Raw genomic sequence first — 54,947 nt, 5'->3', positions numbered from 1 at the left:
CCTGCGCAGCGCCAGCAACGCCGAGATCGAAGGCTTTCTCGCCAAGCACGGCGACCTGCCACAGGCCAACTGGATGAAACTGCGCTGGCTGCGGCAGCTCGCCGAGCGCGGCGAGTGGGCGCCGTTCGTCAAATACTACGACCCCAAGCTCAACTTCAAGGAGCTCGACTGCCTGTACGGCCAGTACCAGCTGAGCAACAGCCAGCTGCGCGCCGAAGGCTATGCCAATGCCGACAAACTGTGGCTCACCGGCAAATCGCTGCCCACGGCCTGCGATGGGCTGTTCCAGCGCTGGGCCAGCGAAGGCCAGCTGACCGAGAACAAGCGCTGGCAGCGCGCCAAGCTCGCAGCCCAGGAGCGCAACTACCCGTTGGCCACCAGCCTGGTGCAAAGCCTGACCAGCCTGTCGAGCCAGGGTCGACTGCTGCTGGATGTCGCGCAGAAACCCGAACTGCTCGACCAACCGGCGCGTTTCATGCCGGTCGACGAAGCCATGTCCGACGTGGTCGGGCTGGGGCTGCGCCGCCTGGCCCGTCAGGACCCGGAAAAAGCCATGCGCATGCTCGACAGCTATGCCACCAGCATGCGTTTCTCGGCCGAGGAGAAGGTTGCCATCGCCCGCGAGATCGGCCTGACCCTGGCGCGGCGTTACGACCCGCGGGCGCTGGAGCTGATGACTCGCTACGATCCGGAGCTGCGCGACGACACCGTGACCGAATGGCGCCTGCGCCTGCTGCTGCGCCTGGGCCGCTGGCAGGACGCCTACGACCTGACCACCCGCCTACCCAAGGACCTGGCCAAGACCAACCGCTGGCAGTACTGGCAGGCGCGCAGCCTGGAGCTGGCCCAGCCGCAGAGTGCCAAGGTGCCTTCGCTGTACAAGGCGGTGGCCAAGGAGCGCGACTTCTACGGCTTCCTGGCGGCCGACCGCATCCAGGCGCCCTACTCGCTCAACAACAAGCCGCTGGTGATGAGCCAGGCGCTGGTCAACAAGGTGCGCAACACCGCCGGTGTACGTCGTTCGCTCGAGCTCTACGCACGTGGCCAGATCGTCGATGCGCGACGCGAGTGGTATCACGTCAGCCGCCATTTCGACCGCGACGAGATGGTCGCCCAGGCCAAGCTGGCCTACGACATGCGCTGGTACTTTCCGGCCATTCGCACGATCAGCCAGGCGCAGTACTGGGACGACCTGGACATCCGCTTCCCGATGGCCCACCGCGACACCCTGATTCGCGAAGCCAATGTGCGAGGCCTGCACACCAGCTGGGTGTTCGCCATCACCCGTCAGGAAAGCGCCTTCATGGACGACGCCCGTTCCGGCGCCGGCGCCATGGGATTGATGCAGTTGATGCCGGGCACCGCCAAGGAAACCTCGCGCAAGTTCAGCATCCCGCTGTCGTCGCCCCAGCAGGTACTCGATCCCGACACCAACATCCAGCTCGGTGCTGCATACCTGAGCCAGGTACACAGCCAGTTCAACGGTAACCGGGTACTGGCCTCGGCCGCCTACAACGCGGGCCCCGGGCGCGTACGGCAGTGGCTCAGAGGCGCGAATCACCTGAGCTTCGATGTCTGGGTGGAGTCCATTCCATTCGATGAAACCCGCCAGTACGTGCAGAACGTGCTGTCCTACGCGGTCATCTATGGCGAGAAGCTCAACGCGCCGCAGCCGGTGGTGGACTGGCACGAACGCTTCTTCGACGACCAGTGAGCCCAGCCTGGCAGCCCGCCGGCTGCCGGCCCGTCACTCGAGCACGGTGATCGGCATGCCCACTTCCAGCACGCCGGCGCCATCGCATACCAGATTCTGGCCGAACATGGCGTGGCCGTCCTGCTGGCGGTAGCGCTTGAGGGTTGCCAGGGGCTCGCGATCGGCACTGCGCTCCCCGGTGTGCGGGTCGAGCGTGGTCAGAATGCAGCGCGCGCAGGGCTTGAGCACACGAAAATCCAGGCCGCCGATGCGAATGCGCTTCCAGCCATCCTCGGCGAAGGCGGCGCTGTCCTGGACGACCAGATTGGGCCGAAACCGCGCCATCTCCAGCGTCCGTCCGACCCGTGCGGACAGGTCGTCCAGCGAGCCCTGACCGATCAACAACAGTGGAAAGCCATCGGCAAAAGCCACCTTGTCGCCGCCCTCGCCGTAACCGGCGCTGACGGTACGGGCGCGCTCGGTAGGCACGTACACCAGCCGAGTCGGCTTACCGACGAAATCACTGACCCAGCGCGCTGCTTCCTCGCCGGCGTCGGGCACGCGGAAGCTGTCGTTCCACAGCGTGACTCCGCGCAGTTCGCCTGACTCCGGGACCGCGACGTTCAGCTCGGGGTATCCGCTTGCGCTCAGGCGCAGGCCTGCGTCTTCACCGACTTGCGTACCCAACTGCCCCAGGCGAGGGTCTGCGCGCTGGCTGAGGAACCGACCGCTCTGGGCGTCGACCAGCATCCAGCGCCGATCGCCGAGCAGCCCCAGGCCATCCACAGGCGACTGCTGCAGCGACTGGCCAATGGCCGATTTGAGCGGGTAACGGTACAGCGCGGCAAGGCTCGACATGGCCCGGCTCCTCAGGACAGAGAAAAACCCAGTCTAGCGGAACCGGCAGGAGAATAACGAGGGCCTGTCAGCGTTGATCCAGCTCCAGGCGCTGACGCACCACGTCGACCAGTTTGTCGGGCTGGAACTTGGACAGGAAGTTGTCACAGCCGACCTTTTTCACCATCGATTCGTTGAAGCTGCCCGACAACGAGGTGTGCAGCACCACGTAGAGGTCGCGCAGTCGCGGATCGTTGCGGATCTCGGTGGTAAGCCGGTAGCCGTCCATTTCCGGCATCTCGGCGTCGGTGAAGACCATCAGCAGTTTGTCGGTCATGCGCTCGCCGGTGTCGGCCCACGCCTTGAGCTTGTTCAACGCCTTGAGGCCATCGCTGGCCACGTGCATCTTGATGTCCAGCTGCGACAAGGTATCGCGCAGCTGCGCCAGTGCCACCGTCGAGTCATCCACCAGCAGCACTTCCCGGCCACGAGCGCGCGCCAGCAAGGGGTCGTCGAGCTTGTCGCGGGAAACGCGAGCGTTGTAGGGGACGATTTCGGCGAGCACCTTTTCCACGTCGATGATCTCGACCAGTTGCTCGTCGACCCGGCTGATTGCGGTCAGATAGTGCTGGCGCCCGGCACTGGCCGGAGGCGGCAGGATGGCTTCCCAGTTCATGTTGACGATGCGGTCGACACCACCGACCAGGAAGGCCTGGATCGAGCGGTTGTATTCGGTGACGATGATGGTACTGCTCGGCCCCGGCACCAGCGGGCGCATGCCGATGGCCTGGGACAGGTCGATCACTGGCAGGGTCTGCCCGCGCAGGTTGATCACACCGCAGACATACGGATGGCGCTGCGGCATCAGCGTCAGCTTGGGCAACTGCAGGACTTCCTGGACCTTGAACACGTTGATCGCGAACAGTTGCCTGCCGGCCAGGCGAAACATGAGCAGCTCCAGACGGTTTTCACCCACCAGCTGCGTACGTTGGTCAACCGAGTCAAGAATGCCGGCCATGTAAAACTCCAAAGCCCAAGTGAAAGAAGAGGTACCGGGCTATCGGCGCTGGCGCGAATATCTTGACTGCCGTCGCTGCGGTTATGTCAGTTAAGTCAGTTGTCCATGGCTCAGCAGCGGCGACCCGGCGGGCAAATGAACTTTCAATGCCTTGGGCATGGTGCTGAAGCGCAGGTTTTCACCCCGCAATGGCTCGCCATCGAGGTTGATGTCGAGGTTTTCCTTGCTGTTGATTTCGACCCACGGCAGCCGTGCACGCACGAACAGTGTTTCCAGTCCGCCGCCGCCGAGCAGGCTTTTCAAGGTGCCGACCACTTCGGTCGGTGCCGGCAGAATGCTGATCTCCAGCAGTCCGTCGTCGACCACGGCTTCGGGGCACAATTCGTGGCCACCACCGGCCTGGCGTCCATTGCCGATGCCCAGCGCCAGCAGATCGCCTTCCCAATGGAAGTCCGGGCCGCTGAGCGAAGCGGAGGCAGCGCGCAATTCGCTGAACCGCGACAGCCCGGTGAACAGGTAGGCGGCGCCACCGAGCACCTTCTTCAAGTCTTCGGAGGTATTGGCCGTGACCTGACTGCCGAAACCACCGGTTGCCATGTTGAGAAACACCTGCCCGCCCACTTCACCCAGATCGATGGCCTGAGGCTCGCGGGCAAGCAGCGCCAATGCGTGTTCGGGTTCGAGGGGAACGCCGGCGGCACGTGCGAAATCGTTGGCTGTGCCCAGGGGCATCAACGCCAGGCTGGCGTCGGTCTTGGCCAGCGCCATCGCTTCGGCCACATCGCGCAGGGTGCCATCGCCACCGCCGGCGATGATCTGGGTGTAGCCGGCTTGCAGTGCCTCATCGACCAGACGCTGGGCGTCGCCGCCTTCCCAGGTCAGACGCACGTCCAGCGCGTTGCCTTGCTCCCGGTAATGCTCCACCGCGCTGCGGACGTCTTCGTTGGAAGCTTGTTTGCCGTGCAATATCAGAATTGCCTTGCGCTCGCTCATGCTGCATGTCTCCGGTGGCCAGTAAGTGGAACTGTGCCTGATGTGACCACAGCCGCAGGAAAAAAAGCCCCGACGAAAAGTTTTTAACCATTCGTACATTTACCACTCGCCAACCGTTCTCGTTTAGGCTTTACTGCGAAGCAACTGGCCACTATCGAAGTCGCCGTTACCTCCCGATTCCTGCACGTCCAGCCCGTCTCCAGGCGGGCGGTAGCATTGTCGAATCGCTGAATCCTGCGCCCTGCCCTTCTTCATCGACCTTTTCATGCATCCAGCCCGGCTGGACGTGTGCGCTTGCCTTCGCAGGTGCCGTCCGCCACCTTCAACTCGAGGCTCGACCTATGACGACTCTGATTCCCTGCATCATCGCCGGCGGCTCCGGCACCCGCCTGTGGCCCGTATCGCGCGAAGCCATGCCCAAGCCGTTCATGCGCCTGCCGGACGGCGAAAGCCTGCTGCAGAAAACCTTCACCCGTGCCTCGCAATTGCCAGGCGTGGAGCGGGTGCTGACGGTGACCAACCGTGAGGTGTTCTTCCGCACGCTGGACGACTACCGCCAATTGAACGACCGCGATGCCCTGCTCGACTTCATTCTCGAACCTGCGGGCCGCAACACTGCGCCAGCCATCGCCAGCGCCGCCTTGCATGCCGCCAAACACTACGGCGCGTCGGCGCAGTTGCTGGTACTGCCGGCTGATCACCTCATCCGCGACATCGACGCTTTCCAGGCCGCAGTCAGCGCAGCACGCAAGAAAGCCGACGAGGGCTGGCTGGTGACGTTCGGCCTGGTGCCGCAAACGGCGGAAACCGGTTTCGGCTACATCGAGCGCGGCGCCGACCTGGGCGATGGCAGCTATCAAGTCGCGCACTTCCGGGAAAAGCCGGACCAGGCCACCGCCCAGGCCTACCTGGACAGCGGTGACTACCTGTGGAACGCCGGCATGTTCTGCATGCGCGTGGACGTGCTTCTGCGCGAACTGGAAAAGCACGCACCGGACGTGCTGCTGGCGGCTACCACCTGCCTGCAGGTCAGCCACAGCAAGCAGGGCAACCGCGAGCTGCAAGTCGAGCTGGACAGCAGCACCTTTGCCCTGGCGCCGGACATTTCCATCGACTACGCGCTGCTCGAACGCTCCGACAAGGTGGCGGTCATTCCGTGCCAGATGGGGTGGAGCGACATCGGTTCGTGGCAGGCGGTGCGCGAGCTGACTCCAGCCGACGCACAGGGCAACCAGTGCAACGGCGAAACCGTGCTGCATGACGTGAGCAACTGCTACATCGACTCGCCACGCCGCCTGGTCGGCGCCGTCGGCCTCGACAACCTGGTGGTGATCGATACGCCCGACGCACTGCTGATCGCCGACGGCAGCCGCACCCAGGACGTCAAGTTCCTCGCCCAGCAGCTCAAGCGCCAGGGCCACGATGCCTTCCGCCTGCACCGCACGGTCACTCGGCCATGGGGCACGTACACCATCCTCGAGGAAGGCAAGCGCTTCAAGATCAAGCGCATCGTGGTCAAGCCCGGCGGTACCCTGTCGCTGCAGATGCACCACCACCGCAGCGAGCATTGGATCGTGGTCAGCGGCATGGCCCGAGTCACCAACGGTGACAACGAGTTTTTGCTCGACACCAACGAGTCGACCTTCATCAAGCAGGGCCACGTGCACCGCTTGGTCAACTCCGGGGTGATCGACCTGGTCATGATCGAAGTGCAGAGCGGTGAATACCTCGGCGAAGACGATATCGTGCGCTTCACCGACATCTACGGCCGCGCACCGGCGGCCGTCGAAGCGACCAAGAGCAACGCTTAAAAAAGCTCGCTGAACGGGATGAAGGCGACCAGTTCGCCTTCATTCAATGTGCAGCCTTCGCGTATTTCCACCAACCCATGGGCCCAGGCCGCGCTGAGCAGCACGCCGGAGCTCTGATTGGGGTAGATCACAGCCCGGCCCTGCTCGATACGCCCGCGCAGGTACTCGCGACGGGTACCGGCGCGCGACCAGGCAAACCCGGCTGGCACCTGGAAGCTCAGCGGCGCAACGTCGCGAACACCCAGCCGACGCAGCAGGTAAGGCCGTGCCAGCAGGGTGAAAGTGACCAGTGTCGATGCCGGATTGCCCGGCAGGCCGATGACCGGTACGCCACGGAAGTGGCCGAACGTCAGTGGCTTGCCGGGTTTGATCGCCAGTTTCCAGAGGGCCAACTGCCCTTCCTCGCGCAAGGCGATGCCGAGAAAATCGGCTTCGCCCACCGAGACGCCCCCCGTGGACAGAATCAGGTCCACATCACCCAGAGCCGCCAGGCGCTGGCGTGTCTGCTGCAGATCGTCGGGCAGAATCCCGGCATCCACCACCTCACAGCCCAAACCACTCAAGGCACTGCACAGCACCTGACGATTGCTGTTGTAGATCTGCCCTGGCCCCAGCGGCTGACCTGGCTCGACCAATTCATCTCCTGTGGACAGCACCGCCACTCGTGGCCGACGGACCACGTCGATGTGCGCATGCCCCATGGAAGCCAACAGGCCCAGTTCGATCGCACCCAAGCGGCTGCCAGCTTCGAGCAGGCGTTCGCCGATGCGGGTTTCCTGGCCCTGGGGACGTATGTTCTGGCCGACCCTCAAGGGCTGGTCGAAGCTCACCCGCTGGTCGTCCACGATTTGCACGTTCTCCTGCATTTCCACGCAGTCCGCGCCTTCGGGCAGCGGCGCGCCGGTAAAGATGCGTGCGCATGTGCCGGGTTCCAAGGGCGCGGGCACGGCGCCCGCGAACACGCGCTGGCTGACCCGCAACGGCTCGCCCTGCCAGTCTTCGCGGCGCAGCGCGTAGCCGTCCATGGCACTGTTGGGCCAGGGCGGCAGGTCGAGCGTGGCGATCAGGTCAGTGGCCAGCACGCGACCGATACCTTGGGCCAGGGCGACCCTTTCGCGCTCGCGCACAGGCGTGCCGTCGGCCATGGCCAGCAGTTGCGCCAGTGCCTGTTCTACCGGAAGCAGCGGCTGCGCCGCCGGCAACTCAGCCACGGCTGACGCAGGGCTCGGCCTGCTTGAGGTGCACGACGAAGTTGCACGGCCGGTGACGCACGTCCAACTGCTCGGCGAGAATCCCATCCCAGCCGGTGCGGCAGGCGTTGGTCGAACCGGGCAGGCAGCACACCAGGGTGCCGTTGGCGAGCCCGGCGAGCGCACGTGACTGCACGGTCGAGGTGCCGATGTCGGCGACGGAGATCTGCCGGAACAGCTCGCCGAAGCCATCGACTTGCTTGTCCAGCAGGCAGGCCACGGCTTCCGGCGTACTGTCACGGCCGGTGAAGCCGGTGCCGCCGGTAATCAGCACCACTTGGCATTGGTCATCGGCGATCCACTGCGCCACCTGTGCACGGATCTTGTACAGGTCGTCCTTGAGCAGCACGCGGGCGTAGAGCCCGTGGCCCGCCGCGCTCAGGCGATCGACGAACAATTGGCCAGAGGTATCGGTTTCCACGCTGCGGGTGTCGCTGACAGTCAAAACCGCAATATTGAGCGGCACAAAGGGTACATCTGCCTTGGCTTTCATTGGCTGGGTCCGGTTGTTTGGCGGGATGGACGGTGTTATATCACAGCCCCACAGCCACTGTCCGAGGCCCCGAATGAACCCTGCCGACACCTTGCCCCCCTGCTCTGTCCTGCTGCTGGCAGGCGGCCGCGGACAACGCATGGGCGGCCGCGACAAGGGCCTGATCGACTGGCATGGCCGGCCCTTGATCGAGCACCTGCAGCAACGCGTGCGACCCCTGACCGATGACCTGATCATTTCGTGCAACCGCAATTATCCGCGATACGCAGCCTTCGCCGACCGCTTGGTGCACGATGACAGCAGCGACTTTCCCGGACCGCTGGCGGGCATTCTGGCCGGCCTGGCCGCCGCTCGACACCCGCTGCTGCTGGTATTGCCCTGCGATGTGCCGGGCGTGGACGAGGCCCTGCTCGACGCCATGCGCCATGCGCAGCAAACTCATCCAACCCAGCCGCTGATGGTGCGTCAGGGTGAGTTCTGGGAACCGTTGCTGTGCATCGTTGGCAAGGTGCATCAACCGCTCGTGCGACAAGCCTGGGATGCCGGCGAACGGAGCCCGCGCAAGGTCTTGCTGGCACTCGGCGCCCAGCCGCTGCAATGTGCCGAGAACGATCCGCGCCTGACCAATTTCAATACGCCTCAACTGCTGGGTCGCTGAGCAGGTCGGCAAACGCTAGACTGCACCGGTCGGACCAACGGAACTTTGCTGGCGCAAGCAGCGTCTTATTCCCGTATACGCCAGCACCCTTTTTTGTTTTGTGGAGAAACACAATGACTCACCGGATCCTTCCCGCTTTCATGCTCGCGCTGGGCCTGGCATCGCTTGCCGGTTGCGCATCGCCTACCGTGATCACCCTGAACGACGGTCGTGAAATCCAGGCGGTGGACACGCCCTCCTACGACGAAGACGCTGGCTTCTACGAATTCGAGCAGCTGGACGGCAAGACTACCCGTGTCAACAAAGACCAGGTACGTACCGTCAAGGAACTCTGATCAAACAAAGTTCCAATGTTGCAAGACAAAGCCCGCCTCATGGCGGGCTTTGTCGTTCTAGAAGGTCAGCTTCAGTTGGGTCTCGAAGCTGCGCAAACGACCGTCGATCGGGTCGTGGAATTGCAGCGAGCGTGCCAGCAATTTCAACGGCCGGGCATAGTCGTCCACCTCGGTATGGCTGAGGTGCGGGTAGAACGGATCGTTGCAGATGCTGGCACCCAGCGCGGTCATGTGGACGCGCAGCTGATGAGTCTTGCCGGTGACCGGGTTGAGCACGTAGCGCCACACGTGTTCGCCTTTCTCGGCGACCTCCAGGCGAGTTTCACTGTTGCTCGGCCCCGGCACTTCGCGCATGCGAAAAAACGGCTCGCCATGCTCCAGACGGCTGCGGTGCACCAACGGAAAGGCCAGCTCGGGCAGTGCGGGCGCGATGGCCTCGTAGCGCTTTTCGATCTGTCGAGTGGGAAACAGCTGCTGATAGGCACTGCGTGTCTGCGGATTGGCCGAGAACAGCACCAGACCTGCCGTATGCCGGTCAATGCGGTGCAGCGGCACCAGGTGCGGGTTGTCGAGACGGCGGATGAGCCGCCGCAGCAAGGTGTGTTCGACGTACTCACCGGTCGGGGTCACCGGCAGGAAGTGTGGCTTGTCGGCCACCACCAGATGCTCGTCGACGTGCAACACCTGCTCCTGTGCAGCGATCGGCCGTTCGTTCGGCACTTCGCGAAAGTAGTGGATGCGCAGGCCCTGGCGGTAGGCATGGGCAGGTCCGATGGGTACGCCGTCGGCGTCCAGCACCCGGTCCCTGGCCATGCGGCTCAGCCACTGAGCGCGATCAATGGCCGGAAAATGTTCGCACAGGCAATCCAGCACGGTTGCCCATTTGCCGGGTGGCAGGCACAGGGTGCTGGCCTGATGCGCAGCAGGGTCGAATTTGGGTGTAGACATGCCTAGATCCACGATGGTTTCAGGCCGCGAGTATCGCCCACGGCGTTACGGCTGTCATCGCGCGTGGACAGCCTCGGCTGCCTCGGTGAATTCCTTGAGCCAACGCAGCACCTCGACCGCTTCCCAGCGGGTTGGGTCGTACAAGGCGTACAGCAGGCCCTTGTAGCCAACCACATCCAGCGGTCGATGATAGCCGGCACGCTGGAACAGCGCCTCGACCTCGGCAAAACAGGTGTTGAAATGCACCTTGCTGAACGGGGTCTTGCCTTCGGTAACCAGGCCGTCGAGACGCAGTTCCAGCACGGCTTCGCGAACTACGTCCGGGGCCATGCGGTTAACGCTGTACTTGAGTTGTTCGACGTTGAGCATGGGCGAGTGATTATCCATATACTGTATCTTTATACAGCATAAGGCAGCTGTCCGAGACCCGTCAATTGCCCCGACATTTCGATAATGGGCTATACAAAGGATTATGCAGCGCAATGGCACTGAACCTTCGGGATCACCCTCACTCGAAATATCCAGACGCCACCCATATGGAGATCAACATGGCCACCCCGAGCACCAAAGCAGCCCAAGAAGTTCTCAAAGCCGATTTTCAGACCCTGGTCCGTGACACCGAGAAACTTCTCGAACACACCGCCAGCATCGCCGGCACCCAGGCCGAAGAACTGCGCGCGCAGATCAACGAGAGCCTGCTGAAGGCTCGCGAATCGCTGCAGCAGACCAAAGAAACCGCAGCCGAGCGCAGCCAGGAGGCCGTAGTCGCAGCCGAAGGCTACGTTCAGGAAAACCCATGGCAGTCCGTCGGCATCGCCGCAGGCGTAGGTTTCCTTCTGGGCCTGCTGGCCACAAGGCACTGATATGTCCCTCCTCGACTCGGATACCACAGATAACAGCACCGGCTCCACCTCTCGGCGCCTGGGTGCTGCCATGCTCGGCCTGCTTCGCAGTCATGTCGAACTGTTCGGCATCGAGTTGCAGGAGCAGAAATCTCGAACCGTCAGCCTGTTGCTGTTCGCAGGCCTGGCCCTGGTCTTCGCCTTGCTGGCACTGGTGGCGTTGTCCGGGCTCATTCTGATTCTGCTGTGGGACAACTACCGCATGGCCGGCATGGTCGGCCTGGCGGTGTTCTACGTACTGGCAGGTATTTTCTGCGCATTCCGCCTCAAGGCGGCTGTGTTCGATGAATCCTCGCCATTCAGTGGGACATTGGAAGAACTGGCCAATGACCGGGAGCGCCTGCTGCCATGAGCCGAAACGAACCTACCAGCGCCCAGTCACGGCGCGACATGCGCAAGTCGCTGATTCGCCTGCGCATGGAAATGCATCGCCAGGAGTTGCGGCACGAGTCGCGGCAATTGGTCAATCCGCTCACCCGCCTGCGCGGGTTGGGTCAATCGGTGCAGACCGGCATGGGTATCAAGCATGCCTCGCTGTGGGGCATAGCAGGCGTCACCCTGATGGGCTTCCTGACCGGACGCGGGGCTGGCAACAGCGCCCGTGCGCCGGTAGTCGCGCCGGTGCGTGGTCCGGGCCGTCTTTCGCGGCTGGCCAAGGTCGGCACGTTACTGTTGCCGGTGATCAAGCTGGCCATGCAGGGCTCCTCGCGCAGACGCTAGGCTTGGCTGAAAGAGCAACCCGTGTGCGGTCGTAAACGTATCCGGGTTGCTTTTTTTTGCCTGACATTCCTGGCTGCACCTACCTGCTCAATACGTTCAAGGCCCGATGCCAGCCTTGCCAGCCAGCCCTCGCCGGCCGACACTGCAGGCTCGATCGGGTCCCGGAGGAATCGCCTTGGATTGGCACACACTGCTTACACGCGAACGCTTGGGCAAGCCCCTGCACAGCCCGGAAGAACTGGGCCGCAGCCCGTTCCACAAGGATCACGACCGCATCATCTTTTCCGGCGCCTTCCGCCGGCTGGGGCGCAAGACCCAGGTCCACCCGGTGTCGAGCAACGACCACATCCATACGCGCCTGACCCATTCGCTGGAAGTCAGTTGCGTGGGCCGCTCCCTGGGCATGCGCGTGGGCGAAACCCTGCGCGACCAGCTGCCGCAATGGTGCGAGCCCAGTGACCTGGGCATGGTCGTGCAGTCGGCCTGCCTGGCGCACGACATCGGCAATCCGCCCTTCGGCCATTCCGGTGAAGACGCCATTCGCCACTGGTTCCGCCAGGCAGCCGGGCGTGGCTGGCTCGACGCAATGAGCGAAGTGGAGCGTGACGACTTCCTCAATTTCGAAGGCAATGCCCAAGGCTTCAGGGTGCTCACCCAGCTCGAGTATCACCAGTTCGACGGGGGCACCCGGCTGACCTACGCAACTCTGGGCACTTACCTCAAATACCCGTGGACGGCGCGCCACGCCGATGCATTGGGCTACAAGAAGCACAAGTTCGGCTGCTACCAGAGCGAACTGCCGCTGCTCGAACAGATCGCCGGCAAGCTGGGTCTGCCATTGCTCGAAGAGCAGCGTTGGGCCCGGCATCCGCTGGTGTACCTGATGGAGGCCGCAGACGACATCTGCTATGGCCTGATCGACCTGGAAGACGGCCTGGAAATGGAGCTGCTCGACTACGCCGAAGTCGAGGCACTGTTGCTCGACCTGGTAGGCGATGACATCCCGGACACCTATCGCCAGCTCGGCCCACTGGACTCGCGGCGGCGCAAGCTGGCGATCCTGCGCGGCAAGGCCATCGAGCACCTGACCAACGCTGCCGCGCGCGCGTTCGTCGAACAGCAGCAGGCGCTGCTGGCCGGCCAGCTGAGCGGCGATCTGGTCGAGCACATGCACGGTCCGGCCAAGCGCTGCGTGCTCGACGCCAAGGACATGGCGCGCAAGAAGATTTTCCAGGACAAGCGCAAGACCCTGCACGAGATCGGCGCCTACACCACCCTCGAAGTGCTGCTCAATGCGTTCTGCGGGGCGGCGCTGGAGCAGCACACCACAGGCAGGTTGTCGTTCAAGCACCAGCGCATTCTCGATCTGCTGGGGCACAACGCGCCGCAGCCGCACTGGCCGCTGCACAAGTCGTTCCTGCGCATGATCGATTTCATCGCAGGCATGACCGACAGTTATGCCGCAGAGATGGCTGGCGAAATGACCGGGCGCTCGAACTCGTTCTAGTCTGTAGCGTGGAAATAAACGAATACAAACGATAGTTGACTCTTTGGAATCAAACTATCTTTGTATTCCGTTACGTTTATATCTGTAGGAAGTTTCCTAGAATCACTCTTTCCCGAGTCCATTCGTATGCCCTTCGAAGCAACTGGGCTAAGGTGCGCGCTTTTACTGGATCGTTCAGGAGAGGCTGCATGCGTAATGTATTCATCATCGATGATCACCCTGTCATTCGGCTCGCCGTCAGAATGCTTCTGGAAAACGAAGGCTACTGCGTCGTAGGCGAAAGCGACAACGGGGTGGATGCCATGCAGATGGTGCGCGAGTGCCAGCCTGACTTGCTGATTCTCGATATCAGCATTCCCAAGCTCGACGGGCTCGAAGTACTGACCCGCTTCCATGGCATGAACGTCCCCTACAAGATCCTGGTACTGACCGCTCAGGCCCCGGCCCTGTTCGCCATACGCTGCATGCAGTCGGGCGCCGCCGGTTTCGTCTGCAAGCAGGAGGCCCTGAGCGAGTTGATCAGTGCCGTCCGCGCAGTGTTCTCTGGTTACAACTACTTTCCCAGCCAAGCGTTGATTCCGTCACGAGAAGATGAAGGCCAACTTCAGGAACTCGAACTGTTCAAGACCATCAACGACCGCGAGTTGATGGTCTTGCAGTTGTTTGCGCAGGGCCGCAGCAACAAGGAAATTGCCACAGGCATGTTTCTCAGCAACAAGACAGTCAGTACCTACAAGAAACGCCTGATGCAGAAACTTCAGGCGAACTCATTGGTTGAACTTATCGAAATGGCCAAGCGCAACGCGCTGGTGTGATTGCACACATGAACATCATCGACCCACTCAACGTCTTGACCGGCGGCAACAGCGTGCTCACGCGGCGACTGCTCGAGGAAGTACTGCGCAGTTGCACGGAGGATAGCCAGCGACTGCTTGCCATTGCCGACGACGACCACCAGGGCGTGGTGGAGATTGCTCACAAGATCAATGGCGCCGCTCGCATCGTCCAGGCGCACGCGGTCTATGAAGCGTGCCTGGCGCTGGAAGCAAGCCACCCATGGGACGATCTGCGTGCAGGACGTGAGGCCCTGCACCTGGCGTTGCTGGAATTGCAGACGCAGTTGCGCCTGGCACTGGCCGGGCTGGGCGAGTAGGTGCAGGGCAAGTCATTTGTCACTGAATCAGGCAGGCGCCTGGCTTAACTGGTAGACTGCGCCGCGATATTACCTAAGAGGATTGTTTCATGGCCACTAACCGCTCCCGTCGTCTGCGCAAAAAACTGTGCGTCGACGAATTCCAGGAATTGGGTTTCGAATTGAACCTGGACTTCAAGGAGGATTTGGCTGACGAGCAGATCGACGCATTCCTCGATGCGTTCCTGACCGAAGCAATGGACGCCAACGGCCTCGACTATGTTGGCGGCGACGACTTCGGTCTGGTTTGCCTGGCCAAGCGTGGTTCCGTCACCGAAGAGCACCGCACTATCGTCGAAGCCTGGCTCAAGGGTCGCAGCGAACTGACCCGCGTCGAAGTCAGCCCGTTGCTGGACGCCTGGCACCCAGAGAAGCCGATCAACTCGGCAGCTTGATGTACCGCTGAAAAAGGCCATCTTCGGATGGCCTTTTTTGTGGGCGCGATTTGCTAACGGGGTACTGCTGCGCCGGCGTGGGCGCGCGCTACGCGCGATGCGCTCTGCCTGCCCAGCGCGAGCATGATCGACTGCCCTGCCTGTACGACCTGCGCCAGATCCACGCCGGTAGCGATGCCCAGCCCGTGCAGCAGGTAGAGGACGTCCTCGGTCGCGACGTTGCCGCTGGCGCCCGGCGCGTAGGGGCAACCGCCCAGCCCCGCCACCGAGCTGTCGAACACCTGCAGGCCTTCCAGCAGGCAGGCGTAGATGTTCGCCACGGCCTGGCCATACGTATCGTGAAAGTGTCCGGCCAGATGCGCCCGCGGCACGCGCTGTGCGACCACTTCGATCAGTTTTCGCGCGGCCCCAGGCGTACCGACGCCGAGGGTGTCGCCCAGGGAAATCTCGTAGCAGCCCATCTGCAGCATGGCGCTGGCCACGTCGCGCACCTGCACCGCTGCGATCTCGCCTTCGTACGGACACCCGAGCACGCATGACACGTAGCCACGCACCTTGATACCGCGCAGGGCGGCGGCCGCCAGAACCGGTTCGAAGCGCTGCAGGCTCTGTGCGATGGAGCAGTTGATGTTGCGCTGGGAGAAGGATTCAGACGCCGCGGCAAACACCGCCACCTCCGATGCACCAGCTTGAATGGCGGCCTCGAAGCCTTGCAGGTTCGGCGTCAGTGCCGCGTAGGTCACCCCCGGCGAACGCTGGATGGCGGAAAAGACCGCCGCGCTGTCGGCCATCTGCGGCACCCAGCGCGGCGACACGAAACTGCCGACCTCGACATGCTGCAAGCCCGCCGCGACCAGCGCGTCGACCAGCGCTACCTTGTCTTCGACGCGCACACGGCCCTGCTCGTTCTGCAACCCGTCACGGGGCCCGACCTCAACGATCCGCACCCGTTCAGGCAGCATGTTCGGCCTCCTGCAACTCGATCAATACCCTGCCTTCGCTGACCATCTCGCCCTCTTCGCAGCACAGCGCCTGAACCACGCCTGCGCGGTTGGCACGCACGGTGTGCTCCATCTTCATGGCCTCCAGCACCACCAAGCCATCGCCTAACGCCACCTGCTGGCCCGGACTGACCAACAGACGGACGATGCTGCCGTTCATGGGCGCAGCGAGCGAGTCGTCGGACGCATGGGCACCGGTGCCCGCCGCCAGGGAGTCAACCAGCGCGACCTCGTAGGGGTCGCCTTGCCACTGCAGGTAGACGACGTCGCCGCGGCGGCCGATCAGCCGTGCTTCATCCGGGCCGGCGCAAGCGTTGCTCAAAGCCACCGTGCACAATCGGCTCTGGGCGCCACAGCGCAGGTCGAGCGTGGCTTGCGCAGGCATGAGTTGACGCCAACCAGTGGCAGCGCTCCAAGGTGAATGCGGGTCTTGTTCACAGGCAACAAGCGGGGCCGAACGCAGGAAGGCACGCGCGGCGCTGTGCCAGAACGCTTCGGTCAGCGCCGGTGGCGCAGGCAACAGCGCGTCGGCGTGGCGTTCGATGAAGCCGGTGTCGATTCGGGACGCGGCGAACGCAGGCGTGGCAAGGATGCGCTGCAGCAGGGCCAGGTTGCTCTTGATCCCGCCGACCGCCGTTTCGGCGAGCATCGCCAGCAGGCGCAGCCGGGCCTCTTCGCGATTTTCACCCCAGGCAATGAGCTTGGCGATCATCGGATCATAGAATGGCGAAATCACGTCGCCTTCGCGCACCGCGCTGTCCACTCGCCGACCGGGTCCGGCTGCCGGTTCCCGATACAGTGCCAATTGCCCACTGGCCGGCAGGAACCCGCCTGCTGGATCTTCGGCATACAGGCGCACCTCGATGGCGTGCCCGAACAGGGGAACCTGCGCCTGGCTCAGCGGCAGGGTTTCACCACGCGCCACGCGAATCTGCCAGGCCACCAGGTCCAGCCCGGTGATCGCTTCGGTCACCGGATGCTCGACCTGCAGGCGGGTATTCATCTCCATGAAGTAGAAACGCCCTTCCCCATCCAGCAGGAACTCCACCGTACCTGCGCCCACATAGCCAATCGCCTGGGCTGCGCGCACCGCGGCTTCGCCCATGGCCTGGCGCAGGGAGGCATCGAGCCCCGGTGCCGGTGCTTCCTCCAGTACTTTCTGATGCCGTCGCTGGATGGAGCAATCCCGCTCGTGAAGATAGAGGCAATGCCCCTGTGCGTCGGCAAAGACCTGGATCTCCACGTGCCGGGGTGCCACCAGGTATTTCTCGACCAGCATATGACCGTCGCCGAAGGCTGCCACGGCCTCTCGCCGCGCCGAGTCCAGGGCAGGTGCCAGTTCGGCGGCGGACTCGGCCACCTTCATGCCCTTGCCGCCACCGCCGGCAGCGGCCTTGAGCAGCACCGGGTAGCCGATGCGCTGCGCCGCATCGGCGAAGGTCGACAGGTCCTGGGCCTGGCCGTGGTATCCCGGCACCAGCGGCACTCCGGCGCGTTCCATCAGGGCCTTGGCCGCCGACTTGCTGCCCATGGCTTCGATGGCCTCGGCGGGCGGGCCGATGAACAGGATGCCCTCAAGCGCCAGGCGCCGGGCGAAGGCGGCGTTTTCCGAAAGAAAGCCGTAGCCGGGATGGACCGCGTCGGCGCCACAGGCCAAGGCAGCGGCAACCACCTTGTCGATCTGCAGGTAGCTGTCGGCGGGTTTGCTGCCACCCAGGGGGATGGCCAGATCGGCCTCGTGCACATGGCGGGCATCGGCGTCGGCGTCGCTGTAGATGGCCACGCTGCGGATGCCCATGGCCCTGGCGGTGCGGATGATGCGGCAGGCGATCTCGCCACGGTTGGCGATCAGCAGCGTTGCCACGGTCTGCGGGAGTGGCTTCATGGGGTTACCTCTGCCCAGGCGGGCGCGCGTTTATCGAAGAAGGCCTGCATGCCTTCCTGGCCCTCGGCGCCAGTGCGCAGCCGGGCGATCAGAGCCTGCGCCTGGGCCTGGCGTGGCGCCGTGACCTGGCCATCGCCGATAGCCAGCAGCAGCGCCTTGCAGGCGCGCATCGCTTCGGGACCATTACCCAGCAGACGCCGTTGCCACGCCTGTACCGCCCGTTCCAGTTCGGCGCGCGGATACACTTCGTCGAGCAGTCCCAGTTCGCGGGCTCGCACGGCATCGAAACGCTCGGCGCTGAGCGCATAGCGGCGCGCGGCGCGCGAGCCGATGGCCTGGACCACGTAGGGACTGATCACCGCCGGCGCCAGGCCCAGGCGCACTTCACTGAGACTGAACAGCGCGTCGTCGGCGCCGATGGCCATGTCACAGCAACTGACCAGGCCCATGGCCCCGGCGAACGCGGCGCCCTGCACCACCGCGACGGTGGGCAGCGGCAGCCGCTGCAGCTGCTCCATCAGCTCGCTCAGACGCGTGGCCTCGGCGAGGTTTTCCGCGTAGCTCAGCCGGGCACTGGCTTGCATCCAGGCCAGATCGGCACCGGCGCTGAAGTGTTGCCCATGGCCACGCAGGAACATGAAGCGCAACCCTGGCCGCTGGCTGATGTGGTCGAAGGCCTGGCGCAGCTCCTCCAGCATGAGCGCATTGAATGCGTTGTTCTTGTCCGGTCGATCGAGCCAGACGCTGGCCACGTGTTCGGCGCTGATGTGCAGCTGTATCGTGGAGAATTCGTGCATACCCTGATCCCCGATTCCTGATAAGTGCATGGGCTACATGCGGAAGACGCCGAAGCGGGTTTCGGCCAGCGGCGCGTTCAACGCCGCCGATAAACCCAGCGCCAGTACGGTTCGGGTTTGCGCAGGATCGATCACGCCGTCGTCCCACAGACGTGCCGAGGAATATAACGCGTGGGCCTGTTGTTCGTACTGCGCCACCATGGGTTCGGCCAGTTGCCGGGCCTGTTCGTCGCTGAACGCCTGACCCTGGCGCTGGGCCTGCTCCTGCTTGACCTGGACCAGCACGCCGGCCGCCTGCTGGGCGCCCATCACGCCGATCTTGGCGTTCGGCCACATCCACAGGAAGCGCGGATCGTAGGCGCGCCCGCACATCCCGTAATTGCCCGCGCCGTAGCTGGCACCGATGATCACGGTGAACTTGGGCACCTTGGCGCAGGCCACCGCCGTGACCAGCTTGGCGCCGTGCTTGGCGATACCGCCGGCCTCGTATTTCTGGCCGACCATGAAGCCGGTGATGTTCTGCAGGAACACCAGGGGTATTCCACGCTGGCACGCCAGCTCGATGAAGTGCGCGCCCTTCTGCGCGGCTTCGGCGAACAGCACGCCGTTGTTTGCCAGGAGCGCCACCGGGTAGCCATGGATATGGGCGAAACCACAGATCAGGGTCGGCCCGAACAGCGCCTTGAACTCGTCGAAGGCCGAGTCGTCGACGATGCGCGCGATGATTTCGTGGATCGGCAGTGGCTGCTTGGGGTCAGTGGGGACCAGACCGTAGATCTCGTCTGCGGCATGGCGTGGCGGCCGCGGTTCGATACAGGCCAGCCAGCCCTGCTTGCGTCCGTTCAGATGGGCGACGCAGCGCCGGGCGATGGCCAGTGCGTGCTGGTCGTTTTCGGCGTAGTGATCCGCCACCCCCGACTGCCGGCAATGCAGGTCGGCACCGCCGAGGGCCTGCGCGCTGACCACCTCGCCGGTGGCGGCCTTGACCAGCGGCGGGCCGGCCAGAAAGATGGTCGCCTGATCGCGAACCATGATGGTCTCGTCACTCATGGCCGGCACATAGGCGCCCCCGGCCGTGCACGAGCCCAGCACCACGGCGATCTGGGCGATGCCCTGGGCGCTCATGTTGGCCTGGTTGAAGAAGATCCGCCCGAAGTGCTCGCGGTCTGGAAACACTTCGTCCTGACGCGGCAGGTTGGCGCCCCCGGAGTCGACCAGGTACAAACAGGGCAGGCGGTTATGCTGGGCGATTTCCTGGGCGCGCAGATGCTTCTTCACGGTCAGCGGGTAATAGCTGCCGCCTTTGACCGTGGCATCGTTGGCAATGATCATGCACTCGACGCCGGACACCCGTCCGATACCGGTGATCAAACCGGCAGCGGCGACCTGTTCGGGATACACCTCATGGGCGACCAGCAGGCCCACTTCGAGGAAGGCCGAGCCTGGGTCGAGCAGCACGTCGATACGCTGCCGCGGCAGCAGCTTGCCGCGCGCGACATGCCGCGCCTGCGCCGCTTCACCACCGCCCTGGTGAATCTGCGCCGCGCACTGCTGCAGCGTTTCGAGCTGCCGCAGCATCGCTTCGCGATTGGCGGCGAAGTCGGCGGAACGGGTGTTGACCTGGGTGTGCAGAATGGCCATGGGCATTTCCTGTGCGAATACGGCACCAGAGGGACGCGTCAGCGATTGCGGGCTCAGCGGGTCTGCTCGAACAGCTCGCGGCCGATCAGCATGCGACGGATCTCGCTGGTGCCTGCGCCGATCTCATACAGCTTGGCGTCACGCCAGAGCCGCCCGGCGGGAAATTCGTTGATGTAGCCATTGCCGCCGAGGATCTGGATGGCTTCACCGGCCAGCCAGGTGGCTTTTTCGGCGGCATACAGAATGACCCCGGCGCAGTCCTTGCGCACCTGGCGCACGGGTGCCTGGCCCAGTGCATCGAGGTGCCGGCCCACGGCGTAGAGGTACGCCCGGCATGCCTGCTGGGTGGTGTACATGTCGGCCAGCTTGCCCTGGATGAGCTGGAACTCGCCGATGCTCTGGCCGAACTGCTGGCGATCGTGGACGTACGGCAACACCAGGTCCATGGCCGCCTGCATCAACCCCAGGGGGCCACCGCTGAGCACGGCGCGCTCGTAGTCCAGGCCACTCATCAGCACACCGACGCCCTGCCCCGTCTGGCCCAGCACGTTCTGCAGCGGCACTTCGACGTCCTGGAACACCAGCTCGCCGGTGTGCGAGCCGCGCATGCCCAGCTTGTCGAGTTTCTGCGCGACGCTGAAGCCAGGCGCGCCTTTCTCCAGGATGAACGCAGTGATGCCCTTGGCGCCGGCCGCCATGTCGGTCTTGGCGTAGACCACCAGCACGTCGCAGTCCGGGCCGTTGGTGATCCACATCTTGGTGCCGTTGAGCACGTAGCGGTCGCCCTTGAGGTCGGCGCGCAAGCGCATGGAAACCACGTCGGAACCAGCGTTGGGCTCGCTCATGGCGAGTGCACCGATGTGTTCGCCGCTGATCAGCTTCGGCAGGTAGCGGGCCTTCTGTTCGGCAGTGCCGTTGCGGTTGATCTGGTTGACGCATAGGTTGGAATGGGCGGCGTAGGACAAACCGATGGCCCCGGAGCCGCGGGAGATTTCCTCCATGGCGACCATGTGCGCCAGGTAGCCCATGCCCGTCCCGCCCCACTCTTCGGCCACGGTCAGGCCCAGCAGGCCCATGTCGCCGAACTTGCGCCACAGGTCGGCAGGAAACTGGTCGCTGCGATCGGCCTCGGCGGCACGCGGGGTGATCTCGCGCGCCACGAAGGCGGCCACGGAATCGCGCAGCATGTCGATGTCTTCGCCAAGGAAGAAATCCAGTCCCGGTACTGAAATCATGTTCGCCACCCACTTGTTGTTTTTTTTGGGGAGAAAGCTGTTGAGCACAATGATCTTGCAGGAAACGTTACAGGGGGCACTGCGCACCGCAGGCGCGCGGTCCGGTCAACTCTGCAGTGCGGCGCGGCAGCGCTCTTCAGCGGTGTCGAGCTCGACCTGCATCTGTTCGATGTCCAGCATCTGCTGCTGCAGTTGCGCCCGGCGCTCGGTGATCTTCTCCAGAAACCGGTCGAGTTGCTTGCGGTTGCCCGACGGGTCGTACATGTCGATGAGCTCTTTGCATTCGGCCAGGGAGAAACCGATGCGCTTGCCGCGCAGGATCAGTTTCATCGCCACCAGATCGCGCGGCGCATAGATCCGTTCCTGGCCACGGCGCGTGGGCGTCACCATGCCCTGTTCCTCATAAAAGCGTAGGGTTCTGGGCGTTACGTCCAACAACTGGGCTATATCGGAGATGCTGTAGGTCGCGCTCACGTCAATCGACTTCCTGATGCTTTACGTTAACGTAAACGTCAGCGAGAGGCCTGTCAATACACGCCGCTGTGCTATCCAGGGGCGGGAAGTCTCGGGACGCGATCCTGGGAGCGCGTCATCGGCAGAGGTCAGGCGAAGGCCGGCACACCGCTGTGGAAGCGAAATTCGGGATCGGGCGTTTCGATCAGTCCGGCTTCAGCCACGCGAACCCTGTCGACGGTCTGGGCGATATCGGCGGCATCGCCGTATTGATGGGCCAGTTTCAGGTAGCCCTGATAATGCCGCGCTTCGCTCATGAGCAGGCCGTTGTAGAAGGTGCCCAGCTCTTCGTCCAGATGCGGCACCAGGGCCGCGAAACGCTCGCAGCTGCGCGCTTCGATGAAGGCGCCAACCACCAGGGTGTCGACCAGCTTGACGGGCTCGTGGTTGCGCACCTGCTTGCGCAGCGACGAGGCATAGCGGCTCGCCGACAGCGGCTGCAACTCGACTCCGCGGCGCTTCATCAGACGCAGGACCTGCTCGTGGTGCACCAGCTCCTCGCGAGCCAGGCGCGACATCATGTTGATCAGGTCGGCATGGGTGCAGTACTTGGCGATCAGGCTCAGGGCCGTGGAAGCTGCCTTGAATTCGCAGTTCTTGTGGTCGATCAGCAAGGTGCGCTGGTCGGCCAGCGCGGCCTGGACCCAGGCATCGGGCGTAGGGCAGCCGAGAAAGGCATGAATTTCAGACAGCATGGCCAGGCACCTGGAAAAAAGGGGGCGATTATACCCAGCTCGCCTGCAACTGGGTATGTGCGCCGCGCGACCGCCGCTGCGAGGCGATCAGTCGCTTTTCTTGCGGATCCAGTAGCGGTAGGTGCCGCCCTCCTCGTCCTGCTGAACCAGCTCATGGCCCAGGAATACGCAGAACTTGGGGATGTCGCGACGGGTCGAGGGGTCGGTGGCAATGACTTTCAGCAGGCCGCCTGCAGGCAGGTCGCGCACATGCTGGTGCAGCATCATCACCGGTTCCGGACAGCTCAGGCCGGTGGCATCCAGGGTACGGTCGGCAGGCAAGGTTTGGGTCATGAAAAGCTCCAGGTCAAGCGGGCATTCAGGCGCACGTTCGCAACCAATAGTGTAGCGCCAGCGCGCGGTCCGAGCGCAGCGTGCGACGCCAGGCCGCAGCGCTCGGATCGATCAGCGCCGGCCGCCGTCGAGTCGACGCAGGTGGCAGGTGACTTCCTCCCGGTCATGGTACAGCTGCTTGCAGCCAATCTGCACCTTGATGCCGCGCGCCTTGAAACCGTCCTCGATGCGTTCGAGCAAACGCCGCACTTCGGCATAGCGCTGCTTCATCGGCAGCTTCAGATTGACCACCGCTTCGCGGCAGAGGTTCTCGCCCAGCCAGGTTTCCAGCAAGGCGGCGTTGCGCGCCGGCTTCTCGACGATGTCGCAGACCATCCAGTCCACCGTCTGCTTGGGCCGATAGGTGAACCCGTCGGCCATCAGATGGGTGACCAGTCCGGTGTCCATGAGGCTCTGTGCCATGGGCCCGTTGTCGATGGCGGTAACCAGCATGCCGCGGCGTACCAGCTGGTAGGTCCAGCCACCGGGTGCGGCGCCCAGGTCGACACCGGTCATGTCGCCGTGCAGGCGTTCGTCCCATTGCTCGCGGGGAATGAAGTGATGCCATGCCTCTTCGAGTTTCAGGGTCGAACGGCTGGGCGCTTCGCGGGGGAACTTGAGCCGCGGGATGCCCATGGGCCACATGGCGAAATTACCCGCGTCGGCCATGCCCAGGAAGACTTCGCGACCACTCTTGAAGGTCAGCAGCAGGCGCGGCAAGGCAGGATCGTCCACCAGCCTGCCAGCACCCAGCAGGGCCTTGCGCAGCGGTGCTTCGAACTTCTTGCAGAAATTCGACAGCTCCTTGCCATCGTTGGTGTCGAGCACTTCCAGCCACAGGCTGCCACACACTGGATAGGCCGCCAGGTGGTCGAGCAGCACGCTGATGCGGTCGGTTTCGGGCAACTGCACGAAATCGCCCCTGGCCCACTGCCGTGGAAATATCAAGTCACTAAAACGCAACTCGCGCATCAACCGCGCCGGACCGGCCGGTTCGTGGCAGATGAATTCGGCGCAGGCGGTCAGCGGCTTCGCCTTGGCATACCCAGCAACCCCCAGCCGTGCGGCGTGTTCGGCGATCTCCGAGCAGACCTCGCCTTCGAAGCCGGGGCGGCAATGCATAAACAGCGTATTCATAAAGGGACTTTCACCGCCGGGGTGCTCAAATCGGCGCATGATAAAGGAAATCGGAACCCTGGGCATGCACTGGAAGTCCCTGACTGAAAGAACCTGTTTATCCAGCCCGTGCCGTGCGGGCCTGAAAAGGAGCTGATCCATGTCCTCCCTCGATAGCCTGAAAAGCCTGAAGACGCTCGACGTCGCGGGCACGTCCTATCACTACTTCAGCTTGCCCGATGCCGCCAACAGCCTGGGTGACCTGCAGAAACTGCCGATGTCGCTCAAGGTCCTGCTGGAAAACCTGTTGCGCTGGGAAGACGGCAAGACCGTGACCGGTGCCGATCTGCAGGCCCTGGCCGATTGGCTGCAGGAGCGCCGCTCCGATCGCGAGATTCAATACCGCCCGGCACGGGTGCTGATGCAGGATTTCACCGGGGTACCGGCGGTGGTCGACCTCGCCGCCATGCGCGCCGCCGTGGCCAAGGCCGGCGGTGACCCGCAGCGAATCAATCCGTTGTCGCCGGTGGACCTGGTGATCGACCATTCGGTGATGGTCGACCGTTATGCCACCGGGCAGGCATTCGAGGAAAACGTCGACATCGAGATGGAGCGCAATGGCGAGCGCTATGCGTTCCTGCGCTGGGGTCAGAGCGCCTTCGACAACTTCAGCGTGGTCCCGCCGGGCACCGGCATCTGTCACCAGGTCAACCTCGAATACCTGGGCCGCACCGTCTGGACCAAGGAAGAGGACGGCCGCACCTACGCCTTTCCCGACACCCTGGTGGGTACCGACTCCCACACCACCATGATCAACGGCCTGGGGGTACTGGGCTGGGGCGTCGGCGGTATCGAAGCGGAAGCCGCCATGCTCGGCCAGCCGGTGTCGATGCTGATTCCCGAGGTCATCGGCTTCAAGCTTACCGGCAAGCTCAAGGAAGGCATCACGGCCACCGACTTGGTGCTGACCGTGACGCAGATGCTGCGCAAGAAAGGCGTCGTGGGCAAGTTCGTCGAATTCTACGGTGATGGCCTGGCCGATCTGCCCCTGGCCGACCGCGCGACCATTGCCAACATGGCGCCGGAGTACGGTGCCACCTGCGGTTTCTTCCCGGTGGATGAGGTGACCCTGGGTTACCTGCGCCTGTCCGGACGCCCGGAAGCCACCGTGCAATTGGTCGAAGCCTATTGCAAGGCGCAGGGCATGTGGCGCCTGCCCGGCCAGGAGCCGGTATTCAGCGATACCCTGGGGCTGGACATGGGTGAGGTCGAGGCCAGCCTGGCCGGGCCGAAGCGCCCGCAGGATCGCGTGGCACTGCCCAAGGTCAGCGCGGCGTTCGACGATTTCATCGGCCTGCAGCTCAAGCCTACAAGCAAGGAAGAAGGCCGCCTGGAAAGCGAGGGCGGCGGTGGCGTGGCGGTGGGCAACGCCGACCAGACAGAGGGCACGCCGTATACCTGGCGCGGCCAGACGCACAATCTGCAGCACGGCGCAGTGGTCATTGCGGCCATCACCTCGTGCACCAATACCTCCAACCCCAGCGTGATGATGGCCGCCGGCCTGGTGGCGAAGAAGGCGGTCGAGAAAGGCCTGACCACCAAGCCGTGGGTCAAGACTTCCCTGGCCCCCGGCTCCAAAGTGGTGACCGACTACTATCGGGCTGCGGGCCTGACCCAGTATCTGGACACGCTGGGCTTCGCCCTGGTCGGTTATGGCTGCACCACCTGCATCGGCAACTCCGGGCCGCTGGACGAGCCTATCGAGCAGGCCATCCAGAGCGCGGACCTGACCGTGGCTTCGGTGCTCTCGGGCAACCGCAACTTCGAGGGCCGGGTGCACCCGCTGGTGAAGACCAACTGGTTGGCCTCACCACCACTGGTAGTCGCCTACGCCCTGGCCGGCAGTGTGCGTACCGACATCAGCAGTGAACCCTTGGGCACCGGCAGTGACGGCCAGCCGGTCTACCTGCGCGACATCTGGCCCACCCAGCAGGAGATTGCCGACGCAGTGGCCAAGGTCGACACCGCGATGTTCCACAAGGAGTACGCCGAGGTGTTCGCCGGCGATGCGCAATGGCAGGCAATCGAAGTGTCGCAGGCGCCTACCTACGTCTGGCAGGCCGACTCGACCTACATCCAGCATCCACCGTTTTTCGAGGATATCGCCGGTCCCGCACCCGTGATCGCCGACGTGCAGGGCGCAAGCATTCTGGCCTTGCTGGGGGATTCGGTCACCACCGACCACATCTCCCCTGCGGGCAACATCAAGGCTGACAGTCCGGCGGGCCGTTATCTGCGCGACAAGGGCGTGGAACCGCGTGATTTCAACTCCTATGGATCGCGCCGGGGCAACCACGAAGTGATGATGCGCGGGACCTTTGCCAACATCCGTATCCGCAACGAAATGCTCGGGGGTGAAGAAGGTGGCAACACTTTGTTCATTCCTACGGGCGAGAAGCTGCCGATCTACGATGCGGCCATGCGCTACCAGCAGGCCGGCACACCGCTGGTGATCATTGCCGGCCAGGAGTACGGCACCGGTTCGAGCCGCGACTGGGCTGCCAAGGGGACCAATCTGCTGGGCGTCAAGGCCGTGGTGGCGGAGAGTTTCGAGCGTATCCACCGTTCCAACCTGGTGGGCATGGGCGTGCTGCCCTTGCAGTTCACCGACGGGCAGAGCCGCAAGAGCCTCGCCCTGACCGGCCGCGAGACCCTGGACATCTTCGGTTTGAGTGGTGCCCGGCTGCAGCCGCACATGCGCCTGGACCTGCGCATCCGCCGTGAGAACGGCCAGCAGGAAACCGTCGAACTGCTGTGCCGGATCGACACCCTCAACGAAGTGGAGTATTTCCGTTCCGGCGGTATCCTGCACTACGTCTTGCGCCAGTTGATTGGGAACCCGGTGGTGTAAAGCACCTGTAGGAGCGGTCAGCGGCCGCGAAAAGGACACCGCGGATGATCTGACATGCCGCGGTGCCTGGTTCGCGGCCGCGGACCGCTCCTACGGGGGATCGAAGGGATTGCTCCCATCGACCGGCGGGTGTCAATCACGACGGGGCCTGCAGCGCTTTCTGAAACATTAGGTTTCAAATGATTGCACCCGTAATTCATTTGGTTCTTGTTCTCATTCTTGTTTATCCAGTGCAATAGCCGCCATCCAAATCCGTGGCCACCTGTTCGCTGGATCCGGAACCTGCCCCTCAGGCGACCGGCTTCGTGAATCGAGAACGTTTTCCCATGTCCAAGAAATCCCGCTCGAAAATCTGGTTCCTGGTGCACAGCTGGTTGGCCCTGCCGATCTGGTTTTTCGTGCTGATCGTATGTGTGACCGGCACCCTGGCCGTGGTGAGCACCGAGATCATGTGGCTGATCAATCCGGAAATGCGTGCCAACAAACCGTCCGACGACGCCCAGCCGTTGAACTACGACCAACTGATGGCCGCCATCGAACGCGATCATCCCGAGCTGCGAGTCAGCAATCTCATTCACCCCGACGGCGACTACTTCGCCGTCAACGCCAGTGTCACCTACCCGGACGGCCGCTCGCCAACGGTCTATGTGAACCCCTATACCGGCGTGCTGCAAGGCGTCAGTCCGGCGTTCGACTTCCCGGCCTTCACCCGCGCCCTGCACGGCTGGTGGCTGGTGCCCTTCACCAACGGCTTCTCCTGGGGCTGGTACCTGGTGTCGTTCCTCGGCCTGCCGCTGCTGGTGTCCCTGATCACCGGCCTGGTGGTCTACAAGAAGTTCTGGAAGGGCTTTCTCAAGCCCACCCTGCGCCTGAACCAGGGCGCACGGGTGTTCTGGGGTGACTTCCACCGCCTCAGCGGTATCTGGTCGATCTGGTTCATCGCGGTCATCGCCATTACCGGCGTGTGGTTCCTGATTCGCGCCATCCTCTACGACAACCAGATCAGCATCTCCAGCTACTCGCCGGTCACCTCGGTGATCGCCCGGGCCGACGTGCCGCTGGTGGCCGACGGCACGCCGGCACCGATGATCCCGGTCGAGCAGGCCATCGCCGTGGTCAAGCAGCAGGTGCCGGGCCTCGATGCCAGCTACGTGTCGCTGCCGCTCAACGCCTACAGCCCGATGGAAGTGGGTGGCCGCAGCTGGTACCCGCTGATGTTCCAGACCGCCAGCATCAACCCCTACACCGGGCAGCTGATCAGCTCGCACCTGCTGGGCGACCGCAATGCACTGGAGTTCGTTACCGAGTCCATGCGCCCGCTGCACACCGGTGACTTCGGCGGGCTGTGGATCAAGCTGATCTGGGCCTTCTTCGGCCTGCTGCTGAGCATGATGGTGCTCAGCGGCTTGATGATCTGGAGCAAGCGCACCGCCCTGGCCACGGCCCAGGCGTTCAAGCGCGGCGCCCGCCACGAAACTGCGCAGACGGCCACCGGCAGCCTGCACCCGATTGCCCACAAGACCGCGGAGCGCAGCCTGTGAGCCGAGTCCTCAGTGCCCCCACGCCTTCGCCCCTGTCGCGTTTCTGGCGCAAGTGGCGGTTCCATATCAACGTGCTGCTGGTGTTCATCCCGCTGAGCTTCATGCCGCACTATTTCGCCGAGAACGCCATGGATCGCGGCGACAGCGGCCTGGGCGAGCGGACAGTAGGCGACATCGCCGTCGGGCCGTGGAGCCTGACCTTGGCCGAACGCCGCATCGAAGGCCCGACCGCCGAAAGCGGCCAGGACATCAAGTACTTCAACGCGGCCCTGTGCAAGACCTGCATCGACCAGGTCAAGGCCACCTACCTGCGCATCGGCAAGCCACGCAGCCTGAGGGCTGCAGGCGTGATCTTCTTCGGCAGTGGCTACCGCATGTTCGCCGGGTTGCCAGTGCCGGCCAAAACCCAAGCCGATGCTCAGCTGTGGATCACCATGGAAGGCTGGGACGGCTCGATGCACCAGACCTCCATTCCATTGAGCCAGGCATCACCCGCGACGGTGGCCTGGCTGAACCGTCAAGGAACCCGACCATGACCCGCGTTTCATTCATCCGCTGGCCCGCCCTGGCACTGGGGCTGCTCGCTGCCGCCTGCAGCGGCGTGGCCCTGGCGCACAACCCGATGTGCGAATGCAAGCAGATCGACGACCAGCAGATCCGCTGCACCGGCGGATTTTCCGACGGCAGCGGCGCGCCGGGGGTGACCCTGGACGTGGTCGGCTATGACGAAAGCATCCTGGTACCCGGCAAGCTGGGCAGCGATTCGACCGTGACCTTCAAGCGTCCGGATGCCGAGTTCTATGTGCTGTTCGATGCCGGCCCCGGCCACGTCGTCGAAATCGACCAAGCCGACATCGAGGCACCATGAGCACGCCCGTCACGCACATCGTGCGCCCGGCCGGTGCGGGCCATGAAACCCTGTACGTCGGCCTGCTGTGCCTGTTCATCCTGCTGGCGGCGGCCGGCGTCGTGTCCTGGCACGGGGTCAGCCACGAAGCCGTCGCGGTACCGTCCCACCAGCTCGACGCCCGACGCGACCTGAGCGCCGCCGAACAGGGCATCTATGCCGACCTGCGAGTGACCCTCGACGAGGTCCGCCTGCTGGCCGAGGAACAGTCCGATCCGGTCACGCCCGAGCAACTGGCCCGCGAGGGCTTCCCACCCTTCGCCCAGGACGCCAGCTCGGTCAGCCGCGGCAGCCACGCCTGGCAGATGGTCCAGGGCGCCTACGTGGGCCTGAGCCAGGCGCCAGAGGTGGCGGGCTCGTTCCTGCTGCGCATGAACGGCGCGGACGCCGATGTCTGGCTCAACCGCGCACCCTCCGCCAGTGCACCGGCGCTGCTGGACGACACGTCGCTTGCCGACACCGGCTGGCAGCAGGTCATCGCCCAGTTCGACACCGGTGTCACCCGCCAGCATCGCCATTGAATACGCCCTCTTCACCAGGATTCTTCATGCCCAGATCTATCGCCCGCCGTCCGTTGCTGCGACTCCTGTCCGTTGCAGTGCTGGGCACCCTGTTCACCAGCACCGCCTGGGCCGCCGACGCCAAGCCGCTGCGTATCGGCATCACATTGCACCCCTACTACAGCTATGTGGCGAACATCGTCGGCGACAAGGCCGAAGTGGTGCCGTTGATCCCGGCCGGGTTCAACCCCCATGCCTACGAGCCACGCGCCGACGACATCAAGCGCATCGGCAGCCTGGACGTGATCGTGCTCAATGGCGTCGGCCATGACGATTTTGCCGACCGCATGATCGAAGCCAGCGAGAAACCCGATATCCACGTGATCGAGGCCAATGCCGACGTGCCCCTGCTGGCGGCCACCGGGACGATGGCGCGTGGCGCCGGCAAAGTGGTCAATCCGCACACGTTCCTGTCCATCAGTGCCTCTATCGCCCAGGTCAACAACATCGCCCGCGAACTGGGCAAGCTCGACCCGGACAACGCCAAGTTCTACACCGCCAATGCCCGGGCCTACGGCAAGCGCCTGCGCACGCTGCGCGCCGACGCCCTGGCCAAGCTGACCCAGGCGCCCAACGCCGAGCTGCGGGTGGCCACGGTACACGCGGCCTACGACTACCTGCTGCGCGAGTTCGGCCTGGAAGTGACCGCCGTGGTCGAGCCGGCGCACGGCATCGAGCCCAGCCCCAGCCAGCTGAAGAAGACCATCGACCAGCTGCGTGAACTGGACGTCAAGGTGATCTTCTCGGAAATGGATTTCCCTTCGACCTATGTCGAAACCATCCAGCGAGAGTCGGGAGTGAAGATGTACCCCCTCTCGCACATCTCCTATGGCGAGTACAGCGCCGACAAATACGAGAAGGAAATGGGCGGCAACCTCGACACCGTGGTCCGGGCCATCCAGGAGGCCGGCGCATGACGGCCGCCGAACCCCTCGCCCTCGCCCGCAGCGGCCCCGCCATCGAGTTCGCCGAGGTGGGCCTGGTGCTGGGCCGCACGCTGATTCTCGACCAGGTCTCCTTTCGCGTGGCCAGCGGCAGCGTGCACGCGCTGGTCGGACCCAACGGCGGTGGCAAGAGCTCGTTGATCAAGACCCTGCTGGGGCAGATGCCCCATCGTGGCCAGTTGAGCCTGCAGTGGCCGGGCAGCCCCGGGGTGATCGGCTATGTACCGCAGGCACTGGAATTCGATCGTGGCCTGCCGATGACGGTCGACGATTTCATGGCCGCCATGTGCCAGCGTCGGCCTGCCTTTCTCGGCCTGTCGAAACGCTATGCCGGCGCCATTGGCGAGGCCCTGGAGCGGGTCGGCATGCAGGACAAGCGCAAGCGCCGCATGGGCGCGTTGTCGGGCGGCGAACGCCAGCGCGTGCTGTTGGCGCAGGGCCTGATCCCGGCGCCGCAGCTGCTGATCCTCGACGAGCCCATGTCGGCGCTCGACGAAGCCGGCATCCAGGTGTTCGAGCGCCTGCTGTTGGACTGGCAGCAAGCCGGCATCACGGTCATATGGATCGAGCACGACCTGGAAGCGGTCAAGCGTCTGGCCGACCACGTCACCGGGCTCAACCGACGCGTGCTGTTCGACGCCAGGCCGGCGGACGCACTGACGCCAGACCGGCTGCTCACGCTGTTCTCCACCCATCCACGCGCCGGAGGCCTCGCCTGATGGACTACGAACAGTTTCGCCTGGCCATCCAGGGCCTTGCCTCGGACGGCTACCTGCCCGCTGCACTGGCCTATGGTTTCGTGGTCAACGCCTTGATCGCCGGGTTGCTGATCGGCCCGGTACTGGGCGGCCTGGGAACGCTGGTGGTGGTCAAGCGCTTTGCGTTCTTTTCCGAAGCGGTCGGGCATGCCGCGCTCACCGGCGTGGCCATCGGCATCCTGCTCGGCGAACCCTACACGGGCCCCTACGGCAGCCTGTTCGGCTACTGCCTGCTGTTCGGCATCGTGCTCAATTACCTGCGCAATCGCACCGGCCTGGCGCCGGACACGCTGATCGGCGTGTTTCTGTCGGTCTCGCTGGCCCTGGGTGCCAGCCTGCTGTTGACCCTGGCCGGCAAGATCAACGTGCACATTCTCGAGAACGTGCTGTTCGGCTCGGTACTGACAGTCAACGGCAACGATCTGCTGGTACTGGCCGTGGTCGGTACCCTGGTCCTGAGCCTGAGCCTGCCGCTGTACAACCGCATCATGCTGGCCAGCTTCAATCCGCAGCTGGCCGCGGTGCGCGGCGTGGCGGTGAAAGCCCTGGATTACCTGTTCGTGATTCTGGTGACGCTGATCACCGTGGCAGCGGTGAAGGTCATCGGCGCGATCCTGGTCGGTGCGCTGCTGGTGATTCCGGCAGCGGCGGCACGGCTGCTGAGCCAGTCGCTCAAGGGCTTCTTCTGGATCTCGGTGATCATTGCCACGGTGAGCACCCTGTGCGGGATCCTGCTGCCGATCCTCTTCGATCTGCCGGTGCCTTCCGGGGCGGCCATCATCCTGGTCGCAGGCCTGGCCTTCGCTCTCGCCGCCATCGCCCGCGGCACCTTGCCCAGCCTCAAAGGGAACATCGGATAAATGCCTACTCTGCGCAAACTGACAGTCGCCCTGGCCCTGTGCGCGGCGCTCGCCCCTGCGATCCAGGCGGCGGAGCCGGTGAAGGTTCTCGCCAGCCTGCCGATCACCTACGGCCTGGGCCAACTGCTGCTCAAGGACAGCGGCGTGAAACTGCAACGTGCGGCCGCTGCCAACCTGCCCGGCTCTCGACAGAATGCCTATTTCACCGGCCGCGGCGCAGAAGCCCTGGCCGGACTGGCCGGCTCTGCCGACGCGGTGATCGGGCTGCGTTCGCTATGGCCTGACGATTCCCTGTACCCGCTGGCGCGTCGCAGCAACATTCGCATCGTCGAGATCGACGCTGCGCGCCCGGTCGACGGGGTACTGCCCGGTATCGCGGTACAGCCGGGCGTGAGCGGACTGAACAGCCAGCCGTGGCTGTCGAGCAACAACATGGGGCGCATGGCCGACGTCATGGCTGCCGACCTGGTACGCCTGGCTCCGGCCGCCAAACCGCGGATCGACGCCAACCTGGCTGCACTCAAGCAGCAACTGCTCAAGCTCAGCGCCGACAGCGAGACACGCCTGGCAAAGGCGGACAATGTCAGTGTGGTCAGCCTCAGCGACCGCTTCGCCTACCTTGCAGCCGGTCTCAATCTGGACACGGTGGCCACCCAGGTACTCAACGACGAACAGTGGGACACCGCGCAGCTGGAAAACCTGAGCATGACGCTCAAGGACAACGACGTTGCCCTGGTCATCGACCATCGCCAACCGCCCGAAGCGGTCAAGGCGGTGATCACTGCCTCAGGCAGCAAGCTGCTGGTGCTGGCCGAGGAAAGCGACGACCCGATCGCCGACCTGCAGGCTCATATGAGCGCCGTCATCCAGGCCCTTTGATCTTTGCCTGCCAGCGAGCAGGCCCCGCTTCCCGGGGCCTGCTCGGCAATGACTTTGAAGCCCTCCCACCGCCCTTCGCCGATATCCCATTCAATCTTTTCCCGAGCTGGCCGAGAACCTGTCAAAGCCCCACGGAATGAATGGACACTCATGCGTAACAATCAGCCTATCACCCAGCGCGAACGGACTTTCCCTGCCCAGCAGCGCCTGATTTCCACGACCGACACCCAAGGAATGATCACCTACTGCAATGATGCTTTCGTGGAGATCAGCGGGTTCACCCGCGAGCAGCTGATTCGCGCGCCGCACAACACCGTGCGCCACCCGGACGTGCCTTCGGCGGTGTTCGAGCACATGTGGGCGACGCTGCGCCAGGGCCTGCCATGGATGGGCATCATCAAGAACCGTTGCGAGAACGGCGACTACTACTGGGTCAACGCCTACGTCACCCCAGTGCTGGAAAACAAGCAGGTGGTGGGTTACGAATCGGTCAGGATCAAGCCGACGGCCGAGCAGATCCGCCGTGCCCAGTCGCTCTACGAACGCTTGAACAACGGCAGGTCGGCGGTACCCGGCCGCGATCGCTGGATGCCGGTGCTGCAGAACTGGGTACCGTTCATTCTGGTCAGCCAGGTCGGCTTCATGATCGGCACCTGGCTGGATACCTCGTGGGGGTTCGCCCTGGCTGCCGGGCTGTCGCTGCCGCTGGGCCTGATGGGCCTGAGCTGGCAGCAGCGTGGGATGAAGCGCCTGCTCGATCTGGCGGACCAGACCACCTCGGACCCCCTCATCGCGCAGATGTACACCGACAGCCGGGGCGCCCAGGCGCGCCTGGAAATGGCCATTCTGAGCCAGGAAGCGCGCTTGAAGACCTGCCTGACCCGTTTGCAGGACACCGCCGAGCACCTGACCGGTCAAGCCCGGCAATCCGACGCCCTTGCACACCAGAGCTCCCAGGGCCTGGACCGTCAGCGCCTGGAAACCGAGCAGGTAGCCGCTGCGGTGAACCAGATGGCGGCCACTACCCAGGAAGTGGCCAGCCATGTGCAGCGCACTGCCGACGCCACCCAGGAGGCCAACCGCCTGACCAGCCGCGGTCGCGACATCGCCGGCGAAACCCGCGAGGCGATCCAGCGCTTGTCGGTGGTCGTCGGGGAAACCGGGCAGACCGTGACCCAGCTGGCCAAGGACAGCGACGAGATCGGCGGCGTGGTGGATGTGATCAAAGGCATCGCCGACCAGACCAACCTGCTGGCGCTCAACGCAGCCATCGAAGCGGCACGCGCCGGCGAAATGGGCCGCGGCTTCGCCGTGGTCGCCGACGAGGTGCGTCAGCTGGCACAACGCACCAGCGAGTCGACCGGGCAGATCCACGGGCTCATCGCCAAGCTGCAGCAGACCGCCAACAATGCCGTGCAGACCATGGATGCCGGTCACCGTCAGGCCGAGGAAGGCGTGGCTCGCGTGCTGGAAGCCGACCAGGCGTTGATCGGCATCAGCGAAGCGGTCGCCAACATCACCGACATGACCACGCAGATCGCCGCAGCCACCGAAGAGCAGAGTGCAGTGGCCGAGGAGATCAGCCGCAACATCACCACCATCTCGCACCTGGCCGATGAAACCAGCGAACAGGCGCAGAACTCGGCACTGCTCAGCGAAGAGCTGACCAAGACCGCCAACAGCCAGTACTCGCTGGTGGAGCGTTTCAACCGCTGACTGCCCCCTGCCCTCGCATCGCAGCCTGCATGGCAGGCCACGTGTCGGCCACGCGAGTCAGGACAGGAAGGCCACGATCCGGTCGGCGGCGGTCTGCAGATGCTGATCGTGGCTGAACCCGGATGACTTCAAGGGTTTGAGGTCATGATCGGCGGCGCTGAGCCAGTACAGCTCGACTTGCTCTGACAACTCATAGCCTGCCACTGTCTCGCAGTTGCCCAACGCATCGCGCTCGCCCTGGATGATCAGGGTTGGCGTGCGCAGGTCGGCCAGGTGTTCGACTCGCGGCTTTTCCGGCTTGCCGGCCGCGTAGAAGGGATACCCCAGGCACACCAGTGCATCGGCACCCAGTTCGTCCGCCAGCAGGCTGGCCATCCGTCCGCCCATCGATTTCCCCCCCACGGCCAGGGTTCCCGTCACCAGCGGTCGCACCAGGGCATAGGCCTGTCGCCAGCTTTCCAGCAGGCTTGCCTGCGGACTGGGCGGACGCTTGCTGCCGCCGCTGCGGCGCTGGGCCATGTAGGGAAACTCGAAACGCACCACGCTGACCCCGCCAGCGGCCAGGCGCTCGGCCATGCTGTTCATGAAGGCACTGTCCATCGGCGCGCCGGCACCGTGCGCAAGGATCAGGCACGGCGCCTGCGCGCCAGTCTGGGCAGGGTTCCACAGCCAGCCGTTGTCTTGCATGCGTTGGCTCCACTGATCTTCGCTCATCATCCTTCCGTCGACGTTTGGCACTATTGGCGATTCACAGACTCTGAGGCAAAACGCGGCACAGGAAAAGTGCCCTGTGCATGATGGCGTGCACGACGTCAGCGTGCAGGCGCGGCTCGCCCCCTCCCCTATACTCAATGATCTTTTCGCGAAGGATAGCGATTCATGAACTTCGACTGGCACAGTGCTCCCATCACCCGTTACACCCCCCTGGACAGAGGCTATCGCAACACTCAGAACGTGCGGCGTTTCCTGACCGAGGCATGCGGCCCGAACTTTCATTTCGACCGCCCCTTCATGGCCTGGCTCAAAAGTGGCGAAGCCAAGACCATGGGCCAGGTCGCGGACCACTGGAACCTGCTGCATCGCCGCTGACGCGCGAAGCGCTGGCCAGGGTGCGAAACGCTGCTTTAATGAGTGCAACCCTCACCGCTTGGTGTCTTCCGATAGGAGTGCCCGATGGATCGCCTCAGTGCCAAGGATTTTTCCCCCGAGTTGCTGGAACTGTACGACTTCTATGCCCATGGCAAGATCAACCGCCGCGAGTTCCTCGACCGCGCGGCGCTGTTCACCTTTGGGGGGCTGACGGCAGGCGCATTGCTGGCCAGCCTGAGCCCGAACTATGCATTGGCCCAGCAGGTGGAATTCACCGATCCACAGATCGTGGCCGAATACGTCACCTACCCCTCGCCCAATGGCCATGGCCAGGTGCGTGGCTACCTGGTGCGGCCGGCCCAGGCCACCGGCAAGGTGCCAGGCGTGGTGGTGGTGCATGAGAACCGCGGGCTCAACCCTTATATCGAAGACGTCGCACGGCGGGTCGCCAAGGCCGGCTACATGGCCCTGGCCCCGGATGGCCTGACCTCGGTCGGCGGCTATCCGGGCAACGACGACAAGGGTCGGGCGCTGCAGGAGAAGGTCGACCCGACCAAACTGATGAATGATTTCTTCGCTGCGATCCCCTGGCTGATGGCGCACGAGGGTGCCACGGGCAAGGTCGGCATGACCGGTTTCTGCTATGGCGGCGGTGTGTCCAATGCGGCGGCGGTGGCCTATCCCGAGCTGGCGTGCGCGGTGCCGTTCTATGGCCGTCAGGCCGATGCCAAGGATGTAGCGAAGATCAAGGCGCCGCTGCTGCTGCATTTCGGCGAACTGGACACGCGCATCAACGAAGGATGGCCCGCGTACGAGGCAGCGCTCAAGGCGGCAGGCAAAACCTACGAGGCGTACATCTATCCCGGCGCCAACCATGGCTTCCACAACGATTCGACCCCACGCTATGACAAGGCCGCCGCCGACCTGGCCTGGGAGCGCACGCTGGGCTGGTTCGAAAAATACCTGAGCTGACGTAGAATGCCGGCCCTTCGAAGCCGTGATCCTTGCCATGAACGCCGACGCCCTCGCCACCTTGCACCAACACCTGCTGCAAGCCCTCGCCCAGCCGCCGCTGGAAACTCGCCGGTTGCTTCACGGCCGCGGTCGGCGCTGGCCGGGGCTGGAGCAACTGACCGTGGACTGGCTGCAGGGCATCGTGCTGGTGTCGCTGTTCAAGGAGCCGCTTGCCGAACAGCTGGCAGGCTTGCAACAGCTGCTGGCCCGACTGGCGCAGCAACCGGCGTGGGGCGCCAGCGGTGCGCGCGGTCTGGCCCTGCAGCATCGCTACCTGCCCGGCAGCGACGTGCACTGGCTGATCGGAGAAGCGCAAGAGCAGGTGATCCTGGTCGAGAACGGCCTGCAGTACCGCATCGACCTGGGGCGTAAACAGAACAACGGCTTGTTTCTCGACATGCGCCACGGTCGCGACTGGGTACGCGAAAACGCCCGGGGTCGACGTGTGCTCAACCTGTTCGCCTACACCTGCGGGTTCTCGGTGGCCGCCATAGCTGGCGGCGCAGCCCATGTGATCAACCTCGACATGTCTCGCGCCGCCCTTACCCGGGGACGCGAGAACCACCACCTCAATGGCCACGACCTGGGCAAGGTCAGCTTTCTCGGCCACGATCTGTTCAAGTCCTGGGGCCGGGTCGGCAAGGACGGCCCTTACGACATGGTGATCATTGACCCGCCGTCGTTCCAGAAAGGCAGCTTCCTGCTGACCAAGGATTACCAGCGGGTACTGCGCCGCCTGCCGGAACTGCTCAGCGAATCGGGCGTGGTGCTGGCGTGCACGAACGACCCGGCGCTGGGCCCCGAATTTCTCGTCGACGAGCTGCGCCGCGAAGCACCGCAGCTGCGCCTGCAGCGGCGCCTGGACAACCCACCGGAGTTTGCCGACATAGATCCAGCCAGCGGCCTCAAGGCCATGGTGTTCGCGCGGGAGTGATTACCGAATAGAGCAGGGGAAGGGCCTAACATACCGTACGGCGACTGGCCATCTTAAAGATTGAACAATTTCACGTGCCCGGCGAACCAAGTAAAGGAGAGCCACCGGGAGGTGAGAGTCCCGGCGGCTCGGGTGACACATCGAATGAAACCCTTGAGAGGTATCCGCCATGTCAGCGCAGGAATATAACACCATCCGCCATACCCCTGTCAGTGCATTGGGCACAATCCCGGCCAGCCAGTTGATCGCCTTCGTCGAAGCCTGCCGCCCGCTGGTGCGCGACGCGATCCTGAACGCCAGGTTGACTCGATGAGCCCGCTGGTTGTGAGCAGCCCCGCCATGGCGGGGCTTTTTCATGGCCGCAGAACAGGTTTCATGGCTGCCGTTGCGTGATCAGCATGCGCACGCGCTCGCTCAGCGCCTCCAGGGCGAACGGCTTGGTCAGCACCTCGGTGCAGGGCTGCAGATGGCATTGGTCCAACGCCAGGTTCTGCGCGTAGCCGGTGATGTACAGCACCGGCAAGCCTGGCCGGGCCGAGCGCCCCAGCTCGGCCATCTGCCGGCCATTGAGCCCGCCAGGCAAGCCTACGTCCGTGACCAGCAGGTCGATGCGCGCAGCCGATTGCAGCAGGTCTCGGCCCTGGGCGCTGTCGCCGGCCTGCAGGACCACATAGCCCAGGCTTTCCAGCAGCTCGGCCACGGAACCGCGCACCGAGGCTTCGTCGTCCACCACCAGCACGGTTTCGCCGCTGCCACCGAGGTCGATGGGCGCCTGGCTGGGCACCACCGCTTCTGTCTCGAGGCCTGCGCAATGCCTGGGCAGGTACAGGCTGACCGTCGTGCCAAGCCCCGGCCGTGACTGGATCTTCACCAGTCCGCCGGACTGCCTGGCAAACCCATAGATCATCGACAGACCCAGGCCGGTGCCCTCGCCCACCGGTTTGGTGGTGAAGAACGGCTCGAACACCTTGGCCATGACCTCCTCGCTCATCCCCGAACCGTTATCGGTCACGTGAACCACCAGGTACTCGCCGGCCTGTACCTCGTGATTGAATGCATCGCTGTGAGGCAGCCACTGATTGGCGGTTTCGATGGTGATCCGCCCACCACCGGGCATGGCATCGCGAGCATTGATACACAGGTTGAGCAAGGCGTTTTCCAGCTGGGTCGGGTCGATCAGCGCCGTCCACAGACCCTGGGTATGGCGCACGCTCAGTTCGATGGAGGGTCCGACCGAACGTCGCACCAGTTCTTCCAGGCCGTGGATCAGCGCGTTGACGTCGGTGGGCACCGGAGCCAGGGTCTGCCGCCGGGAGAACGCCAGCAGGCGATGAGTCAGTGAAGCGGCGCGCTTGACGGCCCCCTGAGCGACGTCCAGATAGCGTTCGAGGTCAGCGGTACGGCCCTGTTTCAAGCGCATGTGCATCAATTCAAGGCTGCCGGACAGGCCCGCCAGCAGGTTGTTGAAGTCGTGGGCGATACCCCCGGTAAGCTGGCCCACGGCCTCCATCTTCTGCGCCTGGTGCAACGCTGCCTCGGCTTTTTCCCGCTCGGCAATGGCGATGCGCACGCGCTCTTCCAGGGTCTGATTGAGCTCGCGCACCGCAGCCTCGGCTTTCTTGCGCGCGGTGACGTCGATGGAGGACCCGATCAGGCCAATGACTTCGCCGTCCTCGTCGAGCAGAGGCGTCTTGAGCGACAGCCAGGTCGCGGCGGTGCCGTCGGCCTGGCGTACCTCCTCTTCCACCTCCTGGGTGTGCCGACCTTCCATGATGCGTCGGTCGGTTTCCATGATCACCCGAGCCTGGACCTTGTCTTCCAGGAACTCCATATCGGTGCGGCCGATGTACTGCTCGGGCGGTTTGCCGATGAGTTCGGTGGTGCCGCGATTGGCAACCAGCATCCGGCCCTGGCGATCCTTGGCGTACACCACACCGGGCACCGCGGCGGTGAAGGTGCGCAGCAGGTGGGTCATGCGATCGCGCTCGGCCTCGGCGCTGCGGCGTTGCTGGATGTCCAGCAGCACGCCGGGAAAACGGTGCGGACGCCCCGCCTCGTCGAATTCGACGTGGCCGTTGGCTTCGATCCAGCGATAGCTGCCGTCGCTCTGCAGCACGCGATACTCGCAACGGTAGTGACCGCCGTTGCCGAGGGTCTCGAACACGGCCGCTTCGACCCGCGGGCGATCCTGCGGATGGACGCTGGCCATCGCTTGCTCCAGCGGCAGGCCCTGGGCACAGACCTTGCCGGACAGACCGAAGGTGCGGGCAAAGCGTTCGTCGGCACTGAAGTGGTCGGCCGCAACATCCCATACCCAGGTACCGACGATGGCCCCGGTATCCAGAGCCAGCTGCAGGCGCTCGGCGGCATCCTGGGCGGGTGTCTCCTCAGGTACGGAGGGGGCGCGAAAATGTTCGGGAGGCTGGGTCGGCATATCGGCTCACAGCGGAACGCAGGGTGCCCTGATGGTGACGTTGGCGTTTAGGTAATACAAGCCTGCGCAACGCGAAATCCGCGCGCAAGACCGACAAGCCGCGTCCGGCAACCCCGCAAAACACCAAACAGCCCCTGTAGCAGCGGCGCGAGCCGCGTCCGGCAGCCCCGCAAAACACCAGACAGCCCCTGTAGCAGCGGCGCGAGCCGCGTCCGGCAACCCCGCGCAACTTCAGACACGCCGCCTGAGCAGATAACTGTCCATGATCCAGCCATGCTGGCTGCGCGCCTGCTGCCGCGCATCGGCAATGGTCTGCGCCATGTCGTCCAGCCTTCCCGACAGCAGCACTTCATCGGCCGTACCGACGTAAGCCCCCCAATAGATATCCAGATCCTGGCCGACCAGCGCCTTGAAGCTGTCCTGTGCATCGAGCATCACCACCACCGTGTCGACGCCCTCGGGCATGCCCGCCGCCAGGCGTCGACCCGTAGTGATCTGCACGGCACCGGCAATGCTGTTGAGGGTGATCCGGTGCGCCGCGGTCAGCGCCTGAATGCTGGTCACACCGGGAAACACCTCATAGTGCACCGCTCGCGCGCCGTTGGCAGCGATCGCCTCGACAATGCGCAGCGTGCTGTCGTACAGCGAAGGATCGCCCCACACCAGAACGCCCGCGCACTCCCCGTCCGCCACTTCATCATCGAGCAGCCGCTCGAAGGCCGCCCGCTTGCGCGCGTTCAGGGTATTCACCGACGTCCGATAGTCCGGCCCGGCCGGACGCTCGGGCTGCCGCACCTCGACCACCCGATACGCCCCAGGCGTTGCATGACGCTCGAGGATCTCTTTGCGCAGGGCATTGAGCTTGCCCTTGTGATCGCCCTTGTCCATCAGGAAGAACACATCGACCCGCGCCAAGGCACGCGCCGCCTGCACCGTGATGTGCTCGGGATGACCGGCGCCGATGCCGATGATGAGCAGTGTTTTCAAAAGTGCTCCGCAGACAGTTCACCACAACGCGCCTATGGCAGTGCCGATAGGGGCCTCTCTTCACAGCTGGCCCATGCCAGACCTTACAGCGTCCGTTTCAAGGTGAATACAGGGTTGCGCGAATTGGCACAGTTCCAGCTGTCCACGCCCTTTCGGCCTTGACACGTATGGGCATCTGCTACGAATGCCTGTGATGATCGACGGGCGGGCGCATTGCACGCCCGCCCTCTCGGTCACTGGATCACAGCGACCATTTCAGCGAGAACATCAGGTTGCGCGGGTCGCCGTAGGTGCCACTGCCGGTTGCGGTAGGAATACCCTGCCAGTACTTCTCGTCCAGCACGTTGTTGAAGTTGACGCGGGCGTCCCAGTGTTCGTCGAAGCGATAGCCGGCCATCAAGCCCAGTACCGCGTAGGAATCCTGCTCCGCATGACCGGTTCCGACACGGCCGTAGGTTGCGCTCTGCGCCAGCACGTCGGCACCGATACGCAGCCTGTCCAAGGCACCTTCGAACTGGTAAGTGGTTGCGGCCTTGAACAGATGCTTGGGCTGGTTGGGCGCGAACAGATTGCCTTTCTCGTAGGTACGGTCTTTCACGTACTGGCTGAGCACCAGGGTATAGGCGGCCGAGAACTGCCAGTTGGGCGTGAAGGCGCCACTGATTTCGGTATCCAGGCCACGGCTGCGTACCTCGCCCGCAGCCTCGTAGCAGGTGCGGTTGGTGGCCCGGCAGCTGGCCGGTTGATCGGGAATGGCGTAGGCGCGGTTTTGCTGGGTCATGTCGAACATGGCCACGGACGCATTCAGTCCGCCATCGAAGTACTCGCCCTTGATGCCGATCTCATAGCTTTCACCGGTCATCGGGTCCAGCACCGTGCCGCCGACATCCTGCTGCGTCTGCGGCTTGAAGATTTCGGTGTAGCTGGCGTAGACCGAGTAGGTATCGTTCAGGTCATAGATGATGCCGGCGTAGGGCGTGACTTCCTGGGTCACTTTGTAATCACCCGTGCCCGAGCGGTTGTCGTAGTCATACCAGCTGACTCGGCTGCCGACGATGATATGCAGCGGGTCCAGCGGGTTGAAACGCGCGGCGGCGTAGACACCCTTTTCGGTTGCCGTGTTCTTGCTCTCGTAGAGCCGATAGTCGCTGCGAGTGCGCGAAGGCTTGGCAATGACACCCGGATCGAAGTTGTAGATATCGATGGGCGTGGAGTCGTTCCAGTAGCCACCGGTCTGGTCGAACTTTTCCTGGCGACGGCTCGCGCCGAGGGTCAACTGATGCTCGCGCCCGAACAACTGGAACGGGCCAGCGAGCGAGGCATCCACGTTGGTCTGCACGTCGGTGGTGTCGTAGGCGCCTGTGGCCTGCCCGTACACACCATTGCGGGGCGCCGTCAGATAGCTGGAAAAGGTGTTGGACTCGGCCCATATCTTCGCGGCCGCAGCCTTGGCGGTCCAGCCGTTGTCGAAGCGGTGGGTGACGTCGGTGAACACGCTGACGTTGTCCCGATCCCAGTAGGCCCAGTCATTGCTCAGGAAGGTGGAGCGCGACAGATGCAGGTCTTCGCCATTCGGACCGGACGGCAGGCTGCCCCAGTCAGAGGTGGCATCATCGCGCTGCTTGGAAGCCCCGAGGGTCAGGGTAGTCGCCTCGCTCAGGTCCGCTTCGAATACGCCGTAGAAGGTCTGGCGCTGCTTTTCACGCTCGTCGATGTAGCTGTTGTCGTCTTCGTAGGCGGCCACCACCCGGCCACGCAGGGTGCCGGATTCGTTGAGCCGGTTCGACGCATCCACTTGCGTGCGGTAGCGGTCCCAGGTACCGGCACTGGTGGTGATGCTGACCTGAGGGGTGGCGGTAGGACGCTTGCGCACCAGGTTCAGGGTTGCCGACGGGCTGCCGGCACCGGTCATCAAGCCGGTGGCGCCGCGCACCACTTCAACCCGGTCGTACAGGGCCAGGTCGGCGCCGGCGATGGTGTCCAAAGTGAACTGGCCGATGCTGGTCGGCAGGCCGTCGTACATGATGTTGTCGATGTTGAACCCGCGCGCCTGGAACGCCTGGCGGTCGCCGCCAAACTTGCGCAAGGTGATGCCGGGCGCGTACTTGACCACATCGTTGAGGTCGTTCATGCCCTGGTCGTCCATGCGCTGGCGCGTGATGACGCTGACCGACTGCGGGGTTTCGCGGATCGACAGCGGCAGCCCGGTCGAGGTGCTCATGCTGCCGGTGGTGTAGGAGCCGGAGTGTTCGGTGGTGGCCGTGCCGGCTATGGAACTGGTGGCGGCCGAGACGGCCGTCGCGCCCAGTTCCACCGCGCCGCCAGTGGACGCTGTAGCGGGCGCGGTGACGCTGACCACGTCGCCCTGCACCGTACCGACCAGGCCGCTGCCAGCCAGCAGGCGTTGCAGTGCCAATGCGGGTTCCATCCGGCCGGTTACCGAAGGTGCGGTCTTGCCGGCAATCGCCGCTGGTTCGAACACCACTTGCAGGCCGCTGGCCTGACCCAACTGGTTCAGCGCTTCGCCCAAGGGCTGCGCGGGCAGATTCACCGCAATCGGAGCTGCCTGCGCCAGGCCGGCAATGGACAGAGAGATGCACAGCGCAACACTGCGCAACGGAAAATGATTCATGGCATGACCTCAGGAACCCACACAAGGCGGTCTGCCCCCCCCGGGCGAAGACTCGAATGCAGGCTGTAGGAAGCCACGCAAACTTGTGTGCGAAACCGCGTTGAATGCGGAAGCGGCGCAAGGCTATGCAAATGTCAAAAAAATGTAAATGATAATTCATGGCACTTGGCAAGCATTCGCGGCTGCCAACCAGAAGCATTGATCTTTGCCAGCGAGCGTGCAGGCTGGATGAGTGCGTATGAAGAGCGCAGAGCGTGCGGGCTGCACGATGGAGAGGGGTCGTTGCAGGGGGCGTCAGGATGGATGTCCCGGCAGTGATGAACACCACCGCCGGGAAATTATTACTGGATATGTCTAGCTATTGGCGCAACCTGATCAGCCGCGCGCGGGAAGTTTCCAGTCGGGACGTACGAAATGGCAGGTGTAGCCGTTGGGAATACGCTCCAGGTAATCCTGATGCTCGGGCTCGGCTTCCCAGAAATCACCTGCAGGGGCAAGCTCGGTGACGACCTTGCCGGGCCACAGGTCGGAGGCATCGACATCGGCGATCGTTTCCAGTGCGACGCGTTTCTGCTCCTCGGTGTTGTAGAAGATCGCCGAGCGGTAGCTCAGGCCTACATCGTTGCCCTGGCGGTTGGCCGTGGACGGGTCGTGAATCTGGAAGAAAAACTCGAGGATCTGGCGATAGCCGATCACGCTGGGATCGAAGACGATCTCGATGGCTTCGGCGTGGGTGCCGTGGTTGCGGTAGGTCGCATTGGCGACATCGCCGCCGCTGTACCCGACCCGCGTCTGCAGGACGCCCGGATAACGACGGATCAGGTCCTGCATGCCCCAGAAGCAGCCACCCGCCAGCAGAGCGGTTTCGGTCTGGACTGTCATATCGATTACCTTCGCTGAATGAACGTGGCCCATTCTAATACAACCGCTGCGAAGGTGCCGTACAGGCCGTCAGAGGTTGGTGAAACGCGCCACCGCCTCCACCACTTTCTTGGCCCCGTCCTGGATCTCGACGATCACGTCACCGGCCTGACCGGCCAGTTGTACGCCCTGCTCAGCCTGCTGCCTGCTGTTGGCCATGTCGCGCACGGTGCCGTCGACCAGTGCCTGGTTCTGCTGCACCACGGCGGCGATCTCGTCGGTGGCGGTGCTGGTCCGGCCCGCCAGTTGCCGGACTTCGTCGGCCACCACGGCGAACCCGCGCCCCTGTTCACCGGCGCGGGCCGCTTCGATGGCGGCGTTCAGCGCCAGCAGGTTGGTCTGTTGGGCGATGCTGCTGATGGTCTGGATGATCGAGCTGATCAGCAGCGATTGCTTGCCCAGCGCTTCCACACCGCTGGACGCGGACTGCATGTCGTCGGCGATCTTGCGCATGGTCTGCACGGTATCGGTCACTACCACCGCGCCACGCTGGGCGCTGATGTCGGTGCTGCGCGAGATTTCATAGGCGGTCTGCGCCGCCTGATTGACCTCGGCCTCGCGCTCGACCTGCTCGGTGACCACGGTAGCGAACTTGACCACCTTGTAGAGCTTGCCTTCGGTGTCGTAGACGGGGTTGTAGGTCGCCTCGAGCCAGATGGTGCGGCCCATGCTGTCGAGGCGCTTGAAGCGCCCGGCGACGAACTCACCGCGGTTCAGGTTTGCCCAGAATTCGGTGTAGCTCGGCGAACTGGTTTCTTCGCTGTGGCAGAACATGCGGTGATGCTTGCCCTGCACCTGCGCCAGGGTATAGCCCATGCCGCGCATGAACTGGTCGTTGGCCGACAGCACGGTGCCTTTCAAATCGAACTCGATGACCGCCGTGGAGCGCAGCAAGGCGTCGATGAACGAAGCGTTCTCCGCTGCTTTCTCCATGCTCTTGGTGACATCGGTGGCAAAGCACTTGATGTGCATCAGCACACCTGCCGCATTGCGGATGGGCTTCCAGTGCGCATTGACCCAGACCAGACTGCCGTCCGCCTTGAGGTAGCGATAGTTGTCCGACACCGAAGTGCCCGCTGCCACCGCCGCACGGAAGTTGTTGTAGCACGGCAGTTTGGTCACGTAGGTGGGGACCAATTCGGTCATCAGCCTGCCAACCAGCTGGGCTTCGGTATAGCCCAAAGTGGTCGCAAACAAGTCGTTGCAGGCGATGATGCGCAGCGATGCGTCGATGTCCAGGCTGAGCATCTCGTGGGTCATGCCGGCTACCAGTTGACGCAATTCCACCAGTTCGTCGGCTTGGGCGCTGAGTTGCTGCTTGAGTTTGTTGTTGAACATAAGGCACCGGCATCAGGGTCATGGTCGTGTTATCGGCGGCAATGGCCGAGGGTTTAGCCCCAGGTGACAGATGTCTGCCCTTTCGGACCCGACCAACCCCGTGCCAGAGCGCGTCCTTGGGACAATCCACAGAAGCTGTGGATAAGTCAGTGGACAACCCCCCCCTGCCCCTCGCAAACCCATATGGAATGGGGCCTGAAGTCAAACTGTCGATTTTTTCACCAACTCGAAAAGACGTTTTTTTTCATTGACTTGCGTGAGTCATACCGAGTAGCCATGATCGACGAGGCACGATCAGACCGGACAGACACGTTTTCTTGCACTTGCAGTGACCGGGTCTTCGTTTGCGTCTTCAAGGTAGCAATAAGGTATTTTTTCGGAATATCGCTTGCGCTTCTCATAGCCGATGCGATAGTCTTCGACCCGTTAGTACCAAGCTGAAAGTCAATTCAGGTCGACCACCCTGTTCACACGGGCTCGACCAACATGATGGTCTCCAGGTAACGCTCCCCGACTTGCGAACAAGTCCGGCATCAAGCGAATTACTCTGCCCCGACCAACCTACGATTGATCAGGATCTGCATCCAGGGCCCCGAACCTTAGCCCGGAATGTTGCCTGCCCTCCTAAGTACCTACCAGTCAGCCCAACAGCCAAAACGATAAAGCGCTGTTCACTGGCTGTCTTGTTCCAGACAGGTTCTTCGCCCGGCCCAAAGGCCCGCGCTACTGGAACGTTTTTATCGATCACGGCTCCAAGTCGTGACCATTGCAGGAACATACAACAACATGACTCATATCCAGACCCAGGATGCCATCCGCACCCTCACCCACGCCTTCGCTCCGATGAACTGCCTGATCATGGCCGCGCGCAAAGGCTGCTTCAGCTTCACCATCGTCAATGAGCACGGTATCGCCCGTCACAGCGAACGCTTGTACCCGGAACAGTACTCCAGTGCCGAACCGCTGCAGGCCGTGATCGACCGTACGCGTCAGGCCCTGGTTGCCTGATCGCTGCAACGATGCACACGATGTAATGTATGGAAAAGCCTCGACCCGTCGGGGCTTTTTCATGCCTGCGATTTGGGGGAGGCCCAGGCCTTGGCATGCTATCGATGCATGCAACTGTAAACGCACATTACAGTTCGCCAGTCCGGCCGAAGGACCACCGTGCGTCGCCCACTGCCGCGCAATCGAAAATCTGACGTCATTTTTCTGCTTGCCAACGACCCTGTCTTGCCCGAGCTAGACAGCTGCGTGGAATCTACCAGGCACCGGCGTGCGCCCATGGCACAGGGATGGCGCATACGCGACCGCTGGAAGCTGCATTCGGGCGCCCGTAAATTATGGTCGGATTGTCCTACAAAACCGCTCTAGCCAGAGTGTTTCAGGCTATAGCGTTGCAGTGAAAATGTTGGTAGCTTGCCCCTCAGTGCCCCCCTAGAGTTAAAACAATGAAAAGACCAATGCTCAAGACCACTCTCGGCTTCGCTGTCACCCTGGCATCGAGCCAGCTTTTCGCTGCCGGCTTCGCCCTCAATGAACAAAGCATCAGCGGCATGGGTACCGGCTTCGCCGGTCGCTCGTCGTCCGCCGAGGACGCCAGCACTGTCTATGGCAACCCTGCCGGCATGTCCCGCATCAAACGTGAACAGGTCAGCGTCGGCGCTGCGGCCATCGTCGCCAAGACCGACATCAGCGGCCGTGGAACCTTCGGCGGCAGCAACGACGGCGACATGGTCCCGTTCGTAGGCGTCCCGATGGGCTACTACGTCAAACCACTGGATGACAACTGGACCGTCGGTTTCGGTCTGTACGCGCCTTTTGGTCTGGTCACCGACTATGAAAGTGGTTTTGCCGGCCGCTACTGGGGCGACAAGAGCCATGTGGCAGTCGTCACGCTGCAGCCTACCGTCAGCTATGCCTTCAACGAGCGTGTGTCGATCGGCTTCGGTCCTACCTTCAACCGCCTTGAAGGCGAGCTGACGTCGGCCGCGCTGAACCGCGCGACGCCAGGCCGCAACGACGGCGAAGTCAAGATCAAGGGCGACGATACCGCCGTGGGCTTCAACGTCGGCGTGCTCGTTCAGGCGACTGACGATACCCGCGTGGGCCTGACCTACCACTCCAAGGTCAAGTACAAGCTGGACGGCCATACCAAGGTCGAAGGTTCGGGGTTCGGGCCGTTCAACGGCAGCAAGTACGATGCATCGCTGGACATCGACACGCCTGAGTCGGTGGACTTCTCGGTCACCCACGAACTCAACCAGGACTGGACCCTGTACGCAGGCAGCACCTGGACCCGTTGGAGCCGCCTGAAGGAAATCTCGGTCGAGAACGAAGGCGTGCCTGCCGCGCTGCGCTCGTCGATCGGCACCATCACCGAAGAACAGAACTGGCACGACACCTGGTCTCATGCCGTGGGCGCCGCCTACAAACTGAACAAACAGTGGACGCTGCGCACGGGCTTTTCGGTTGACCAGTCGCCGACCAACAACACCAACCGTTCGCCACGCATCCCGACGGGCGACCGCGCCATCCTCAGCCTGGGTGCTGGCTGGAGCCCGACGGACGACCTGACCTTCGACTTCGCCTATTCCTACCTGAAGGAAGAAGACACGAAGATCAACCTGGTCAGCGCCACCAAGGGTGCCTACCAGGCCAAGTACGAGAACAGCGCACATGGCTTCGGTACTTCAGTGACCTACCGCTTCTGATCGATCAGGTAATACGAAAAGCCCCGACCGGTTCGGGGCTTTTTCATGTGTGACGTCAGCACAGGCTCATGTTCATTTGCAGCAGGGCCAGTCCGCCCTGCTGCCAGCCCCACCACGCCAGACCCAGCAGCGCGGCCAGTGCGCATGCCATGGCGAGTTGCACGCTGCGGAGTCTGCTCATGCGCTCGCTCCCTGCGCCTGCAGCCGGGCAACGGGGCGTTCGCGCACCGGCCAGTTGAGCGCACCGGCGAGCAGGCTCAACGCAATCGACAGCTGCCAGACCAGGTCATAGCTGCCGGTCTGGTCGTACACCAGGCCGCCCAGCCAGCCCCCCAGAAACGCCCCCAGCTGGTGGAAGAGAAACACGATGCCGCCGAGCATCGACAGGTTGCGCACGCCAAACAGCGTTGCGACGGTACCGTTGGTCAAGGGAACGGTGGATAACCAGAGCAGCCCCATCGCCATGCCGAACAGGCAGGCGCTGACGGTAGTGACCGGGAACCACAGGAACAGCACGATCACCACAGCGCGCATCAGGTACAAGGCGGTCAGCAGTCGCGGCTTGGACATGCGCCCACCCAGCCAGCCGGCGATGTAGGTGCCGAAGATGTTGAACAGACCGATCAGCGCCAGGACCGTGGTGCCTACGCTTGCCGGGAGGTGCTGGTCGACGAGGTAGGACGGCAGGTGTACGCCGATGAATACCACCTGGAAACCACAGACGAAGAAGCCCAGCGCCAGCAGCCAGAAGCCCGAATGGCCGCAGGCCTCACGCAGCGCCTGGCCAAGGCTCTGATCGTGGGCCTGGGCTGGCAGTGGCCGGTCCTTGAGCATGCGTACCAGGGGGACGATGAACGCGACCAGTACGCCCATCACCAGCAAGGCCGTCGACCAGCCCAGCCAGCTGATGAGGCCGAGCGTGCCGGGCAGCATCGCGAATTGCCCGAACGAGCCGGCAGCGCTGGCGATCCCCATGCCCATGCTGCGGTGTTCGGCGGGCAGGGCTCGTCCTACCACGCCCAGAATCACCGAGAACGACGTACCGGAGAGCCCCAGGCCGATCAGCAGGCCAGCGCTGAGGCTCAGGCTCAACTCGGAGTTGGCCAGCCCCATGCAGCCAAGGCCGACCGCGTAGAGCACACCACCCACCGCAACCACCCGCCCGGCGCCGAAGCGATCCGCCAGGGCGCCGGCGAAGGGTTGGGCCAGGCCCCAGATCAGGTTCTGCAGCGCGATGGCCAGCGCGAATACGCCCCTGCCCCAGCCGAACTCCGCACTCATGGGCGCCAGGAACAGCCCGAAGCCGTGGCGAATGCCCAGGGACAGGGCAAGGATCAGGGCTGCGCCGAGCAGGACCCAGCCGCTGGTACGCCATACCGATGTCATTATTGTGTGCTCCGGGCATGAGGGGACAGGCCGCTCGATTGTATGCCTGTTCATCGCCGACAGGCAGCGCCGCATGCAACCATCTGCGAGGCAGGTTCTACAGCGCAGCGCCCAGCAGCAGCAACAGTTCGAGCAACTCGAGCATGGCGCCGGCGGTATCGCCGGTGGTGCCGCCCAAACGCTTGATCACCTGGCGTCGCAGCGCCACGAAGCCAGCCAGCACCAACAGGCTGATCCAAACCCCGCAGAACGCCAGGCTGACCAGCGCCACGCCTGCCAGCAACCAAGCGCCGGCACGACGCGGCAGGTGGTCGGCCAGGGCCTGGCCCAGCCCGCCAGCGCGCACGTAGGGCGTGGTCATGAACAGGCCGAGCATGGCGGCCCGCGCCAGTATCGGGGCCAGCATCAGCGCGGCCTGCTGGCCCTGCTCGAGCAAGGCCAGCAGCGCACAGAACTTGAGCAGCAGCACCAACATCAGCGTCACCACGGCCATGGGACCGCTGCGTGGGTCCTTCATGATCAGCAAGGTGCGTTCGCGGTCGCCGAATCCGCCCAGCCAGGCATCGGCGCTGTCCGCCAGACCGTCCAGGTGCAGGCCACCGCTGAGCACCACCCACAGCGCCAGCAACAGCGCGGCGTGCAGAAGCACTGGCGTTCCGGCGAGCAGCGCACTGGCGGCCCACAAGAGCACGCCGAACAGCAGCCCCACGGCAGGATAGAACAACAGCGAGCGCCCGGAAGCCTCTGGACTGGGCATACCGGGCAGGCGCACCGGCAAGCTGCTGAGAAACTGCAAGGCGATCCAGAACGGCAGCATGTTCAGGACGGCTCGCTCAGGCTGCCGTCGGCTGCCATCACCACACTGAACAAGGCAGCGTGTCCGACCTCGACTTGAAGCAGCTGTTCGCGTGGCAGGGCGCGTGCTTCGGCCAGCAACAGGCGCATGACCCCGCCGTGCACCACCAGCAGCAACCGCTCGCCCGGATATTGCAGGTGCAACCTGCGCAACGCGGCATGGATGCGCGCGGAAAAATCCAGCATGGGCTCGCTGTCGGGTGGCGTGAAGGCGTAGGGGTCGTTCCAGAACAGCCCCAGACCGGCTTCGTCGGTCTGCATCAATTGCGCCGCACTCAGGCCTTCCCAGGCGCCGAAATGCAGCTCCTGAAGACCGCCTTCGAAGGTCAGCGGCAGTCCGCGCTGTCCGGCCAGCACCTCTGCGAAGCGTGCGCATCGCTGCAGCGGTGAGCTGACGATGCGGTCCCAACCGGAACGGTCGGCAACCGCCGCGTGCAGTTGGGCCCAACCGCGCTCGGTCAGGGCGTCATCGAGGCTGCCGCGAAACCCGCCGATCTCGGTTTCGCCATGGCGCAGCAGATCCAGGTGCAAGATCATGCCGGACGGTCCGCGACAGCCGCTTCGGCGAAGGTCGCCATCTGCTCGTGCAGGTCGCACGCCAGGCGCAACAGCGGCACGGCCAAGGCGGCGCCACTGCCTTCGCCCAGGCGCAAGCCCAGTTGCAGCAACGGTTGCGCCTCAAGGGCCGCCAGGACATGGCGATGGCCGGGTTCGGCGCCGTTGTGAGCGAACAGCAGCCAAGGCCGGATGGACGGGTTCAACTGCACCGCCAACAGCGCCGCGACACTGCAGATGAAACCATCCACCAGTGCCACGATGCCCTCCTGGGCACAGGCCAGGTAGGCGCCGACCAGCGCGGCAACCTCGAAGCCACCGTAGCAGAACAGGCGCTGCAGTGGTTCGTCGGGCAGCCCGGCATGGGCCTTCAAGGCGCGCTCGATGACCTCCACCTTGTGGGTCACGCCAGCGGCGTCCAGACCGGTGCCCGGCCCGGCCAGATCGACCACGGCGCACGCCAGCGAGGCGCAGGCCAGCGCGGTGGCAGACGTGGTGTTGCCGATGCCCATCTCACCGCCGATGAACAGCTCGGTGCCGCTGGCTTTCGCCCGCAGCACGCTGTCGCGACCGGCCTGCAGTGCCTGCGTGCCCTGCTCGACACTCATCGCCGGCGCGTCGATGAAATTGCGCGTACCGGCAGCGATCCGCACATGCTGCACGCCAGGCAGATCGCCCAGCGGCGTCGCGGTACCGAGGTCCACCACTTCCAGGCGTGCCTGCAGGCGGCGCGCCAATACGCTGATGGCCGCACCGCCGTTGACGAAGTTGTGCACCATTTGCGCAGTGACTTCCTGCGGATAGGGCGAGACGCCCTCGGCGACGATGCCGTGGTCGGCAGCGAACACCGAGACCCAGACCTGCTCGACCGAGGGCTTGAGCCGCCCTTGCAATGCGGCCAGTTGCACGGCCACCTGTTCCAGCGCGCCGAGCGAGCCGGCCGGCTTGGTCAACTGCTGCTGACGCTCCAGCGCCTCGCGATGAATGCGGGCATCGGCGGCACGGGCAGTGTGCAGCCACCAGGCTGAGTTCATAACGCAGCTCCTTTCAGTACCATGGGAAGGCCGGCCACGGTGAACACCACTCGCTCGCAGCGTTCGGCCAGGGCCTGGTGCAGCAGGCCCGTCTCGTCGACGTAGCGCCGGGTCAGTTCACCCAGCGGCACGACGCCCAGGCCGGTTTCGTTGCTGACGAAGAGGATGTGTCCCGGCAGGCCGGGCAGTGTTTCGAGCAGAGCTTCACGCTCTGCATTCAAGCGTTCGGGCTCGTCGAGCATGAGCAGATTGGTCAGCCACAGGGTCAGGCAGTCAACCAACAGGCAGCGATCGCTGCGCGCTTGAGCACGCAGCACGTCGGCCAGGGCCAGCGGTTCTTCCACCAGCCCCCAATGATCGGGACGGCGCTCGCGGTGCAAGGCCACCCGCTGGTCAAGCTCGCCATCCACCGGCTGGCTGGTAGCGATGTACACGACGTGTAGCTGGCTGTCGGTGGCCAGCCGTTCGGCCAGGCGGCTCTTGCCGGAGCGGGCACCGCCGAGGATCAGTTGCAGCATGTCAGGCACCTCCCCCAGGCAAGCCGCACAGCTCGCGCAGGCGCGCGGTGTCCAGGTGCTGCTCGACCAGGTCGGCCAGCCGCTCGATGTCGGCCTCGCGCAACGCGTGGTAATCCACCGACTGCACGTCGGCCAGCCCCGCCCAGCGCAGCAATGCCACCGATGACTGCGGCGCTTCGAACAAGCCGTGCAGGTAAGTCCCCAGAATCTGCCCGTCAGCGCTGATCGCGCCGTCGCGGCGACCATCACTCAATTGCACCGCCGGATGATCCAGCGCCGCCCCGGTGGTCACCCCGGCATGGATCTCGTAGCCGCTGACGGCGGCCTGTTCAAGGGTCAACTGGCCGGTCACGTTGCGCAGCTGTTTTTCGGCGTGCAGTTCGGTGGTGAATTCCAGCAGGCCCAGCCCCGTACTGGAACCGGCTGCGCCTTCGAGGCCCAGCGGGTCGTCGATGCGCGTGCCGAGCATCTGCAGCCCGCCGCAGATGCCCAGCACCTTGCCGCCATAACGCAGGTGGCGGGAGATCGCCTGTTCCCAGCCCTGAGCGCGCAGGTGAGCCAGGTCGGCCCGCACGCTCTTCGAGCCGGGCAGGATGATCAGGTCGGCCGGGGGGATGTCATCGCCCACGCCGATGAACTGCAGGTCGACCTGCGGGTGCAGGCGCAGCGGGTCGAAATCGGTGTGGTTGCTGATGCGCGGCAAGACCGGCACGATCACCTTGAGCACCTTGTCGGCCTTGCTTGACTGACGCCGATCCAGGCCATCTTCGGCCTCCAGGTGCAGGTCCATGACATACGGCAGCACACCGATCACCGGCTTGCCGGTACGGGCCTCCAGCCAATCCAGGCCTGGCTGGAGCAAGGCGATGTCGCCGCGAAAGCGATTGATGATGAAGCCCTGAACCCGCGCCTGTTCAGTCGGCGAAAGCAGTTCCAGGGTACCAACCAGATGGGCGAACACGCCGCCGCGGTTGATGTCGGCGATCAGCAGCACCGGGCAGTCCACCGCCTCGGCGAAGCCCATGTTGGCGATGTCGCCGGCGCGCAGGTTGATCTCCGCTGGCGACCCGGCGCCTTCGACCACCACCACCGGGTAGCTTGCGCTCAGCCGTTGGTGCGAAGCCAGTACCGCCTGCATGGCGATGGCCTTGTAGTCGTGATACGCGACGGCGTTCATGCTGGTCACGGCGCGCCCGTGGATGATCACCTGGGCACCGGTGTCGCTGTTGGGCTTGAGCAACACCGGGTTCATGTCGGTATGCGGCTGCAGGTAGGCGGCCTGGGCCTGCACCGCCTGGGCGCGACCGATCTCGCCGCCGTCGGCAGTCACCGCACTGTTGAGGGCCATGTTCTGCGGTTTGAACGGCACCACCGCCACGCCCTGACGGGTCAGCCAGCGACACAGCGCGGTGACCAGCGTGCTTTTCCCGGCATCGGACGTGGTGCCCTGGAC

55 protein-coding genes and 2 pseudogenes (2 of these 57 only partly in view) are annotated in these 54,947 nt (G+C 64.0%); 27 read left to right on the top strand and 30 right to left on the bottom strand.

From position 1 onward, the window contains the following. Positions 1-1,714: the 3' portion of a transglycosylase SLT domain-containing protein gene (locus IFT44_RS14985; protein WP_192176148.1), read on the top strand. It extends 218 nt beyond the left edge of the window; 1,714 of the gene's 1,932 nt are visible here — the last part of the coding sequence; its start codon lies beyond the left edge, outside the window; its stop codon occupies positions 1,712-1,714. Between the two features lie 33 nt (positions 1,715-1,747). Here the strand turns inward: IFT44_RS14985 and IFT44_RS14980 are convergent, their stop codons facing one another. From IFT44_RS14980 to yegS, 3 genes are all read right to left on the bottom strand, one after another. Further along, positions 1,748-2,551, bottom strand: coding sequence for an MOSC domain-containing protein (locus tag IFT44_RS14980; protein ID WP_185793712.1), 804 nt, complete (start codon positions 2,549-2,551; stop codon positions 1,748-1,750). A 67-nt stretch (positions 2,552-2,618) separates the two neighbouring features. Next, complete coding sequence (locus tag IFT44_RS14975; protein ID WP_122478808.1) at positions 2,619-3,548, bottom strand: chemotaxis protein CheV; 930 nt, start codon at positions 3,546-3,548, stop codon at positions 2,619-2,621. Between the two features lie 90 nt (positions 3,549-3,638). Continuing rightward, positions 3,639-4,541: a lipid kinase YegS gene (yegS, locus tag IFT44_RS14970; RefSeq protein WP_122478809.1), complete on the bottom strand. Its 903-nt coding sequence runs from the start codon at positions 4,539-4,541 to the stop codon at positions 3,639-3,641. A 341-nt stretch (positions 4,542-4,882) separates the two neighbouring features. Here yegS and IFT44_RS14965 point away from each other — a divergent pair, with 341 nt between their 5' ends. Beyond that, entirely contained in the window at positions 4,883-6,352 is a 1,470-nt protein-coding gene (locus tag IFT44_RS14965; RefSeq protein WP_122478811.1) for a mannose-1-phosphate guanylyltransferase/mannose-6-phosphate isomerase, read from the top strand. On the opposite strand, the gene IFT44_RS14960 is transcribed toward IFT44_RS14965, so the two are convergent. Both IFT44_RS14960 and moaB read right to left on the bottom strand, forming a co-directional pair. Further along, positions 6,349-7,563 (bottom strand): molybdopterin molybdotransferase MoeA, encoded by a 1,215-nt coding sequence (locus IFT44_RS14960; RefSeq protein WP_342214293.1) that lies wholly within the window; start codon positions 7,561-7,563, stop codon positions 6,349-6,351. The two genes, IFT44_RS14965 and IFT44_RS14960, sit on opposite strands and share 4 nt — an antisense overlap. Then, positions 7,556-8,095, bottom strand: a complete 540-nt coding sequence (moaB, locus tag IFT44_RS14955) for a molybdenum cofactor biosynthesis protein B (RefSeq protein ID WP_122478815.1) — start codon at positions 8,093-8,095, stop codon at positions 7,556-7,558. Before moaB ends, IFT44_RS14960 begins: the two co-directional genes overlap by 8 nt. A 73-nt stretch (positions 8,096-8,168) precedes the next feature. Here moaB and mobA point away from each other — a divergent pair, with 73 nt between their 5' ends. Then, the gene (mobA, locus tag IFT44_RS14950; protein ID WP_192176146.1) at positions 8,169-8,753 is read left to right on the top strand and encodes a molybdenum cofactor guanylyltransferase MobA; all 585 of its coding nucleotides are present in this window, start codon (positions 8,169-8,171) and stop codon (positions 8,751-8,753) included. Positions 8,754-8,866: 113 nt separating this feature from the next. Then, positions 8,867-9,088, top strand: a complete 222-nt coding sequence (locus IFT44_RS14945; RefSeq protein WP_043188230.1) for a YgdI/YgdR family lipoprotein — start codon at positions 8,867-8,869, stop codon at positions 9,086-9,088. A 57-nt stretch (positions 9,089-9,145) separates the two neighbouring features. Here IFT44_RS14945 and IFT44_RS14940 read toward each other — a convergent pair whose 3' ends face one another. Next, positions 9,146-10,036, bottom strand: coding sequence for a pseudouridine synthase (locus IFT44_RS14940; RefSeq protein WP_192176145.1), 891 nt, complete (start codon positions 10,034-10,036; stop codon positions 9,146-9,148). Between the two features lie 54 nt (positions 10,037-10,090). Beyond that, positions 10,091-10,405, bottom strand: a complete 315-nt coding sequence (locus tag IFT44_RS14935) for a transcriptional regulator (RefSeq protein WP_192176181.1) — start codon at positions 10,403-10,405, stop codon at positions 10,091-10,093. Between the two features lie 179 nt (positions 10,406-10,584). Between IFT44_RS14935 and IFT44_RS14930 the strand changes: the two genes are divergently transcribed. The 7 genes from IFT44_RS14930 (at position 10,585) to IFT44_RS14900 (ending at position 14,752) form a co-directional block, all read left to right on the top strand. After that, on the top strand, positions 10,585-10,899 hold the full coding sequence (locus IFT44_RS14930; RefSeq protein ID WP_122478822.1) for a DUF883 family protein: 315 nt from the start codon (positions 10,585-10,587) through the stop codon (positions 10,897-10,899). 1 nt (position 10,900) lies between these two features. Beyond that, entirely contained in the window at positions 10,901-11,290 is a 390-nt protein-coding gene (locus IFT44_RS14925; RefSeq protein ID WP_049859111.1) for a phage holin family protein, read from the top strand. Continuing rightward, entirely contained in the window at positions 11,287-11,658 is a 372-nt protein-coding gene (locus IFT44_RS14920) for a hypothetical protein (protein ID WP_122478824.1), read from the top strand. The genes IFT44_RS14925 and IFT44_RS14920 overlap by 4 nt, the downstream gene beginning before the upstream one ends. Positions 11,659-11,833: 175 nt before the next feature. After that, a complete protein-coding gene (locus tag IFT44_RS14915) occupies positions 11,834-13,165 on the top strand; it encodes a deoxyguanosinetriphosphate triphosphohydrolase (protein ID WP_192176144.1) in 1,332 nt (443 codons plus the stop codon). 188 nt (positions 13,166-13,353) lie between these two features. After that, complete coding sequence (locus IFT44_RS14910; protein WP_122478828.1) at positions 13,354-13,980, top strand: response regulator transcription factor; 627 nt, start codon at positions 13,354-13,356, stop codon at positions 13,978-13,980. An 8-nt stretch (positions 13,981-13,988) separates the two neighbouring features. Next, positions 13,989-14,318: an Hpt domain-containing protein gene (locus IFT44_RS14905; protein ID WP_192057406.1), complete on the top strand. Its 330-nt coding sequence runs from the start codon at positions 13,989-13,991 to the stop codon at positions 14,316-14,318. Positions 14,319-14,407: 89 nt separating this feature from the next. Next, complete coding sequence (locus tag IFT44_RS14900) at positions 14,408-14,752, top strand: YggL family protein (RefSeq protein WP_122478832.1); 345 nt, start codon at positions 14,408-14,410, stop codon at positions 14,750-14,752. Between the two features lie 53 nt (positions 14,753-14,805). Here IFT44_RS14900 and IFT44_RS14895 read toward each other — a convergent pair whose 3' ends face one another. The 9 genes from IFT44_RS14895 to rlmM all read right to left on the bottom strand — a co-directional run bounded on the left by IFT44_RS14895 (position 14,806) and on the right by rlmM (position 24,028). After that, on the bottom strand, positions 14,806-15,714 hold the full coding sequence (locus IFT44_RS14895) for a hydroxymethylglutaryl-CoA lyase (RefSeq protein WP_192057407.1): 909 nt from the start codon (positions 15,712-15,714) through the stop codon (positions 14,806-14,808). Beyond that, the gene (locus IFT44_RS14890; protein ID WP_192057408.1) at positions 15,704-17,638 is read right to left on the bottom strand and encodes an acetyl/propionyl/methylcrotonyl-CoA carboxylase subunit alpha; all 1,935 of its coding nucleotides are present in this window, start codon (positions 17,636-17,638) and stop codon (positions 15,704-15,706) included. Before IFT44_RS14890 ends, IFT44_RS14895 begins: the two co-directional genes overlap by 11 nt. After that, on the bottom strand, positions 17,635-18,435 hold the full coding sequence (locus IFT44_RS14885) for an enoyl-CoA hydratase-related protein (RefSeq protein WP_185793721.1): 801 nt from the start codon (positions 18,433-18,435) through the stop codon (positions 17,635-17,637). Before IFT44_RS14885 ends, IFT44_RS14890 begins: the two co-directional genes overlap by 4 nt. A gap of 33 nt (positions 18,436-18,468) precedes the next feature. Further along, entirely contained in the window at positions 18,469-20,076 is a 1,608-nt protein-coding gene (locus IFT44_RS14880; RefSeq protein ID WP_192176143.1) for a carboxyl transferase domain-containing protein, read from the bottom strand. A 53-nt stretch (positions 20,077-20,129) separates the two neighbouring features. Beyond that, complete coding sequence (locus IFT44_RS14875) at positions 20,130-21,308, bottom strand: isovaleryl-CoA dehydrogenase (RefSeq protein WP_264382838.1); 1,179 nt, start codon at positions 21,306-21,308, stop codon at positions 20,130-20,132. 108 nt (positions 21,309-21,416) lie between these two features. Then, positions 21,417-21,785: a MerR family transcriptional regulator gene (locus tag IFT44_RS14870; RefSeq protein ID WP_192176142.1), complete on the bottom strand. Its 369-nt coding sequence runs from the start codon at positions 21,783-21,785 to the stop codon at positions 21,417-21,419. A 128-nt stretch (positions 21,786-21,913) separates the two neighbouring features. Next, complete coding sequence (miaE, locus tag IFT44_RS14865) at positions 21,914-22,519, bottom strand: tRNA-(ms[2]io[6]A)-hydroxylase (RefSeq protein ID WP_192176141.1); 606 nt, start codon at positions 22,517-22,519, stop codon at positions 21,914-21,916. 87 nt (positions 22,520-22,606) lie between these two features. Beyond that, positions 22,607-22,852, bottom strand: a complete 246-nt coding sequence (gene tusA / locus IFT44_RS14860; RefSeq protein ID WP_122712992.1) for a sulfurtransferase TusA — start codon at positions 22,850-22,852, stop codon at positions 22,607-22,609. Between the two features lie 111 nt (positions 22,853-22,963). Beyond that, positions 22,964-24,028 carry a 23S rRNA (cytidine(2498)-2'-O)-methyltransferase RlmM gene (gene rlmM, locus IFT44_RS14855; RefSeq protein ID WP_192176140.1) on the bottom strand — a complete coding sequence of 355 codons (1,065 nt, stop codon included), beginning with the start codon at positions 24,026-24,028 and terminating at the stop codon, positions 22,964-22,966. A gap of 139 nt (positions 24,029-24,167) precedes the next feature. Between rlmM and acnA the strand changes: the two genes are divergently transcribed. The 10 genes from acnA to IFT44_RS14805 all read left to right on the top strand — a co-directional run bounded on the left by acnA (position 24,168) and on the right by IFT44_RS14805 (position 35,083). Continuing rightward, complete coding sequence (gene acnA, locus IFT44_RS14850; protein ID WP_192176139.1) at positions 24,168-26,918, top strand: aconitate hydratase AcnA; 2,751 nt, start codon at positions 24,168-24,170, stop codon at positions 26,916-26,918. A 326-nt stretch (positions 26,919-27,244) separates the two neighbouring features. Beyond that, positions 27,245-28,459, top strand: a complete 1,215-nt coding sequence (locus tag IFT44_RS14845; protein ID WP_192136555.1) for a PepSY-associated TM helix domain-containing protein — start codon at positions 27,245-27,247, stop codon at positions 28,457-28,459. Beyond that, positions 28,456-28,995, top strand: a complete 540-nt coding sequence (locus tag IFT44_RS14840) for a thiamine pyrophosphate-binding protein (protein WP_122478854.1) — start codon at positions 28,456-28,458, stop codon at positions 28,993-28,995. The genes IFT44_RS14845 and IFT44_RS14840 overlap by 4 nt, the downstream gene beginning before the upstream one ends. After that, positions 28,992-29,327, top strand: a complete 336-nt coding sequence (locus IFT44_RS14835) for a hypothetical protein (RefSeq protein WP_122478856.1) — start codon at positions 28,992-28,994, stop codon at positions 29,325-29,327. Before IFT44_RS14840 ends, IFT44_RS14835 begins: the two co-directional genes overlap by 4 nt. Continuing rightward, positions 29,324-29,887 (top strand): DUF6162 family protein, encoded by a 564-nt coding sequence (locus IFT44_RS14830; protein WP_192176138.1) that lies wholly within the window; start codon positions 29,324-29,326, stop codon positions 29,885-29,887. The genes IFT44_RS14835 and IFT44_RS14830 overlap by 4 nt, the downstream gene beginning before the upstream one ends. Positions 29,888-29,913: 26 nt before the next feature. Continuing rightward, positions 29,914-30,843, top strand: coding sequence for a metal ABC transporter substrate-binding protein (locus tag IFT44_RS14825; RefSeq protein WP_192176137.1), 930 nt, complete (start codon positions 29,914-29,916; stop codon positions 30,841-30,843). Beyond that, on the top strand, positions 30,840-31,589 hold the full coding sequence (locus IFT44_RS14820; protein ID WP_192103661.1) for a metal ABC transporter ATP-binding protein: 750 nt from the start codon (positions 30,840-30,842) through the stop codon (positions 31,587-31,589). The genes IFT44_RS14825 and IFT44_RS14820 overlap by 4 nt, the downstream gene beginning before the upstream one ends. Continuing rightward, a complete protein-coding gene (locus IFT44_RS14815; RefSeq protein ID WP_122478864.1) occupies positions 31,589-32,488 on the top strand; it encodes a metal ABC transporter permease in 900 nt (299 codons plus the stop codon). Before IFT44_RS14820 ends, IFT44_RS14815 begins: the two co-directional genes overlap by 1 nt. Beyond that, positions 32,489-33,367 carry a metal ABC transporter substrate-binding protein gene (locus IFT44_RS14810; protein WP_192176136.1) on the top strand — a complete coding sequence of 293 codons (879 nt, stop codon included), beginning with the start codon at positions 32,489-32,491 and terminating at the stop codon, positions 33,365-33,367. It abuts the gene before it with no gap. A 150-nt stretch (positions 33,368-33,517) separates the two neighbouring features. Beyond that, positions 33,518-35,083, top strand: coding sequence for a methyl-accepting chemotaxis protein (locus IFT44_RS14805; RefSeq protein WP_122478868.1), 1,566 nt, complete (start codon positions 33,518-33,520; stop codon positions 35,081-35,083). Between the two features lie 57 nt (positions 35,084-35,140). Here the strand turns inward: IFT44_RS14805 and IFT44_RS14800 are convergent, their stop codons facing one another. Next, positions 35,141-35,797, bottom strand: a complete 657-nt coding sequence (locus IFT44_RS14800) for an alpha/beta family hydrolase (RefSeq protein ID WP_244652173.1) — start codon at positions 35,795-35,797, stop codon at positions 35,141-35,143. 165 nt (positions 35,798-35,962) lie between these two features. Between IFT44_RS14800 and IFT44_RS14795 the strand changes: the two genes are divergently transcribed. The 4 genes from IFT44_RS14795 (at position 35,963) to IFT44_RS14780 (ending at position 38,433) form a co-directional block, all read left to right on the top strand. Continuing rightward, positions 35,963-36,172, top strand: a complete 210-nt coding sequence (locus tag IFT44_RS14795; protein ID WP_122478872.1) for a DUF6434 domain-containing protein — start codon at positions 35,963-35,965, stop codon at positions 36,170-36,172. An 84-nt stretch (positions 36,173-36,256) separates the two neighbouring features. Further along, positions 36,257-37,144: a YghX family hydrolase gene (gene yghX, locus IFT44_RS14790; RefSeq protein ID WP_192176134.1), complete on the top strand. Its 888-nt coding sequence runs from the start codon at positions 36,257-36,259 to the stop codon at positions 37,142-37,144. Positions 37,145-37,181: 37 nt separating this feature from the next. Then, on the top strand, positions 37,182-38,120 hold the full coding sequence (locus IFT44_RS14785; protein WP_192176133.1) for a class I SAM-dependent methyltransferase: 939 nt from the start codon (positions 37,182-37,184) through the stop codon (positions 38,118-38,120). Positions 38,121-38,289: 169 nt separating this feature from the next. Then, the gene (locus tag IFT44_RS14780) at positions 38,290-38,433 is read left to right on the top strand and encodes a hypothetical protein (protein WP_163007599.1); all 144 of its coding nucleotides are present in this window, start codon (positions 38,290-38,292) and stop codon (positions 38,431-38,433) included. Positions 38,434-38,493: 60 nt separating this feature from the next. Here IFT44_RS14780 and IFT44_RS14775 read toward each other — a convergent pair whose 3' ends face one another. The 6 genes and pseudogenes from IFT44_RS14775 to IFT44_RS21385 form a co-directional block, all read right to left on the bottom strand. Further along, positions 38,494-40,554: a hybrid sensor histidine kinase/response regulator gene (locus IFT44_RS14775; RefSeq protein WP_192176132.1), complete on the bottom strand. Its 2,061-nt coding sequence runs from the start codon at positions 40,552-40,554 to the stop codon at positions 38,494-38,496. A gap of 231 nt (positions 40,555-40,785) precedes the next feature. Then, positions 40,786-41,541 (bottom strand): precorrin-6A synthase (deacetylating), encoded by a 756-nt coding sequence (gene cobF / locus IFT44_RS14770; protein WP_192176131.1) that lies wholly within the window; start codon positions 41,539-41,541, stop codon positions 40,786-40,788. A gap of 241 nt (positions 41,542-41,782) precedes the next feature. After that, complete coding sequence (locus IFT44_RS14765; protein ID WP_192057423.1) at positions 41,783-44,173, bottom strand: TonB-dependent siderophore receptor; 2,391 nt, start codon at positions 44,171-44,173, stop codon at positions 41,783-41,785. Positions 44,174-44,548: 375 nt separating this feature from the next. Further along, positions 44,549-45,055: a peptide-methionine (S)-S-oxide reductase MsrA gene (gene msrA, locus IFT44_RS14760; RefSeq protein WP_122478881.1), complete on the bottom strand. Its 507-nt coding sequence runs from the start codon at positions 45,053-45,055 to the stop codon at positions 44,549-44,551. A 69-nt stretch (positions 45,056-45,124) separates the two neighbouring features. Further along, positions 45,125-45,553, bottom strand: a pseudogene (locus IFT44_RS21390) (methyl-accepting chemotaxis protein); the annotation flags it as partial. A 102-nt stretch (positions 45,554-45,655) separates the two neighbouring features. Further along, a pseudogene (locus tag IFT44_RS21385) lies at positions 45,656-46,342 on the bottom strand (PAS domain-containing protein); the annotation flags it as partial. Between the two features lie 876 nt (positions 46,343-47,218). Here IFT44_RS21385 and IFT44_RS14750 point away from each other — a divergent pair. Both IFT44_RS14750 and IFT44_RS14745 read left to right on the top strand, forming a co-directional pair. After that, a complete protein-coding gene (locus IFT44_RS14750; RefSeq protein WP_122478886.1) occupies positions 47,219-47,440 on the top strand; it encodes a hypothetical protein in 222 nt (73 codons plus the stop codon). A 443-nt stretch (positions 47,441-47,883) separates the two neighbouring features. Further along, positions 47,884-49,146, top strand: coding sequence for an OmpP1/FadL family transporter (locus IFT44_RS14745; RefSeq protein WP_185793737.1), 1,263 nt, complete (start codon positions 47,884-47,886; stop codon positions 49,144-49,146). Between the two features lie 55 nt (positions 49,147-49,201). Here the strand turns inward: IFT44_RS14745 and IFT44_RS21240 are convergent, their stop codons facing one another. The 7 genes from IFT44_RS21240 to IFT44_RS14715 form a co-directional block, all read right to left on the bottom strand. Then, a complete protein-coding gene (locus tag IFT44_RS21240; protein WP_264382555.1) occupies positions 49,202-49,327 on the bottom strand; it encodes a hypothetical protein in 126 nt (41 codons plus the stop codon). After that, the gene (locus tag IFT44_RS14740) at positions 49,324-50,532 is read right to left on the bottom strand and encodes an MFS transporter (protein WP_185793738.1); all 1,209 of its coding nucleotides are present in this window, start codon (positions 50,530-50,532) and stop codon (positions 49,324-49,326) included. The genes IFT44_RS21240 and IFT44_RS14740 overlap by 4 nt, the downstream gene beginning before the upstream one ends. A gap of 97 nt (positions 50,533-50,629) precedes the next feature. After that, positions 50,630-51,349 (bottom strand): adenosylcobinamide-GDP ribazoletransferase, encoded by a 720-nt coding sequence (locus IFT44_RS14735; RefSeq protein ID WP_192176130.1) that lies wholly within the window; start codon positions 51,347-51,349, stop codon positions 50,630-50,632. A 2-nt stretch (positions 51,350-51,351) separates the two neighbouring features. After that, positions 51,352-51,924: an alpha-ribazole phosphatase family protein gene (cobC, locus tag IFT44_RS14730; RefSeq protein ID WP_192176129.1), complete on the bottom strand. Its 573-nt coding sequence runs from the start codon at positions 51,922-51,924 to the stop codon at positions 51,352-51,354. Continuing rightward, positions 51,921-52,976, bottom strand: a complete 1,056-nt coding sequence (cobT, locus tag IFT44_RS14725; RefSeq protein WP_192176128.1) for a nicotinate-nucleotide--dimethylbenzimidazole phosphoribosyltransferase — start codon at positions 52,974-52,976, stop codon at positions 51,921-51,923. Before cobT ends, cobC begins: the two co-directional genes overlap by 4 nt. Beyond that, positions 52,973-53,494 carry a bifunctional adenosylcobinamide kinase/adenosylcobinamide-phosphate guanylyltransferase gene (gene cobU / locus IFT44_RS14720; protein WP_192176127.1) on the bottom strand — a complete coding sequence of 174 codons (522 nt, stop codon included), beginning with the start codon at positions 53,492-53,494 and terminating at the stop codon, positions 52,973-52,975. The genes cobT and cobU overlap by 4 nt, the downstream gene beginning before the upstream one ends. 1 nt (position 53,495) lies before the next feature. After that, positions 53,496-54,947: the 3' portion of a cobyric acid synthase gene (locus IFT44_RS14715; protein ID WP_192176126.1), read on the bottom strand. Its footprint extends 15 nt past the window's final position; the window shows 1,452 of its 1,467 coding nt (coding positions 16-1,467); the start codon falls outside the window, past its right edge; its stop codon occupies positions 53,496-53,498.

Source organism: Pseudomonas sp. CFBP 13710 (genome assembly GCF_014842235.1).
Taxonomy (GTDB): Bacteria; Pseudomonadota; Gammaproteobacteria; order Pseudomonadales; family Pseudomonadaceae; genus Aquipseudomonas; species Aquipseudomonas baltica.
This window is presented reverse-complemented; position numbering and strand designations above follow the sequence as displayed.

What these genes read in the sequence shown, in the direction of transcription:
- IFT44_RS14980 (WP_185793712.1), bottom strand. Translation starts at nt 2,551, where the DNA reads ATGTCGAGCCTTGCCGCGCTGTACCGTTACCCGCTCAAATCGGCCATT.
- IFT44_RS14975 (WP_122478808.1), bottom strand. Translation starts at nt 3,548, where the DNA reads ATGGCCGGCATTCTTGACTCGGTTGACCAACGTACGCAGCTGGTGGGT.
- yegS (WP_122478809.1), bottom strand. Translation starts at nt 4,541, where the DNA reads ATGAGCGAGCGCAAGGCAATTCTGATATTGCACGGCAAACAAGCTTCC.
- IFT44_RS14965 (WP_122478811.1), top strand. Translation starts at nt 4,883, where the DNA reads ATGACGACTCTGATTCCCTGCATCATCGCCGGCGGCTCCGGCACCCGC.
- moaB (WP_122478815.1), bottom strand. Translation starts at nt 8,095, where the DNA reads ATGAAAGCCAAGGCAGATGTACCCTTTGTGCCGCTCAATATTGCGGTT.
- mobA (WP_192176146.1), top strand. Translation starts at nt 8,169, where the DNA reads ATGAACCCTGCCGACACCTTGCCCCCCTGCTCTGTCCTGCTGCTGGCA.
- IFT44_RS14945 (WP_043188230.1), top strand. Translation starts at nt 8,867, where the DNA reads ATGACTCACCGGATCCTTCCCGCTTTCATGCTCGCGCTGGGCCTGGCA.
- IFT44_RS14940 (WP_192176145.1), bottom strand. Translation starts at nt 10,036, where the DNA reads ATGTCTACACCCAAATTCGACCCTGCTGCGCATCAGGCCAGCACCCTG.
- IFT44_RS14935 (WP_192176181.1), bottom strand. Translation starts at nt 10,405, where the DNA reads ATGCTCAACGTCGAACAACTCAAGTACAGCGTTAACCGCATGGCCCCG.
- IFT44_RS14930 (WP_122478822.1), top strand. Translation starts at nt 10,585, where the DNA reads ATGGCCACCCCGAGCACCAAAGCAGCCCAAGAAGTTCTCAAAGCCGAT.
- IFT44_RS14925 (WP_049859111.1), top strand. Translation starts at nt 10,901, where the DNA reads ATGTCCCTCCTCGACTCGGATACCACAGATAACAGCACCGGCTCCACC.
- IFT44_RS14920 (WP_122478824.1), top strand. Translation starts at nt 11,287, where the DNA reads ATGAGCCGAAACGAACCTACCAGCGCCCAGTCACGGCGCGACATGCGC.
- IFT44_RS14910 (WP_122478828.1), top strand. Translation starts at nt 13,354, where the DNA reads ATGCGTAATGTATTCATCATCGATGATCACCCTGTCATTCGGCTCGCC.
- IFT44_RS14905 (WP_192057406.1), top strand. Translation starts at nt 13,989, where the DNA reads ATGAACATCATCGACCCACTCAACGTCTTGACCGGCGGCAACAGCGTG.
- IFT44_RS14900 (WP_122478832.1), top strand. Translation starts at nt 14,408, where the DNA reads ATGGCCACTAACCGCTCCCGTCGTCTGCGCAAAAAACTGTGCGTCGAC.
- IFT44_RS14895 (WP_192057407.1), bottom strand. Translation starts at nt 15,714, where the DNA reads ATGCTGCCTGAACGGGTGCGGATCGTTGAGGTCGGGCCCCGTGACGGG.
- IFT44_RS14890 (WP_192057408.1), bottom strand. Translation starts at nt 17,638, where the DNA reads ATGAAGCCACTCCCGCAGACCGTGGCAACGCTGCTGATCGCCAACCGT.
- IFT44_RS14885 (WP_185793721.1), bottom strand. Translation starts at nt 18,435, where the DNA reads ATGCACGAATTCTCCACGATACAGCTGCACATCAGCGCCGAACACGTG.
- IFT44_RS14880 (WP_192176143.1), bottom strand. Translation starts at nt 20,076, where the DNA reads ATGGCCATTCTGCACACCCAGGTCAACACCCGTTCCGCCGACTTCGCC.
- miaE (WP_192176141.1), bottom strand. Translation starts at nt 22,519, where the DNA reads ATGCTGTCTGAAATTCATGCCTTTCTCGGCTGCCCTACGCCCGATGCC.
- tusA (WP_122712992.1), bottom strand. Translation starts at nt 22,852, where the DNA reads ATGACCCAAACCTTGCCTGCCGACCGTACCCTGGATGCCACCGGCCTG.
- rlmM (WP_192176140.1), bottom strand. Translation starts at nt 24,028, where the DNA reads ATGAATACGCTGTTTATGCATTGCCGCCCCGGCTTCGAAGGCGAGGTC.
- acnA (WP_192176139.1), top strand. Translation starts at nt 24,168, where the DNA reads ATGTCCTCCCTCGATAGCCTGAAAAGCCTGAAGACGCTCGACGTCGCG.
- IFT44_RS14845 (WP_192136555.1), top strand. Translation starts at nt 27,245, where the DNA reads ATGTCCAAGAAATCCCGCTCGAAAATCTGGTTCCTGGTGCACAGCTGG.
- IFT44_RS14835 (WP_122478856.1), top strand. Translation starts at nt 28,992, where the DNA reads ATGACCCGCGTTTCATTCATCCGCTGGCCCGCCCTGGCACTGGGGCTG.
- IFT44_RS14830 (WP_192176138.1), top strand. Translation starts at nt 29,324, where the DNA reads ATGAGCACGCCCGTCACGCACATCGTGCGCCCGGCCGGTGCGGGCCAT.
- IFT44_RS14825 (WP_192176137.1), top strand. Translation starts at nt 29,914, where the DNA reads ATGCCCAGATCTATCGCCCGCCGTCCGTTGCTGCGACTCCTGTCCGTT.
- IFT44_RS14820 (WP_192103661.1), top strand. Translation starts at nt 30,840, where the DNA reads ATGACGGCCGCCGAACCCCTCGCCCTCGCCCGCAGCGGCCCCGCCATC.
- IFT44_RS14815 (WP_122478864.1), top strand. Translation starts at nt 31,589, where the DNA reads ATGGACTACGAACAGTTTCGCCTGGCCATCCAGGGCCTTGCCTCGGAC.
- IFT44_RS14810 (WP_192176136.1), top strand. Translation starts at nt 32,489, where the DNA reads ATGCCTACTCTGCGCAAACTGACAGTCGCCCTGGCCCTGTGCGCGGCG.
- IFT44_RS14805 (WP_122478868.1), top strand. Translation starts at nt 33,518, where the DNA reads ATGCGTAACAATCAGCCTATCACCCAGCGCGAACGGACTTTCCCTGCC.
- IFT44_RS14800 (WP_244652173.1), bottom strand. Translation starts at nt 35,797, where the DNA reads ATGAGCGAAGATCAGTGGAGCCAACGCATGCAAGACAACGGCTGGCTG.
- IFT44_RS14795 (WP_122478872.1), top strand. Translation starts at nt 35,963, where the DNA reads ATGAACTTCGACTGGCACAGTGCTCCCATCACCCGTTACACCCCCCTG.
- yghX (WP_192176134.1), top strand. Translation starts at nt 36,257, where the DNA reads ATGGATCGCCTCAGTGCCAAGGATTTTTCCCCCGAGTTGCTGGAACTG.
- IFT44_RS14785 (WP_192176133.1), top strand. Translation starts at nt 37,182, where the DNA reads ATGAACGCCGACGCCCTCGCCACCTTGCACCAACACCTGCTGCAAGCC.
- IFT44_RS14780 (WP_163007599.1), top strand. Translation starts at nt 38,290, where the DNA reads ATGTCAGCGCAGGAATATAACACCATCCGCCATACCCCTGTCAGTGCA.
- IFT44_RS14775 (WP_192176132.1), bottom strand. Translation starts at nt 40,554, where the DNA reads ATGCCGACCCAGCCTCCCGAACATTTTCGCGCCCCCTCCGTACCTGAG.
- IFT44_RS14765 (WP_192057423.1), bottom strand. Translation starts at nt 44,173, where the DNA reads ATGAATCATTTTCCGTTGCGCAGTGTTGCGCTGTGCATCTCTCTGTCC.
- msrA (WP_122478881.1), bottom strand. Translation starts at nt 45,055, where the DNA reads ATGACAGTCCAGACCGAAACCGCTCTGCTGGCGGGTGGCTGCTTCTGG.
- IFT44_RS14750 (WP_122478886.1), top strand. Translation starts at nt 47,219, where the DNA reads ATGACTCATATCCAGACCCAGGATGCCATCCGCACCCTCACCCACGCC.
- IFT44_RS14745 (WP_185793737.1), top strand. Translation starts at nt 47,884, where the DNA reads ATGAAAAGACCAATGCTCAAGACCACTCTCGGCTTCGCTGTCACCCTG.
- IFT44_RS21240 (WP_264382555.1), bottom strand. Translation starts at nt 49,327, where the DNA reads ATGAGCAGACTCCGCAGCGTGCAACTCGCCATGGCATGCGCACTGGCC.
- IFT44_RS14740 (WP_185793738.1), bottom strand. Translation starts at nt 50,532, where the DNA reads ATGACATCGGTATGGCGTACCAGCGGCTGGGTCCTGCTCGGCGCAGCC.
- IFT44_RS14735 (WP_192176130.1), bottom strand. Translation starts at nt 51,349, where the DNA reads ATGCTGCCGTTCTGGATCGCCTTGCAGTTTCTCAGCAGCTTGCCGGTG.
- cobC (WP_192176129.1), bottom strand. Translation starts at nt 51,924, where the DNA reads ATGATCTTGCACCTGGATCTGCTGCGCCATGGCGAAACCGAGATCGGC.
- cobT (WP_192176128.1), bottom strand. Translation starts at nt 52,976, where the DNA reads ATGAACTCAGCCTGGTGGCTGCACACTGCCCGTGCCGCCGATGCCCGC.
- cobU (WP_192176127.1), bottom strand. Translation starts at nt 53,494, where the DNA reads ATGCTGCAACTGATCCTCGGCGGTGCCCGCTCCGGCAAGAGCCGCCTG.